At 58.6% G+C, this 57252-nt stretch carries 50 protein-coding genes, 1 pseudogene and 1 riboswitch (2 of these 52 running past the window's edge); of the genes and pseudogenes, 22 read left to right on the top strand and 29 right to left on the bottom strand.

Annotated features, from left to right (window positions below; all coding sequences use genetic code 11):
- From KGB21_RS05810 to KGB21_RS05800, 3 genes are all read left to right on the top strand, one after another.
- Positions 1 to 738 carry the end of a flavin monoamine oxidase family protein gene (locus tag KGB21_RS05810; protein ID WP_223504144.1) on the top strand. It extends 1026 nt beyond the left edge of the window, so only the last 738 of its 1764 coding nucleotides appear in the window; the start codon falls outside the window, past its left edge; the stop codon is at positions 736 to 738.
- Between the two features lie 371 nt (positions 739 to 1109).
- Entirely contained in the window at positions 1110 to 1661 is a 552-nt protein-coding gene (locus tag KGB21_RS05805) for a cytochrome b (protein ID WP_034147516.1), read from the top strand.
- 32 nt (positions 1662 to 1693) lie between these two features.
- Positions 1694 to 2281 carry a YceI family protein gene (locus KGB21_RS05800; protein ID WP_034147515.1) on the top strand — a complete coding sequence of 196 codons (588 nt, stop codon included), beginning with the start codon at positions 1694 to 1696 and terminating at the stop codon, positions 2279 to 2281.
- A gap of 223 nt (positions 2282 to 2504) precedes the next feature.
- Here the strand turns inward: KGB21_RS05800 and KGB21_RS05795 are convergent, their stop codons facing one another.
- From KGB21_RS05795 to ahcY, 4 genes are all read right to left on the bottom strand, one after another.
- Complete coding sequence (locus tag KGB21_RS05795) at positions 2505 to 4379, bottom strand: DEAD/DEAH box helicase (protein ID WP_223504142.1); 1875 nt, start codon at positions 4377 to 4379, stop codon at positions 2505 to 2507.
- A gap of 223 nt (positions 4380 to 4602) precedes the next feature.
- A complete protein-coding gene (locus KGB21_RS05790) occupies positions 4603 to 5418 on the bottom strand; it encodes a substrate-binding periplasmic protein (RefSeq protein ID WP_223504140.1) in 816 nt (271 codons plus the stop codon).
- 186 nt (positions 5419 to 5604) lie between these two features.
- Positions 5605 to 6450 (bottom strand): methylenetetrahydrofolate reductase [NAD(P)H], encoded by an 846-nt coding sequence (gene metF, locus KGB21_RS05785; protein ID WP_223504138.1) that lies wholly within the window; start codon positions 6448 to 6450, stop codon positions 5605 to 5607.
- A gap of 176 nt (positions 6451 to 6626) precedes the next feature.
- Positions 6627 to 8036, bottom strand: a complete 1410-nt coding sequence (gene ahcY / locus KGB21_RS05780; protein ID WP_223504137.1) for an adenosylhomocysteinase — start codon at positions 8034 to 8036, stop codon at positions 6627 to 6629.
- Positions 8037 to 8059: 23 nt separating this feature from the next.
- Positions 8060 to 8162: riboswitch (S-adenosyl-L-homocysteine riboswitch) on the bottom strand.
- 198 nt (positions 8163 to 8360) lie between these two features.
- Between ahcY and KGB21_RS05775 the strand changes: the two genes are divergently transcribed.
- The gene (locus KGB21_RS05775; protein ID WP_034147510.1) at positions 8361 to 8765 is read left to right on the top strand and encodes an acyl-CoA thioesterase; all 405 of its coding nucleotides are present in this window, start codon (positions 8361 to 8363) and stop codon (positions 8763 to 8765) included.
- A 173-nt stretch (positions 8766 to 8938) separates the two neighbouring features.
- Entirely contained in the window at positions 8939 to 9829 is an 891-nt protein-coding gene (locus KGB21_RS05770) for a formate/nitrite transporter family protein (RefSeq protein ID WP_223504135.1), read from the top strand.
- A gap of 46 nt (positions 9830 to 9875) precedes the next feature.
- On the opposite strand, the gene KGB21_RS05765 is transcribed toward KGB21_RS05770, so the two are convergent.
- Both KGB21_RS05765 and KGB21_RS05760 read right to left on the bottom strand, forming a co-directional pair.
- The gene (locus tag KGB21_RS05765; RefSeq protein WP_223504133.1) at positions 9876 to 11888 is read right to left on the bottom strand and encodes a patatin-like phospholipase family protein; all 2013 of its coding nucleotides are present in this window, start codon (positions 11886 to 11888) and stop codon (positions 9876 to 9878) included.
- A gap of 250 nt (positions 11889 to 12138) precedes the next feature.
- Entirely contained in the window at positions 12139 to 13308 is a 1170-nt protein-coding gene (locus KGB21_RS05760; RefSeq protein ID WP_223504132.1) for an MFS transporter, read from the bottom strand.
- A gap of 219 nt (positions 13309 to 13527) precedes the next feature.
- Here KGB21_RS05760 and KGB21_RS05755 point away from each other — a divergent pair, with 219 nt between their 5' ends.
- A complete protein-coding gene (locus KGB21_RS05755) occupies positions 13528 to 14361 on the top strand; it encodes an EamA family transporter (protein ID WP_034147507.1) in 834 nt (277 codons plus the stop codon).
- Positions 14362 to 14392: 31 nt separating this feature from the next.
- The gene (locus KGB21_RS05750; protein WP_223504130.1) at positions 14393 to 14776 is read left to right on the top strand and encodes an MAPEG family protein; all 384 of its coding nucleotides are present in this window, start codon (positions 14393 to 14395) and stop codon (positions 14774 to 14776) included.
- 91 nt (positions 14777 to 14867) lie between these two features.
- Here the strand turns inward: KGB21_RS05750 and KGB21_RS05745 are convergent, their stop codons facing one another.
- Positions 14868 to 16040 carry a murein transglycosylase A gene (locus KGB21_RS05745; protein WP_223504128.1) on the bottom strand — a complete coding sequence of 391 codons (1173 nt, stop codon included), beginning with the start codon at positions 16038 to 16040 and terminating at the stop codon, positions 14868 to 14870.
- 127 nt (positions 16041 to 16167) lie between these two features.
- Between KGB21_RS05745 and KGB21_RS05740 the strand changes: the two genes are divergently transcribed.
- Positions 16168 to 16617, top strand: coding sequence for a c-type cytochrome (locus KGB21_RS05740; RefSeq protein ID WP_223504126.1), 450 nt, complete (start codon positions 16168 to 16170; stop codon positions 16615 to 16617).
- Positions 16618 to 16785: 168 nt separating this feature from the next.
- Here KGB21_RS05740 and KGB21_RS05735 read toward each other — a convergent pair whose 3' ends face one another.
- From KGB21_RS05735 to KGB21_RS05720, 4 genes are all read right to left on the bottom strand, one after another.
- Entirely contained in the window at positions 16786 to 17181 is a 396-nt protein-coding gene (locus tag KGB21_RS05735; RefSeq protein ID WP_034147503.1) for a DUF1090 domain-containing protein, read from the bottom strand.
- 96 nt (positions 17182 to 17277) lie between these two features.
- Positions 17278 to 18948, bottom strand: coding sequence for an NAD-dependent DNA ligase LigB (gene ligB, locus KGB21_RS05730; protein ID WP_223504125.1), 1671 nt, complete (start codon positions 18946 to 18948; stop codon positions 17278 to 17280).
- 258 nt (positions 18949 to 19206) lie between these two features.
- The gene (gene metK, locus KGB21_RS05725; protein ID WP_008050251.1) at positions 19207 to 20397 is read right to left on the bottom strand and encodes a methionine adenosyltransferase; all 1191 of its coding nucleotides are present in this window, start codon (positions 20395 to 20397) and stop codon (positions 19207 to 19209) included.
- Positions 20398 to 20415: 18 nt separating this feature from the next.
- Positions 20416 to 21411, bottom strand: coding sequence for an ArsR/SmtB family transcription factor (locus KGB21_RS05720; protein WP_223504123.1), 996 nt, complete (start codon positions 21409 to 21411; stop codon positions 20416 to 20418).
- A gap of 261 nt (positions 21412 to 21672) precedes the next feature.
- On the opposite strand from KGB21_RS05720, the gene tkt reads away from it, so the two are divergent.
- The 6 genes from tkt to fba all read left to right on the top strand — a co-directional run bounded on the left by tkt (position 21673) and on the right by fba (position 27980).
- Positions 21673 to 23670 (top strand): transketolase, encoded by a 1998-nt coding sequence (gene tkt / locus KGB21_RS05715; protein WP_223504120.1) that lies wholly within the window; start codon positions 21673 to 21675, stop codon positions 23668 to 23670.
- Between the two features lie 106 nt (positions 23671 to 23776).
- On the top strand, positions 23777 to 24829 hold the full coding sequence (gene epd / locus KGB21_RS05710; protein ID WP_223504118.1) for an erythrose-4-phosphate dehydrogenase: 1053 nt from the start codon (positions 23777 to 23779) through the stop codon (positions 24827 to 24829).
- A gap of 12 nt (positions 24830 to 24841) precedes the next feature.
- Positions 24842 to 26005 carry a phosphoglycerate kinase gene (locus KGB21_RS05705; protein WP_223504116.1) on the top strand — a complete coding sequence of 388 codons (1164 nt, stop codon included), beginning with the start codon at positions 24842 to 24844 and terminating at the stop codon, positions 26003 to 26005.
- 35 nt (positions 26006 to 26040) lie between these two features.
- Positions 26041 to 26262, top strand: a complete 222-nt coding sequence (locus tag KGB21_RS05700) for a hypothetical protein (RefSeq protein WP_034147497.1) — start codon at positions 26041 to 26043, stop codon at positions 26260 to 26262.
- 56 nt (positions 26263 to 26318) lie between these two features.
- The gene (locus KGB21_RS05695) at positions 26319 to 26651 is read left to right on the top strand and encodes an MliC family protein (protein WP_034147496.1); all 333 of its coding nucleotides are present in this window, start codon (positions 26319 to 26321) and stop codon (positions 26649 to 26651) included.
- A gap of 264 nt (positions 26652 to 26915) precedes the next feature.
- Positions 26916 to 27980 carry a class II fructose-bisphosphate aldolase gene (fba, locus tag KGB21_RS05690; protein ID WP_007981624.1) on the top strand — a complete coding sequence of 355 codons (1065 nt, stop codon included), beginning with the start codon at positions 26916 to 26918 and terminating at the stop codon, positions 27978 to 27980.
- Positions 27981 to 28059: 79 nt separating this feature from the next.
- Here the strand turns inward: fba and KGB21_RS05685 are convergent, their stop codons facing one another.
- Entirely contained in the window at positions 28060 to 29259 is a 1200-nt protein-coding gene (locus KGB21_RS05685) for a type II toxin-antitoxin system HipA family toxin (RefSeq protein WP_223504114.1), read from the bottom strand.
- A complete protein-coding gene (locus tag KGB21_RS05680) occupies positions 29256 to 29507 on the bottom strand; it encodes a helix-turn-helix domain-containing protein (RefSeq protein ID WP_034147493.1) in 252 nt (83 codons plus the stop codon). The genes KGB21_RS05685 and KGB21_RS05680 overlap by 4 nt, the downstream gene beginning before the upstream one ends.
- A gap of 79 nt (positions 29508 to 29586) precedes the next feature.
- Between KGB21_RS05680 and KGB21_RS05675 the strand changes: the two are divergent.
- The 3 genes and pseudogenes from KGB21_RS05675 to KGB21_RS05665 all read left to right on the top strand — a co-directional run.
- Positions 29587 to 29815, top strand: a pseudogene (locus KGB21_RS05675) (fructose-1,6-bisphosphate aldolase); the annotation flags it as partial.
- Positions 29816 to 30027: 212 nt separating this feature from the next.
- Positions 30028 to 30213, top strand: coding sequence for a hypothetical protein (locus KGB21_RS05670; RefSeq protein WP_155292731.1), 186 nt, complete (start codon positions 30028 to 30030; stop codon positions 30211 to 30213).
- An 83-nt stretch (positions 30214 to 30296) separates the two neighbouring features.
- Positions 30297 to 30749 (top strand): ubiquitin-like protein, encoded by a 453-nt coding sequence (locus KGB21_RS05665; RefSeq protein WP_223504112.1) that lies wholly within the window; start codon positions 30297 to 30299, stop codon positions 30747 to 30749.
- Positions 30750 to 30919: 170 nt separating this feature from the next.
- Here KGB21_RS05665 and KGB21_RS05660 read toward each other — a convergent pair whose 3' ends face one another.
- The gene (locus KGB21_RS05660) at positions 30920 to 31588 is read right to left on the bottom strand and encodes a polysaccharide lyase family 7 protein (protein WP_034147491.1); all 669 of its coding nucleotides are present in this window, start codon (positions 31586 to 31588) and stop codon (positions 30920 to 30922) included.
- Positions 31589 to 31909: 321 nt separating this feature from the next.
- Here KGB21_RS05660 and KGB21_RS05655 point away from each other — a divergent pair, with 321 nt between their 5' ends.
- The 3 genes from KGB21_RS05655 (at position 31910) to KGB21_RS05645 (ending at position 34964) form a co-directional block, all read left to right on the top strand.
- Positions 31910 to 34033: a putative bifunctional diguanylate cyclase/phosphodiesterase gene (locus KGB21_RS05655; RefSeq protein WP_034147490.1), complete on the top strand. Its 2124-nt coding sequence runs from the start codon at positions 31910 to 31912 to the stop codon at positions 34031 to 34033.
- Positions 34034 to 34078: 45 nt separating this feature from the next.
- Complete coding sequence (locus tag KGB21_RS05650) at positions 34079 to 34570, top strand: M48 family metallopeptidase (RefSeq protein ID WP_223504110.1); 492 nt, start codon at positions 34079 to 34081, stop codon at positions 34568 to 34570.
- A 97-nt stretch (positions 34571 to 34667) separates the two neighbouring features.
- Positions 34668 to 34964 carry a helix-turn-helix domain-containing protein gene (locus KGB21_RS05645; RefSeq protein WP_007894945.1) on the top strand — a complete coding sequence of 99 codons (297 nt, stop codon included), beginning with the start codon at positions 34668 to 34670 and terminating at the stop codon, positions 34962 to 34964.
- 99 nt (positions 34965 to 35063) lie between these two features.
- Here KGB21_RS05645 and KGB21_RS05640 read toward each other — a convergent pair whose 3' ends face one another.
- A complete protein-coding gene (locus tag KGB21_RS05640; RefSeq protein ID WP_034147488.1) occupies positions 35064 to 35516 on the bottom strand; it encodes a GNAT family N-acetyltransferase in 453 nt (150 codons plus the stop codon).
- A 255-nt stretch (positions 35517 to 35771) separates the two neighbouring features.
- Between KGB21_RS05640 and KGB21_RS05635 the strand changes: the two genes are divergently transcribed.
- Positions 35772 to 36509: a substrate-binding periplasmic protein gene (locus KGB21_RS05635; protein ID WP_034147487.1), complete on the top strand. Its 738-nt coding sequence runs from the start codon at positions 35772 to 35774 to the stop codon at positions 36507 to 36509.
- 125 nt (positions 36510 to 36634) lie between these two features.
- Here the strand turns inward: KGB21_RS05635 and yccS are convergent, their stop codons facing one another.
- From yccS to betI, 12 genes are all read right to left on the bottom strand, one after another.
- Positions 36635 to 38818, bottom strand: coding sequence for a YccS family putative transporter (gene yccS, locus KGB21_RS05630; protein ID WP_034147486.1), 2184 nt, complete (start codon positions 38816 to 38818; stop codon positions 36635 to 36637).
- Between the two features lie 274 nt (positions 38819 to 39092).
- A complete protein-coding gene (locus tag KGB21_RS05625) occupies positions 39093 to 40271 on the bottom strand; it encodes an NAD(P)/FAD-dependent oxidoreductase (protein WP_223504108.1) in 1179 nt (392 codons plus the stop codon).
- Positions 40272 to 40402: 131 nt separating this feature from the next.
- Positions 40403 to 41740: an ATP-dependent RNA helicase DbpA gene (gene dbpA, locus KGB21_RS05620; protein ID WP_253277065.1), complete on the bottom strand. Its 1338-nt coding sequence runs from the start codon at positions 41738 to 41740 to the stop codon at positions 40403 to 40405.
- Positions 41741 to 41845: 105 nt separating this feature from the next.
- Positions 41846 to 43273, bottom strand: coding sequence for a multidrug transporter subunit MdtD (mdtD, locus tag KGB21_RS05615; protein WP_223504106.1), 1428 nt, complete (start codon positions 43271 to 43273; stop codon positions 41846 to 41848).
- A gap of 174 nt (positions 43274 to 43447) precedes the next feature.
- Positions 43448 to 44785, bottom strand: coding sequence for a TldD/PmbA family protein (locus tag KGB21_RS05610; RefSeq protein WP_034147483.1), 1338 nt, complete (start codon positions 44783 to 44785; stop codon positions 43448 to 43450).
- Positions 44785 to 46227, bottom strand: coding sequence for a TldD/PmbA family protein (locus KGB21_RS05605; protein ID WP_223504105.1), 1443 nt, complete (start codon positions 46225 to 46227; stop codon positions 44785 to 44787). The genes KGB21_RS05610 and KGB21_RS05605 overlap by 1 nt, the downstream gene beginning before the upstream one ends.
- A gap of 232 nt (positions 46228 to 46459) precedes the next feature.
- Entirely contained in the window at positions 46460 to 46804 is a 345-nt protein-coding gene (locus tag KGB21_RS05600; RefSeq protein WP_034147481.1) for an AzlD domain-containing protein, read from the bottom strand.
- A gap of 4 nt (positions 46805 to 46808) precedes the next feature.
- Complete coding sequence (locus KGB21_RS05595) at positions 46809 to 47525, bottom strand: AzlC family ABC transporter permease (RefSeq protein ID WP_034147480.1); 717 nt, start codon at positions 47523 to 47525, stop codon at positions 46809 to 46811.
- Positions 47525 to 48517 carry a hypothetical protein gene (locus KGB21_RS05590; RefSeq protein ID WP_223504104.1) on the bottom strand — a complete coding sequence of 331 codons (993 nt, stop codon included), beginning with the start codon at positions 48515 to 48517 and terminating at the stop codon, positions 47525 to 47527. Before KGB21_RS05590 ends, KGB21_RS05595 begins: the two co-directional genes overlap by 1 nt.
- 230 nt (positions 48518 to 48747) lie before the next feature.
- On the bottom strand, positions 48748 to 50451 hold the full coding sequence (gene betA / locus KGB21_RS05585) for a choline dehydrogenase (RefSeq protein ID WP_034147478.1): 1704 nt from the start codon (positions 50449 to 50451) through the stop codon (positions 48748 to 48750).
- Between the two features lie 218 nt (positions 50452 to 50669).
- Positions 50670 to 52142, bottom strand: coding sequence for a betaine-aldehyde dehydrogenase (betB, locus tag KGB21_RS05580; RefSeq protein WP_223504102.1), 1473 nt, complete (start codon positions 52140 to 52142; stop codon positions 50670 to 50672).
- A 108-nt stretch (positions 52143 to 52250) separates the two neighbouring features.
- On the bottom strand, positions 52251 to 52844 hold the full coding sequence (betI, locus tag KGB21_RS05575) for a transcriptional regulator BetI (protein WP_034147476.1): 594 nt from the start codon (positions 52842 to 52844) through the stop codon (positions 52251 to 52253).
- Positions 52845 to 53225: 381 nt separating this feature from the next.
- Here betI and KGB21_RS05570 point away from each other — a divergent pair, with 381 nt between their 5' ends.
- Complete coding sequence (locus KGB21_RS05570; RefSeq protein ID WP_223504175.1) at positions 53226 to 55166, top strand: BCCT family transporter; 1941 nt, start codon at positions 53226 to 53228, stop codon at positions 55164 to 55166.
- A 177-nt stretch (positions 55167 to 55343) separates the two neighbouring features.
- Here KGB21_RS05570 and choV read toward each other — a convergent pair whose 3' ends face one another.
- Positions 55344 to 56522, bottom strand: coding sequence for a choline ABC transporter ATP-binding protein (choV, locus tag KGB21_RS05565; protein WP_034147474.1), 1179 nt, complete (start codon positions 56520 to 56522; stop codon positions 55344 to 55346).
- On the bottom strand, positions 56519 to 57252 hold the 3' portion of the coding sequence (choW, locus tag KGB21_RS05560) for a choline ABC transporter permease subunit (protein ID WP_034147473.1). Its footprint extends 112 nt past the window's final position; the window shows 734 of its 846 coding nt (coding positions 113-846); its start codon lies off the right edge, out of view; it ends in the stop codon at positions 56519 to 56521. The genes choV and choW overlap by 4 nt, the downstream gene beginning before the upstream one ends.

The following is a 57252-nucleotide window of genomic DNA, read 5'->3' as shown; positions in this document are numbered from 1 at the left end:
GTGATCAACCTGTCCGGCGACAACGCACGGGTGATGCAGGCGTTCGGCGACAAGCAGATGGTCGATCAGGTACTGATTCGCCTGCACGCGTTCTATCCACAGGCGCGCGGCTCGTTTACCGGTTATGAAATCCGTCGTTACAGCACCGACCCTTCGATGGGCGGCGCCTACCTGGCGTTCGGTCCGGGTCAGATCAGCAAGTTCTGGCGCCTGTGGGAACGTCCGATTCAGCGTGTAGCCTTTGCGGGTGAGCACACCGATACCATGTACCCGGGCACTCTGGAAGGTGCACTGCGCACCGGTCAGCGCGCGGCCAGTCAGGTTGAAGACCTGGCGGCGGGCAAGTCGTTTGAACCGGCGAAGGTCGGTCCGGCAGCGACTGCGGCTGCAGCGGCAGGCGCTGGTGCGGTGGCGGCGAAGAAGGGCAATTTCTTCAGCAACCTGTTTGGCGGTTCGGATGACGCGAAGAAACCGGAGCCAGTGAAGGCGCCTGAACCTGCCCCGGCAGCTCCGGCCCCTGCACCCGCCCCGGCACCGACGCCAGCACCTGCTCCGGTCGAAGCGCCGAAGCCGGCGGCACCGGTGAAAGCCGAGCCAGCCAAAAAGGCACCGGCCAAAGCCCCGGCGAAAAAACCAGCGGCCAAGACTGAAGCGAAAAAGGCACCTGCCAAGGCACCAGCGAAAAAAGCTGAAGTGGCCAAGAAGCCTGCAACGACTACCGAAACCAAAGTGCAGTAAGGCTTTGGGTTAAACAGAAGCGCGGCTCAAGGGCCGCGCTTTTTTTTGCCTGCAACAATCCCCCGTGGCGAGGGAGCTTTCTCCCGCTGGGTTGCGAAGCGGCCCCTAACAATCGACAACCGCAGTTTTCAGCTGAAATTATCTACATGGTTTGCGACTGCTGCGCAGTCGAGCGGGAGCAAGCTACCTCGCCACATTGAGTTCTTGTGAATTTGGTTTCGCGTCCCGCCCAACTTTCGCCTTTAATCTTTCCTTAACTCACCGATTTCAAACTCTTGATCGTATTTCTCGATATTTCAAAGCAAAATTTTCCGCTTTAATTCGATAGATAACTCTTTAGTCTTGGTCGCAGTTCTCACAGGATTTGGGCAATGCAACTACGTAACTCAACTTCCCGCTATGGTTTGGTCAGCATCTTCATGCATTGGGGCGTGGCATTGGCCGTGTTCGGTTTGTTTGCCCTCGGGCTGTGGATGGTCGGTCTCGACTACTACAGCACCTGGCGTAAAGACGCGCCGGACCTGCACAAGAGCATTGGTCTGGTGTTGCTCGGCGTGATGCTGCTGCGAGTGTTGTGGCGTTTCATCAGCCCACCGCCGCCAACCCTGTCCAGCTATAGCCGCATGACGCGCCTGGGCGCCAAGTTCGGCCATGGCTTTCTGTATCTCAGTCTGTTCGCTGTGATGATTGCCGGTTACCTGATTTCCACCGCAGAAGGTGTCGGGATCCCGGTGTTTGGACTGTTTGAAGTACCTGCGCTGGTTTCCGGGCTACCGGACCAGGCAGATACCGCTGGCGTGATTCACCTCTACCTGGCGTGGGTGCTGGTAATTTTTTCCGGCCTCCATGCGTTGGCAGCATTGAAGCACCACTTTATCGACCGTGATGTGACCCTCAAGCGAATGCTGGGTCGCAAAGCCTGACGTTCAACCTCGACTCCAAAGGAAAACAAAGTATGTTGAAAAAGACTCTGGCCGCTCTGGCAATCGGCTCCGCCCTGTTGTCCGCCGGTAACGTAATGGCCGCTGACTACGTCGTCGACAAAGAAGGCCAGCACGCCTTCGTTGACTTCAAGATCAGCCACCTGGGCTACAGCTACATCACCGGTACCTTCAAGGACATCGACGGCAAGTTCAGCTTCGACGCCGCCAAGCCTGAAGACAGCAAGATCGAGTTCAATGTGAACACCGCCAGCGTTTTCACCAACAATGCTGAGCGTGACAAGCACATCTCCAGCAAAGACTTCCTGAACGGCAGCAAGGCCACCTTCGTTTCCACCAGCGTCAAGTCGACCGGTAAAAACGCCGCCGGCAAAGACACGGCCGATGTGGCTGGCGACCTGACGATCCTCGGTGTCACCAAGCCGATCGTGGTCAAGGCCACTTTCCTGGGTGAAGGCAAGGATCCATGGGGCGGCTACCGTGCAGGCTTCGAGGGTACCTTCAGCCTCAAGCGTTCCGATTTTGGCAAGCAGAAAGACCTGGGCCCATCGTCCGACGCAGTTGATCTGTACGTAACGTTTGAAGGTGTCAAAGCGAAATAACTTTCGCGCCTGACAAAAAAACGCCCGTTGCTCTCCAGAGCGCGGGCGTTTTTTATTGCCGTACACAAAACCCCTGTAGGAGCTGCCGAAGGCTGCGATCTTTTGATCTTGTATTTAAAAAAGCAAAATCAAAAGATCGCAGCCTTCGGCAGCTCCTACAAAAGCGGGTCAATAAAAATGCCCCGGACCTTTCGGTACGGGGCATTTTTATTGCAGCGATAACTCAGCGATTGCGGGTCAGCAATGCCGGTTTTTCACCGCGAGGACGGCTTGGCAGTTGATCGAGCTGCTCAGGTGTCGGGAAGCGATCCGCCTTCGACTCCTTGTGCATGATCTTCGGCGCCGGGCCACGCGGGTTCTGTACCGCTGGTTCCGAACGAGGCTGCTCGTCACGGGCCGGGCGGCGGTTGCGCGAATCTTCGCGACGGGCCTGGCCGTCACGTGGTGCGCCATTACGTGGGCCGCTGCGCTTGGCTGGCGGCGTGCCGGTGCTGGCGCCATCGCTGCTGCGCGGACCGCTCTGGCGACCCTGTGGCTTGCCGCCACGTGGTGCGCCCGAACCCGCTGCCGTGCCTTGTGCCGGAGCACCCGGACGACGACCACGGCCCTGGGCAGGTTTCTGCTGCGGAACGTAGTCGACGCGGTTACCGAAGTTATCGACATCGTCGTCCAGGAACTCGTCCGGGGCGCGATCAGCCGCGGCGCGTGGAGGCTGGCTTGGCTGGCGCTGTTCGCGGGCCGGGGTGCCTTCGCGGGGCTTTTGTTGACGGGCTGGACGCTCGCCACGTTCGCCCGACGCCGGTTTTTCCTTGCCCTTGTCCTTGCCCTTGTCTTTACGACCGCCACCCCCACCGCCGCCGTTCGGACCATCGCCGCGCGGGCCACGTGGATTGCGCGGGTTACGCACATCCGGACGCTCGCGGACTTCCGGTTTCTCGGCTTCCACGGCGCTCGAATCGAAGCCCATCAGGTCGCCGTCGGCGATTTTCTGCTTGGTCATGCGTTCGATGCTTTTCAGCAGCTTCTCTTCGTCCGGAGCGACCAGCGAAATCGCCTCGCCTGAACGACCGGCACGGCCGGTACGGCCGATACGGTGTACGTAGTCTTCATCGACGTTCGGCAGTTCGAAGTTGACCACGTGTGGCAACTGATCGATGTCCAGGCCGCGCGCGGCGATGTCGGTGGCCACCAGGATGCGCACGTCACCGGCCTTGAAGTCAGCCAGGGCTTTGGTGCGCGCGTTCTGGCTCTTGTTGCCGTGGATCGCGACGGCGCTCAGGCCGTGTTTGTCCAGGTACTCGGCCAGGCGGTTGGCGCCGTGCTTGGTGCGGGTGAAGACCAGAACCTGTTCCCAGGCGCCAGCGGTGATCAGGTGCGCCAGCAACGAACGTTTGTGGCTGGCCGGCAGGCGAAACACGCGCTGTTCGATGCGCTCGACCGTGGTGTTCGGCGGCGTGACTTCGATGCGTTCCGGGTTGTGCAGCAGTTTGCCGGCGAGGTCGGTGATGTCCTTGGAGAAGGTCGCCGAGAACAGCAGGTTCTGCCGTTTGGCCGGCAGACGCGCCAGGACCTTCTTCACGTCATGGACGAAGCCCATGTCGAGCATGCGGTCGGCTTCGTCCAGCACGAGGATTTCCACGTGGGACAAGTCGACGCTGCCTTGGCCGGCCAGATCGAGCAGGCGGCCAGGGCAGGCCACCAGCACGTCTACGCCACGGGACATGGCTTGAACCTGCGGGTTCATGCCGACGCCGCCGAAGATGCAGGCGCTGACGAACTTCAGGTCACGGGCATAAACCTTGAAGCTTTCGTGTACCTGGGCCGCGAGTTCGCGAGTAGGGGTCAGGACCAGTACGCGCGGTTGGCGCGGGCCGTGACGCTGGGATTTGTCCGGGTGACCGTTGGGGAACAACCGCTCCAGAATCGGAAGGGCGAAACCGCCGGTTTTACCAGTACCTGTCTGTGCCGCGACCATCAGGTCGCGACCTTGCAACACGGCGGGAATGGCCCGCTGTTGCACCGGAGTAGGCTCGGTATAGCCCGCTGCCTCGATGGCGCGGACTAAAGCCTCGGAGAGACCGAGGGAAGCAAAGGACATGAGTAATCCTGTTTTAGTTAGGGCTTGGCCCAATGGGAGTCTTGCCTGGCGCGAATGGCGTTTAAGAGGAACGCAATCCCGTCCGGTCCTGCTGGGCCTTGAAAGCTCGTCTGGAGTGCTCGCGCGGGCTGGAAAGCTGCGCCGTAGCGGGGTCGAGATGCCTTGAACAAGTCCGAGCGTCCGGGCGTGAGCCTGGCGGGAAGGCCGGAGTATAACAGAGCAATCACTGCGCGCCGCTTTCCTGCTGCTCAACGGTTTTCGCCGTCGTGGCGGTGGCGCGTGCCGGGTTCACGACAGAGGCCGGGTCGGCGCCATAACGGGCGCTTAGCTCTGCGTAGGCCGGTTCGCGTTTGAAGCGTTTGAGTTCGGCACCGAAGCGCTGTACCAGCAAATCCATGCCGGCATTGCGACGAACTGCCAGAAACTGGCTTTGTTGGCTGATGACGATCGGGTTCTCGGTGATCTTGTCGCGAATGTTCAGCTCGTCGAGCAAATGCTGGCCGACCCGGCGATCAGTGATCAGCAGGTCGATCCGCCCACGCACCAGTTTGCCGAAGTTGGCTTCATGACTGGGTGCTGATTCCCGGGTGAACAGCGTCGAGTCCCTGAAATTCTGGCTGTACAGGTAGCCCGGTGAGGTGCCGATGGTCAGCCCGCGCAGTTCGTCGAGCGTGCGGAACGGGTGCGGCCGTGCGTTGGCGTAGAACATCACGAATTGCACTTCCGAGAGCGGTTCGCTGGGGTAGAGCAGGGTCGCATCGCGCTCATCGCTGTGGAAAATGTCCAGGGCGCCATCGGCCTGGCCGGTTTCGAGCATCGACAGGCAACGTTTCCATGGCAGGAATTGCCACTCGACTTCGATCCCCAGGCGCTTGAAGACTATCGCGGTGGTTTCGTAGTCGAGCCCGAGGGATTTGCCGTTCTCCTCATACACGTAAGGAGCCCACGGTTCCGTGACAATGCGCAATTTCTCGCCCCGAGCGGCAAAGCTCAGGCAAGTGAAGACAAGCACGGCGATTAACTGCGTGATCAAAGGCATGGGCTTGAGATTACGACGAGAAACAGGAAAGAGCCAGAACCGGGAACCAGAAGCTCTATCTCCGAGTGTTGCGTCACAATAAATGCAAAAGATCGCAGCTTTCGGCAGCTCCTACATGGGGACGTGTAACCCCTGTAGGAGCTGCCGAAAGCTGCGATCTTTTGATCTTGCCTTTACCGCTTTTGCTTAACGCGGCAACTTCAGGTTGTTCCACACTGCCAGGCTGGCTTCGGCCTGATTCAGTGTGTAGAAGTGCAACCCTGGTGCTCCACCTTGCAGCAGTCTTTCGCACATCTCGGTGATGACTTGTTCACCAAAGCGTTGAATGCTCTGGGTGTCGTCGCCGTAGGCTTCCAGTTGCTTGCGGATCCAGCGCGGGATTTCCGCACCGCAAGCGTCAGAGAAGCGCGCGAGTTTGCTGTAGTTGGTGATCGGCATGATCCCCGGCACGATCGGGATGTTCACACCTGCAGCCCGTACCCGCTCGACGAAGTAGAAGTAACTGTCCGCGTTGAAGAAGTACTGGGTGATCGCACTGTCGGCGCCGGCGTTGGCCTTGCGCACGAAATTGGCGATATCGTCTTCGAAGTTGCGTGCTTGCGGATGCATTTCCGGGTAAGCAGCGACTTCGATGTGGAAATGATCGCCGGTCTCTTCACGAATGAATTCAACCAGGTCATTGGCGTGGCGCATTTCGCCGCTGGCCATGCCCATGCCGGAAGGCAGGTCACCGCGCAGGGCAACGATACGCTTGATGCCGGCGGCCTTGTATTGGCTCAGCAGGCCGCGCAAGTCGTCCTTGCTGTCGCCCACGCAAGACAGGTGCGGTGCGGCAGGAACTTTGACTTCGCTTTCGAGCTGCAACACGGTGTTGAGCGTGCGATCACGGGTCGAACCGCCAGCGCCGTAGGTGCAGGAAAAGAAATCGGGGTTGTACGAGGCCAACTGACGGGCAGTGGCAAGCAGCTTTTCATGCCCAGCGTCGGTCTTCGTAGGGAAGAACTCGAAGCTGTAGCGACGATCTTGGGACATGGTCATATCCTTGGAAACGCGTAAGCCTGTGGGGCCATTTTGTCCGCTTTCGCCAGCAAGCCGGCTCCTACAGGGTTTACGTCGTACACGATGTACGACCGCTCACTTGTAGGAGCCGGCTTGCTGGCGAAACAGGCAACACGGTGTATCAGAACACCGCGTTGCCAGTCAGCGAATCAGTAACGGTAAGCGTGCGGCTTGAACGGACCTTCGACAGTCACGCCGATGTAGTCGGCCTGGGTCTTGGTCAGTTGAGTCACGACGCCGCCGAAGCCACGGACCATTTCCAGGGCCACTTCTTCGTCGAGTTTCTTCGGCAGTACTTCAACGGTCAGGCGCTCGGCTTTCTGGGCTGGCGACAAGTCGGCGTACTTCTGGCCGAACAGGAAGATCTGCGCCAGAACCTGGTTGGCGAACGAACCGTCCATGATGCGGCTTGGGTGGCCAGTGGCGTTGCCCAGGTTAACCAGACGGCCTTCGGCCAGCAGGATCAGGTAGTCGTCGTTCTGGGCATCGAACGCGCCAGCGCCGGTGCGGTGGATCTTGTGAACCTGTGGCTTCACTTCTTCCCATGCCCAGTTCTTGCGCATGAAAGCGGTGTCGATTTCGTTGTCGAAGTGGCCGATGTTGCAGACAACAGCGCGCTTCTTCAGGGCTTTGAGCATGTTCGCGTCGCAAACATTGACGTTGCCGGTGGTGGTCACGATCAGGTCGATCTTGCCCAGCAGCGCTTTGTCGATGCTTTCTTCGGTGCCGGTGTTGATGCCGTCGATGAACGGCGAAACCAGTTCGAAACCGTCCATGCAGGCTTGCATGGCGCAGATCGGGTCGACTTCGGACACTTTGACGATCATGCCTTCCTGACGCAGGGACTGAGCGGAGCCCTTGCCCACGTCACCGTAACCGATGACCAGCGCTTGCTTGCCGGACAGCAGGTGGTCGGTGCCGCGCTTGATCGCGTCGTTCAGGCTGTGACGGCAGCCGTACTTGTTGTCGTTCTTGCTCTTGGTTACCGAGTCGTTGACGTTGATCGCAGGGATTTTCAGCTCGCCCTTGGCCAGCATGTCCAGCAGGCGGTGAACGCCAGTGGTGGTTTCTTCGGTCACGCCGTGGACGCGATCCAGAACCTGTGGGTACTTCTTGTGCAGCAGCTCGGTCAGGTCGCCGCCGTCGTCGAGGATCATGTTGGCATCCCAAGGCGCGCCATCCTTCAGGATGGTTTGCTCCAGGCACCACTCGTACTCTTGTTCGGTCTCACCTTTCCAGGCGAAAACCGGGATGCCGGCAGCGGCGATGGACGCAGCGGCCTGGTCTTGAGTCGAGAAAATGTTGCAGGACGACCAGCGAACTTCGGCACCCAGGGCAACCAGGGTTTCGATCAGCACGGCAGTCTGAATGGTCATGTGGATGCAGCCGAGGATCTTCGCGCCCTTGAGCGGTTGCTCTTCGGAGTACTTGCGGCGCAGACCCATCAGGGCCGGCATTTCGGATTCGGCGATGATGGTTTCGCGACGGCCCCAGGCAGCCAGGGACATGTCGGCAACTTTGTAATCGTTAAAATCTGCAGGCGTGATAACAGCGCTCATGAAGAGCCTCCATTCGTAATGTATGCGAATGGGCGCCGTTGTGCGTTTAGTGTCTGGCTGATGACAACCAAGCAACGCCCCATCCGAGCCTGACAGGTTGAACCTGCTGCAGCGCCCCTCGGACAGGTGGCGGGAAAACGGTAGCAAATGAAGATTACCGTTTTGAAACGGGGGCGATTATAGCGGGCTATGCTGATCTTCCAAAGCCTTTCTGCTGGTCAATGACCGAACGGTAATCGAGACCATAGTCGATGGTTAATAGAGCTCTGGACCGGGGTCTGCCAAGATACCGCCCATCATTCGGCAAGACGCTCAGGAGTGACCATGAATTTCCACACCCGCAAATGGGTTAAACCCGAAGACCTCAATCCCAACGGCACGCTGTTCGGCGGCAGCCTGCTGCGCTGGCTCGACGAAGAAGCGGCGATCTACGCTATCGTCCAACTGGGCAATCAGCGCGTGGTGACCAAGTACATTTCCGAAATCAACTTCGTCAGCGCCTCGCGCCAGGGCGACATCATCGAGCTGGGTATCACCGCCACCGAGTTCGGTCGCACCTCCATCACCCTCAAGTGCGAAGTGAGGAACAAGATCACCCGCAAAAGCATCCTGACCGTGGAGAAGATCGTGTTCGTCAACCTGGGTGAAGACGGACTCCCTGCGCCACACGGCCGGACCGAGATCAAGTACGTCAAAGACCAGTTCAAGGACGACGCCAGCGTCGAATAATGCGAGACCTGTAGGAGCTGCCGCAGGCTGTGAGATTTTTATCTTGATTCTGTCGTCGTTACTGACAGCTCAAAAACAAGATCAAAAGATCGCAGCCTTCGGCAGCTCCTACAGAACGGATGCCGGTCCGCAAATGTCGTACCTAAACGACACGCCAGCGGTTCAGGAATCCCATGGACACTAAAAAAGATGGCAAGACCCCCGACCTCTCGGCGAAAGAGCAGCACGAGGTCGAAAAAAACCAGCCGCCACGCGCGGCGGTTCTGCACGAAATTATCCGTACCCAGGGCGACCAGGAGCTGGAGCGCAGCGTGGCCGCGCTATGGTGGTCAGCGTTAGCCGCCGGACTGACCATGGGCCTGTCGTTGATGGGCATGGGCCTGCTCAATTCCCGTCTGCCGGACGGCGAAGGTTTCAAGGTGATCGCCAGTTTCGGCTATTGCGCCGGCTTTCTCGCGGTGATTCTTGCCCGTCAGCAACTCTTCACCGAAAACACTCTGACCGCCGTGCTGCCGATCATGAGCAAGCCTACGCTGGGCAATTTTGGCCGATTGCTGCGGCTGTGGGCAGTGGTGCTGATCGGCAACCTCTGCGGCACCTTGCTGGTGGCTTACGTCATGCTGGAGCTGCCGATTTTCGACAGCAAGACCGACGTAGCCTTCCTCGACATCGGTCGCAAGGTCATGGAAAACGACGTCAGTCAGATGTTCGCCAAGGGCATCATCTCTGGCTGGATGATCGCCACCATGGTCTGGATGATCCCGTCCATGGAGAGCGCCAAGATGTGGATTATCATCCTCATCACCTACCTCATGGCGCTGGGTGATTTCACGCACATCGTGGTCGGTTCGCTCGAGGTCGGTTATCTGGTGTTTGCCGGCGAACTCCCGTGGAAAGATTTCTGGCTGGTGTTCGCCGGGCCGACACTGGTGGGGAATATCGTGGGTGGCAGTTTTATCTTTGCGTTGATCAGCCATGCACAGATTCGCAGTGAAAGCGGGCCACCGAAAGACGATGGCAGCAAGGCTGGCCCGGACTTTCCCAAAGAAACCACTGAACAGTAATGTCGGGCGAGCAGGGTAGTGCTCGCCTGACGTCCGGCAACTGCGTTTATCGGGCAGGAATCAGCCATGCCCGTGCTTGAGTGATCGTGGTCGAATTGAATGGGCGCGACGAATTCAGGAGGCTGCGCGAGACATATTGATCAGCAATCCGACTGAGTGCCGCGTTGAAGTCCGTGGGGCTCGTTGACTCGCGCAATTCGAATACTGCCTTGTTAAGCAGCTTGACGTTCGAATCAGGCTGGCCGTGACGGTACAGGGAGGGAAAGATCACTTCACTGATGAAGTTTTCGGCTTTGGTTTTGATATCGCGCAGACCCATTTCCTCGATCGCCTTAGTCATCACCACGGATTTGGGTCCTACCAGCTGGGCATCCATGCGTTTAAAGGCTTGTAGCAGCTCCATGTAATCTGCAGCGTTTCCCTGGTTGAGTTTATTCGCCAGCCATTCGATTTTGTCCGACCTGTCGCCGAGGTGATCAAGACGGGTGATGGCATCTTTCAGTGGAGCACTAAGATCGAGCCTGTCGGAGCCGGAGGCTTTCGCCTCGATCAGGGCCTGGCTTAATTCGGCCAATGTCTGTTGAGCTTCCTGGCGGAACTGGATGACTTCTGAGCAACCCGTTTCGTACTGCAGTTCAGTCGCCGCCGCGTCGAACAATCGGTCATCGAGGGCGAGCAGGGCGCCGCCGATTGAATTGAACGTGAAGGTTTCGCTGCGTTCGTGGCGTCTCAGGTGATCACCCACCGCAACTTCGAGTTTTTGCTGCAAGTGGTTTTTGTGTTCCAGCGGCATGCTGAAGTTGACGGTCCCATTGAGCATCCCCGTAAAGTCGCCTTTTTCAGTTTTCAATGGAACGGTGATTGTCTGCTTTTCAAAGGCTTTGATGCCGCTCGCTTCTTGTGCATCGCGAGCCGCGTAGCTCACACCGACGAATTTATCGGCGATGTTCGAGCCCAACGTTCCACGATCTTTTTTTGTACCGTCATTGCCGCTCTCGAACTTGAGAATCAACTGATCGCGTTCGGGAATCGGGCTCATCGGGAATTGCGGTTCGTAAAGGTCCGCGACCGGGGTGTTGAGCATGATTCCGCCGTCCTGGAAGGCGGTCAGTTCTCCGTCAGTCTGGAACGGCAATCCCTGTTCCGAAGGCTTCTGGAAAACCACGGGCAGCGAGCCGGAAATATGGGCGGCGCGGGCCACGTCCATCTCCGGGGTCAGGCTTGCATTGAATACCACCATCTGCGGTCGATCGTCGAACATGGCTGTGCCGGTGATGTGCAGTTGCTTGATTTCAGGCATGTCCTTGCTCAGCTTCGCCAGATCACCGAATGTCACATAGCCTTTGTTTTTTATGTGATCTGCGCAGACCCGGGTTTCCTGCGAAAGCTGCCGCTGCGGGTCGCCAAGGGCCTGTTTGAAACGCGACTGAACCGACTCCACCATTTTCTCGTGAAGCAGTTCCTCCAGCGGCTCGGCTTTGGAATGAAGGCGAGGCATTAGATCGAAAAACAGTCGTCCAATGCTTCCAGGCTTTCCCGAGGCCTCCGCAATGACTTTGCCAATAGCGGAACAGGCTTGTTGTATCGGCCCCCGAATCTTGCTGTGACTGTCGAGCAGCGTAACGAGATTGGTTTCGTCCGACATTTTGTCGAAGTCTGCGTAAGACATTCCGCTGGCGATAAAAGCTGCGGAAATAGCGCCGGCCGATGAGCCGGAAATGCTTTGTATTTTGCCCAGCGCCCCTTCAACCTCCAATGCTTTGACCATCCCTGAAAACGCCACGCCCTTGGCGCCACCGCCACTGAGGACCAGATGTTCGATGTCGGGGAGATTCAGGTCCATTTCGACCACTGCATTTTCAAACCGACGGATTGTCAGTCCACGCTCAGTCAGGGATTGCACCAGGGTTTCAGCTCGGCCTTGGCCGATTCGCATTGCACCCCACTTGAAGTCACCCCAATCAATCTCGCTGGGTTCTGTCGGTGCGCTCTGGGAGGTATTTCCAGAAATCGGCAAGGAACTGGGCGGGCGTATTGGGAGGGCAGTGGTAATGGTCATGGGTGTCTCTTCCTTTGAGAACGGTTACGGAAGTCGCACTTTAGGAGACTCAAGGGGGCTTGAGTACGTGGTGCAATGAGTTGAGACACACGGCTGAAACGGCATTAAGAAGTGGCGGAGAAAGGCTGAAAAGGCTCTGGTGTGAGCCTTTCAGCTGGGCATCAAAAGCGCGGTGAAAGGGGCTTAGGAAACTTCATACGGCTTGCGTCCGAATTGTCCGAGCCTTCCATTCCGTTTTTCGCGTCGCTAATTAGCCGGCCATCTCTGGCGCAGTGGCACCGCGACGTTGCAGGTAGATAAAAAACAGGGCAGTCAGCACAGTCAGGCCGCTCACCATTGCGCCGGTCCAGGGCAGGTCAGCGAGGTCTGCGCCGCTGGCGACCACCAGGCCGCCGATCCAGGCACCGGCGGCGTTACCGAGATTGAACGCGCTCTGGTTCAGCGTCGATCCAAGGTTCGGCGCCTCATGGGCCTGATCGATGATCAGCAGTTGCAAGATCGGGCACAGGGCGAACGCAAAAATTCCCCACAGCACCAGCGTGATCGCTGCCGGGACAACCGAGTGGCTTGTTTGGGTGAAAGCGGCCAGTACCAGCACCACGGCGAACGCCATGCCGACCAGTGAAGGCAACAGGCGGCTGTCAGCCAGGCGCCCGCCAAGCATGCTGCCTGCCGTCAGACCCACGCCGAACAACAGCAGCATGACGGTTACGCCATGGGGGCTGACGCCGGTGATGTCCTGCAGGATCGGCGCGATGTAGGTGAACACGCTGAACAGACTGGTTGAGGCCAGCACGCTCATCCCCAGCGCCAACAGCACGTTGGCCTTGCCCAACACCTTGAACTCGCTGGCCAGGTTGGCTTTGTCCATCGCGATGTTTTTTGGCAGCCAGACCCATTGCGCGATGGCTGCGATCACACCAATCACCGACACGGCCCAAAAGGTCGAGCGCCAGCCGGCGTATTGGCCGAGCGCAGTGCCCAACGGCACGCCAAGGACGTTGGCCAAGGTCAGGCCGGTGAACATCATCGCAATCGCCTGGGCCCGCTTGTTGGGTGCCACCAGGCCGGCGGCTACGACCGAACCAATGCCGAAGAACGCGCCATGACACAGCGCCGTCACCACTCGTGCAGCCATCAGCGTGGCGTAATTCGGTGCCAGGGCGCAGAGCATGTTGCCGAGGATGAACATCAGGGTCATGCCCAGCAGCGTGGCTTTGCGCGGCATGTTGGCGGTGCCGACCGCGAGGATCGGCGCGCCGAACACCACGCCCAGGGCGTAGCCGGTGATCAGCAATCCGGCGTGCGGAATACTCACTGCAAGGTCGCGGGCAACATCGGGCAACAAGCCCATGATGACGAATTCGGTGGTGCCGATGCCGAACGCGGCAACAGCGAGGGCAAGCAAAGCGAGTGGCATGCGCAAGGTCTCTGTCGGTAGTCTTGACGCTGTGATCAGGCATACGCATGCCGATGACCGTTCTCGACGAGAGCGGGCAGGGCAGAATTTTTATTGGAATTAGTCGGTGTGCAACTGAGTGCGGCGTGGTCGCTTGCAGTATAAACAGCTGCTGACATATGGCGAATCAATTCTCTGACCAACCCTTGTAGGAGCCGTCAACAAATAAAGGAGTAGGCCGTGCTTGCGACGGCGTTGGTGTTGGTGGCTGCACTGTTGCATGCGACGTGGAATACCCTGATCAAATTCAGTGCCGAGCGTTTGCTGGTGGTGGCCTGCATGGACAGCGTGGCGATGTTGTTTGTCGCGCTGATGCTGCCGTTCGTGGAGCTGCCTGCGCTGGAAATCTGGCCGTGGATTCTCGCCTCGGCAGCGTTCGAATTGCTCTACCGCTATTTGCTGATCCAGGCCTATCGGGTTGGCGATCTGGGACTGGTCTATCCGCTGATGCGGGGTTTATCGCCGTTGGTGGTGTTGGCGCTGACGCTGATATTCGCCGGCGAAGTGCTGACCCATCAGCAGATCTTTGGAATTTTGTTGATCCCGCTCGGCATGCTTTGCCTGCTTTGGCAGGGTGGAGGCGGTGCGCGACTGCCGTGGTCGATGCTGCCGGTGGTGGCGCTGATCGGACTGTGCATCGGTTGCTACACCTTCATCGATGGCCAGGCGCTGCGGCGCTGGTCGCATCCACTGGATTACCTGGTCTGGGTGACGTTGATCAGTGCCTGGCCGTTTCCGCTGCTGGCCTGGGTGCGCAAGCGGCCAGCGTTCAAATTGTTTTGGAGAGAGCAATGGCGGTTGGGTTTGGCGGTCGGGTTCTGCGTGTTGTTCAGCTACGCTCTGGTGCTGTGGGCCATGCAGCTGGGCTCGATTGCCGAAGCGGCTGCCTTGCGCGAGATCAGCGTGATTCTGGTGGTGCTGTTTGGCATGCGTTACCTGAAAGAACCTTTCGGCGGGCCAAGGCTCTTAGCCTGTGGGCTGGTTTTGATCGGCATGTTGGTCATGAAATTTTGATTGCTCTGATACGTGAGAAAGGGACTGCTTTATGACTGTTGCTCTGTGGTGCATTTTGATTGCGATTTTCCTGCCCTATGTCTGCACGGGCATCGCCAAGGCCAGTGGTGGATTTCGTCTGAGTGACAACCATGACCCTCGGGACTTTCTCGAGTCGCTCAATGGGGTGGCCCGGCGCGCGCATGCGGCGCAACTGAACAGTTTTGAAGTGACCCCGGCGTTCGCCGCGGCAGTGATCGTGGCGCACCTGGTGGGCAATGCCGAGCTGGTGACGATCAATGTGTTGGCGGTGATGTTCATCACCAGTCGGCTGCTGTACATCATTTGCTATCTGGCGGACTGGGCGATTTTGCGGTCGTTGATGTGGTTCGTGGGGATGGGGTTGATTGCCGCGTTCTTTGTGGTATCGGTTTAAAGGCAAGATCAAAAGATCGCAGCCTGCGGCAGCTCCTACATGGGGTTTGTGTGAGCCCTGTAGGAGCTGCCGCAGGCTGCGATCTTTTGCTTTAAGGCTTGTCGGCGACCTGCGGCACTTGTGGCAACGCCGCGCCCTTGGGCCACAGCATCCAGATCTGCCCCTGCTGCTTCATGTCTCCCGCCAGTTGCCCGGCCGCTTCGCCGGTGCCCCAGAACAGATCCGCACGAACCTCGCCGGCAATCGCGCCGCCGGTGTCCTGAGCCGCCACCGGGCGGACCAGCGCAGTGCCGTCCGGTTTGGTGGTGGATAACCACAACAGGCTGCCCAGCGGGATTACCTTGCGATCCACCGCCGCGCTATAGCCGGCCGTCAACGGCACGTTCAGCGAACCGCGCGGGCCTTCGTTGCTATCGGGGTTCTGGGTGAAGAACACATAACTTGGGTTGCTGGCGAGCAGTTCCGGAATGCGCGAAGGATTGGCCTTGGCCCAACTGCTGATCGCACCCATGGTCACGTCTTCTTTCTTCAATTCACCTTGCTCAACCAGCCAGCGCCCGATCGGTCGATAAGGGTGGCCGTTCTGGTCGGCATAGGCGATTCGCAGCTGACGACCACTGTCGAGCTGGATACGGCCAGAGCCCTGGATTTGCAAGAACTGCAGGTTCATCGGGTCGGTCAACCAGGCCACGACCGGAGCCTTGACGCCTTTTGCTCCGATGGTTGCGGCATCGTCGTAAGGCTTGAGTACGCGGCCTTCAAGTCGACCGCGCAGGCGTTTGCCTTTAAGTTCCGGGTAGAGGCTATCCAGCGAGACGATGATCATGTCTTCGGGCACGCCATATACCGGGACGTTCGCCGTTGCGGTCTGGGTCAGGCTGCCGGGGTACACAGGTTCGTAATAGCCAGTGATCAAGCCGTTGGGATTGTCGTTGGCTGCACGCAGCCCGTAGACATCAAGGTTCTGCTTGAGGAAACCGCGAATCTCGCTGGCGGTTTGCGGCACGTTGGCAGCCGCCGCGCAAGTTCCGCCCCAGACCGGGTCGGCCTTGAGTCGGGTGCAGGCGCTGCGCCACGAACCGAAACCGGCAACGAGGTCGTTGTCGGATACTGCCGGCAGAGCTTCCCAAGTAGCGCTGGAGTAGGTGGCCAGGGCGTGGGTTTTCGGCTTGTTGTTGTCGCCACCGGTGCAGCCTGCGAGCAGGGCCACCATCGGCAGGGTCCAGGTCAGGCTGTGACGCCATGCCTTGAAACGGCTGTTCATGGAGTAATTCCTTTGCCGGTTGCCCGAGTGCTCCATGCGCTCAGGCAACCCGTATTGATAATAGGGCTATTGGTCTTTGCCGATGACGCGAGGATACTGGCCGCCGTTCCCGTGACCTGAAGCCACCATGACTCTTAAAAGACTTTCTGTTGTATTGCTGGCCTGCCTGACGATGTCCGCTTGCGGTGGCGTCGACCCCAATTCGCCGCTCGGTCAGCGCAAGGCTATTTTCAAGCAGATGCTCAAGACCGGTGAAGACCTGGGTGGCATGTTGCGTGGCCGTATTCCGTTCGATGGACCCAAATTCGCGGATGGCGCGGTGAAGCTCGATGCGTTGTCCCATGAACCGTGGAAACATTTCCCGCAAGTGCGTGAGGAAGACCACACCAGCGCCAAAAACGATGTCTGGGAGCAGCAAGCGCGCTTTCAGACAATGGCCCGCGACCTTGAAGCCGCCACTGGTGAATTGGTGATTGCCAGCCAGGTACAACCTTACAAGGCCAGCAATCTGGGGCCGGCGGTGCAGAAGGTTGAAGATGCCTGTAGTGCTTGTCATAAGGCGTTTCGGGATCATTGATTTGCGCATTTGTGGCGAGGGAGCTTGCTCCCGCTCGGCGGCGAAGCCGTCGTAAATCCGGCTGACCGAATACAGCTCACTAAACGCTATTGAATGGTTATAGGGCTGCTTCGCAACCCAGCGGGAGCAAGCTCCCTCGCCACAAAAGCTTACTTGTTTAGCCGGGTTTTACTTATCCAGTTCATCCACCGCTTCCTGCAATTCCTTGCGGGACTCGGCGAGTTTGTCTTTGCGTTTGTTGATCTTCTCCGGGTCGCCTTTTTTCATGGCCTTGTCGAGGTCGGCCTGACGCTGGCTGACTTCGTGTTTGGCGTCGAGCACCTTGTTTTCCCGTTCCTTTTTCAACGAGGCGTCAGTGCAGTTGGCAGTGACTTCGCTCAGGGCTGTTTCCAGTCCCGCCTGCTGGTCGGCATTGCCGCGGGACTTGGCCAATTCGATCTGATTGATGATGCCTTGCTTTTTGGCGGCGCAGCCGGTCAGCTCCGGTGCATCTTCGGCCGCCATCAGCGGGGCGGCCATCACGCTGCAAAGGGTCAACAGGGCGAGCGGTGAAAGAAATTTCATAAAAGCTCCATGTGGAAAGGCAATCGGGTCAGCGCGGCGATGGCTTGTTTGAGCTCATCGGTGCTATGGGGTTCCCCGGTGGCCAGGCCTCGCCGGCTATTGAAAACCGTCAATCCCTGCCCCGCGTAATGTCTCACTCAAGGCCAGGACCTGCGGGTCGCGGAAAAATGCGCTCAATTGCGCCGCGCGTCCCGGGCCTATGCCGTCTTCGGCCTGCCATTGTTCGGTCTCTCGTTGTGCCAATGTCTGCCACGAATCGGCGAGACGTGCCTGACCGGTCGGTGGCAAGCCCAAGGCTTTCAGCCAGCGCAAAAAAGGGCGCTGGCGGGCGCTGTTGAAACTGGCCTCAAGGCGGGCAGCACTTCGCTCGCCGAAACCGTCAATGGTAGCAAGCTCTTGAGCGTCGAGGGTCAACCAATCCAGAAGGCTGTTCAGACGACCTGTTTCAAGAAGTTTTTCCCAAGTGCCAGGGCCGACGTGGGGCAGCGCCAGACCGTGCTTGCCACTGAGCCAAGCGAGGCGCGCGAGAAACTGGCTTTCGCATCCCGGCGTCGGCTGCCAGCAACTCATTGGATGAAAGTCCGCTGCCAGCGGCACTTTCAGTTCGGCGCGCTCGGTGCTGCGCAACACAACGCCATCCAGCCTTGGAATGGTCAGGCCGGCCAGGCTGATGGCGACCCGGTCACCCGGTCGAATGTCCAGCGCTTGCCAGCGTTGTAGTGAGCTCACGCTGACGCGTTTGATTTGCCGGTCGTCAAGCATCACCGGCGTCAGTTCCAGCAGTGGGGTAATCCGTCCGGTGCGGCCAATCTTGAAGTGAACCTTGCGCACTTCGGCCAATGCCTGAGCGAAGGGATACTTCCACGCGACACTCCAATACGGCGGTTTGGCTTGCCAGCGTTCGGCAGGTGGACGTTGCTCCTGGCGCAGGACAATCCCGTCGCTGGCAAAGGGCAGGGGCGTGCGATACCAGTGATCACGCCAGCGCTCGGCGTCGGCCAATGCGCTGATCGGCTGGCTAAAGGGCGCGGTGCTGGCAAAGCCCAGCTCGTCCAGCATCGCGATTCGGGCCGGCAAACTGGCCGGGCCTTGGGGCCAGTCCCAGACAAACAGGCCGATGCCGCCAGCCTGCTCTGTGCTCAATGTTTTGCGCGCCATCAAGCCTGCCACTGTGCTTCGGGCGTTGCGGCTGCCGGCCTGTGCTTGCACGTGGTCGGTGAGGCGCCAATAGAGTTCACCTTGCACCAGCAGGTCCCGAGGCTGTGAAAGTTGTTGGGGAATGGCAGCGATCTGGCGCGCCGAAGTCGTCCAGTCCTGACCCTGTGCACCGTCGCCACGACTGATCGCCTGAGTCAGCAGGCCTTGCCGATAAATCAGGGTGACTGCCACGCCATCGACCTTGGGTTGGACCCAAACGTCTTTACGATCGCGCAGCCAGTGTTCGACGGCCCGGACATCGCGCAGTTTTTCCTGGCCGGTGTGGGCGACGGGGTGTGGGACCGTTCCGCCCGCGGAGTGCAACGGGTCTTTGGCCGGGCCCGGATTGAAACATCGGCGCCATTCGGTGAGTTGTGCGCGGGATTGGTCGTAGAGTTCGTCGGCAATCAATGAACGGCCTGCGCGATGGTATTGGTCGTCCCAGGTGTCGATTTGTTTTTGCAGTGCGGTGATTTCGGCCAAGGCGCGCGCGGGCGGCCAGTCGGGGCATGTGGCGGCGTTGGTTGCATGACAGAGGAATGTCAGAAGGAAAGCGATGAACACGCGCATTGTGAGCTTCCTTGCTCATTATGGATGCTCGAAGGTTAGTCAGGATTGTGCGGCCGGAATGACGGGTGTTTTGCTTGGTGTTTCTAAGGTGATTGGGCTGGCCCCATCGCGAGCAGGCTCGCTCCCACAGGGGATCTGCGTCGTGCACAGGTGTGGGTGCGAGCCTGCTCGCGAAAGCGGCAACACGGTCTTAGGCGCAGACAATAAAAAGCCCCGCACGGCGAACCGTGCGAGGCTTTTGGTACCGCCAGGGAAGTCTTACAGGCCGGCAGCGGAACGCAAGGCGTCGGCGCGGTCGGTTTTTTCCCATGTGAACGTGGTGAAGGTGTCGTCACCCACAGTCTTGGTAGCCGGGGTGCGACCGAAGTGGCCGTACGCAGCGGTTTCCTGATACATCGGGTGCAGCAGGTCGAGCATGGTGGTGATTGCGTATGGACGCAGGTCGAACACTTCACGGACCAGTTTGACGATCTTGTCGTCGCTGATCTTGCCGGTGCCGAAGGTGTTCAACGAGATCGAAGTCGGTTGAGCAACACCGATCGCGTAGGAAACCTGAATCTCGCAGCGCTCGGCCAGGCCGGCAGCGACGATGTTCTTGGCCACGTAACGACCGGCGTAGGCAGCCGAACGGTCAACCTTCGATGGATCTTTACCGGAGAACGCGCCGCCGCCGTGACGGGCCATGCCGCCGTAGCTGTCAACGATGATCTTGCGACCGGTCAGGCCGCAGTCACCCACCGGGCCGCCGATGATGAACTGGCCGGTCGGGTTGATGTGGAACTGGGTATCTTTGGACAGCAGTTCGGCAGGCAGCACGTGCTTGACGATCAGCTCCATCACGCCTTCGCGCAGGTCGTTGTACGACACTTCAGGGTTGTGCTGAGTCGACAGAACAACCGCGTCGATACCGACAACCTTGCCGTTTTCGTAGCGGCAGGTCACTTGCGACTTGGCGTCCGGGCGCAGCCAAGGCAGCAGGCCGGATTTACGGGCTTCGGCCTGGCGCTGAACCAGTTGGTGCGAAAAGGTGATCGGTGCAGGCATCAGCACGTCGGTTTCGTTGCTGGCGTAGCCGAACATCAGGCCCTGGTCGCCGGCGCCCTGATCTTCAGGCTTGGCACGGTCGACACCCTGGTTGATGTCAGGGGACTGCTTGCCGATGATGTTCATCACGCCGCAGGTCGCGCCGTCGAAGCCGACGTCGGAGCTGGTGTAGCCGATGTTGGTGATCACGTCACGAACGATCTGCTCCAGGTCAACCCAGGCCGAAGTGGTGACTTCGCCGGCGATGATCGCCACGCCCGTTTTCACCAGAGTCTCGCACGCCACACGGGCGAACTTGTCTTCAGCAATGATGGCGTCCAGCACCGCATCAGAAATCTGGTCGGCGATTTTGTCCGGATGCCCTTCAGACACGGACTCGGAGGTGAAAAGGGAGTATTCGCTCATCTCGATTTTTTCCTGAATTTACCGATGGTGAGTGTCGCCAGCCGGTCGCTGAAAATGGCGGACCTGGATCTGGAAACCATTACGTAAGCCTACATAGAGGCTTTCCCCGGGAACGAGTCCCGCAGCGGTGGCCCAACGGGCCAGATCGTCCTGTTCAAACCCCAACCAGAGATCACCGCAGGCCTCCTTGGCCCAACTCTGGTTGTGGCTACATAACTCTGTCACTAACAGGCTACCGCCTGGTTGCAGCAAATCGGCCATGTGCTTGAGCGCTTCGGCTGGCGCGGCGAAATGGTGCAGCACCATGTTCAGTACCACGCAATCTGCCGTCAGGCTGACGCCGTTCAGTGCATCGGCCAATTGCAGGTTAACGTTAGCCAACGCTTCACGCTCGCAGACGTGGCGTGCCAGTTCGAGCATCGCCGGGCTGTTGTCCAGCGCGGTGACCTGTGAGAAGCGGCGCGCCAGCTCCGGCAAAAATGCACCATCGCCAGGGCCGACTTCGATGGCGGTGGCGCCGTCGCCGAAACTCAACTTGTCGAGCAATGCCACGACGCTTTCGCGGTATTGCGGCAGGCCGGCGATCAAGTCTTGCTGGGCGCGAAACTTCTCCGCAACCCGTGAGAAAAAGTCCTGACTGGCCGCCGCTCGTTGCCCGTGAACCTGAGTGATCCGCGATTGCACATCGGCAGGCAGGGTCAACTCATCCACTTCTTCGAGCAAGGCTGCGTGCAGCTTGCCGCCGAGCAGCTCGGTGTGGGGCAGGGCACGACGGTAGAAAATCGCATTGCCTTCACGACGAGTCGCCACCAGGTCGGCCTGGGCCAGCACCTTGAGGTGATGACTCATGCCCGACTGGCCGATGCCGAAGATCTGCGCCAGTTCCAGCACGCCGAACGAATCGTTGGCCAAGGCGCGCAATACATTCAATCGCAGAGGATCGCCGCCGGCCTTGCACAGGGCCGCCAGCTCGTCGCAATCGTCATGTTGAATGGAAGGCACGCGTAAATTCATAAGGCCGGCAGTCTAGTCATGGGTCGAAAGCATCGCAAGGGCAATATCAAAAAGTTTTGATATTGGACGATAGATGGCACTTCTCACGAGGTGGTTAACTCTACAAACGAACAGCGGAAAGGTTTCACCAGCCGAATACGCCGTAATCCATTGGAAAAACGCCTTCAGATGACTATCTGTGATTGCCCCGAGGCGGCCCGGTGAGGGAAAATGCTCGCCTTTTTTCCGTTTCGTTTTATTCAAGCCCCCAGGAGAACAGCGATGCCTAGCCGTCGTGAGCGTGCCAACGCCATTCGTGCCCTCAGCATGGATGCCGTGCAAAAAGCCAACAGCGGCCATCCCGGTGCCCCTATGGGTATGGCAGATATCGCCGAAGTGCTTTGGCGCGACTACCTCAAGCACAACCCGAGCAATCCATCGTTCGCCGACCGTGACCGCTTCGTGCTGTCCAACGGTCACGGCTCGATGTTGATCTATTCGCTGCTGCACCTGACCGGCTATGACCTGTCGATCGAAGACCTGAAACAATTCCGCCAGTTGCACAGCCGCACTCCGGGTCACCCGGAACTTGGCTACACCCCGGGCGTAGAAACCACCACCGGTCCACTGGGCCAGGGTCTGGCCAATGCCGTGGGTTTTGCCCTGGCTGAAAAGGTCCTGGCGGCGCAGTTCAACCGTCCTGGCCACAACATCGTCGACCACCACACCTATGTGTTCCTGGGTGATGGCTGCATGATGGAAGGCATTTCCCACGAAGTCGGCTCCCTGGCCGGCACCTTGGGCCTGGGCAAACTGATCGCCTTCTACGATGACAACGGCATCTCCATCGATGGCGAAGTCGAAGGCTGGTTCACCGACGACACGCCGAAGCGTTTCGAAGCCTACAACTGGCAAGTGATCCGCAACGTCGACGGTCACGACCCGGAAGAGATCAAGACCGCGATCGAGACGGCGCGCAAAAGCGAGCAACCAACCCTGATCTGCTGCAAGACCACCATCGGCTTCGGTTCGCCGAACAAGCAAGGCAAGGAAGACTGCCACGGCGCCCCACTGGGTGACGCGGAAATCGCCCTGACCCGCGCTGCGCTGAAGTGGAACCACGGCCCGTTCGAAATCCCGGCCGATATCTACGCCGAGTGGGACGCCAAGGAAGCCGGCCGCGCAGTCGAAGCCGAGTGGGACCAGCGTTTCGCTGCCTATTCCGCCGCATTCCCGACCGAAGCCAACGAACTGATCCGTCGTCTGAGCGGCGAACTGCCGGCTGACTTCTCCGAGAAGGCCGATGCCTATATCGCTGAAGTGGCCGCCAAAGGCGAAACCATCGCCAGCCGTAAAGCCAGCCAGAACGCCCTGAACGCATTCGGTCCGCTGCTGCCTGAGTTCCTCGGCGGTTCGGCTGACCTCGCCGGTTCCAACCTGACCCTGTGGAAAGGTTGCAAAGGCGTCACCGCCGAAGATGCCAGCGGCAACTACATGTACTACGGCGTGCGCGAGTTCGGCATGACCGCGATCATGAACGGCGTTGCCCTGCACGGCGGCCTGGTGCCTTACGGCGCAACCTTCCTGATGTTCATGGAATACGCCCGCAACGCGGTACGCATGTCGGCCCTGATGAAGCAGCGTGTGATCCACGTCTACACCCACGACTCCATCGGTCTGGGCGAAGACGGCCCGACTCACCAGCCAATCGAGCAACTGGCCAGCCTGCGCTGCACGCCGAACCTCGATACCTGGCGTCCAGCCGATGCCGTTGAATCGGCTGTGGCCTGGAAAAACGCTCTGGAGCGCAAGGACGGTCCTTCGGCCCTGATCTTCTCGCGTCAGAACCTGCAGCACCAAACCCGTGATGCCGGTCAGATCGCCGACATCAGCCGTGGTGGTTATGTGTTGAAGGACTGTGCAGGCGAGCCTGAGCTGATCCTGATCGCCACCGGTTCGGAAGTGGGTCTGGCCGTTCAGGCTTTCGACAAGCTGACCGAGCAGGGCCGTAACGTGCGTGTGGTTTCCATGCCGTGCACCAGCGTGTTTGATGCCCAGGACGCCGGCTACAAGCAATCGGTTCTGCCGTTGCAGGTCAGCGCCCGTATCGCCATCGAAGCCGCTCACGCGGACTACTGGTACAAGTACGTGGGCCTGGAAGGTCGCGTGATTGGCATGACCACCTACGGCGAGTCGGCGCCTGCGCCTGCCTTGTTCGAAGAGTTCGGCTTCACCCTGGAAAACATCCTGGGTCAGGCTGAAGAGTTGCTGGAAGACTGATCCAGAAAAGGTGTTGCCTGAGCCGACGCCATCGCGGGCTTGCCCGCGATAGCGGTCGATCAGGCGACGCTGCAATAACGGATTCACCACGGTAATCGAGAACCCCATGCCTCAACCGCGTCCCTACAAAGTTGCACTCAACGGCTACGGCCGGATTGGTCGTTGCGTCTTGCGTGCGTTGTTCGAGCGAGGCGAGAGGGCCGGGTTTGAAATTGTCGCGATCAACGATCTGGCCGACATGGCCAGCATCGAATACCTGACACGCTTCGACTCCACTCACGGGCGTTTTCCCGGTGAAGTGAAGGTCGACGGCGATTGTCTGCATATTAATGGCGACTGCGTGAAGGTCCTGCGCAGTGCCACCCCCGAAGGCATCGATTGGGCGTCCCTGGGCGTCGATCTGGTGCTGGAGTGCTCCGGCGCTTACCACACTCGCGACGACGGCCAGCGTTTCCTCGACGCCGGCGCACCTCGGGTGCTTTTTTCCCAGCCGATGGCCAGCGAGGCGGATGTCGACGCCACCATCGTCTATGGTGTGAACCAGGATTGCCTGACCGGCGACGAGTTGCTGGTTTCCAACGCGTCCTGCACCACCAACTGCGGCGTGCCGCTGTTGCGTCTGCTGGATCAGGCCATTGGTCTTGAGTACGTGTCGATTACTACCATCCACTCGGCGATGAATGATCAGCCGGTGATCGATGCCTATCACCACGAAGACCTGCGCCGAACCCGTTCAGCGTTCCAGTCGGTGATTCCGGTATCCACTGGTCTGGCACGCGGCATCGAACGCTTGCTGCCGGAACTTGCCGGGCGAATTCAGGCCAAAGCCGTACGCGTGCCGACGGTGAACGTGTCTTGCCTCGACATCACGATGCAGACCGTCAGCGATACCGACGCTGCCGAGGTCAACCGGATCCTGCGCAAGGCTGCCACCAGCGGCCCGCTCAAAGGCCTGCTGGCCTACACCGAGTTACCTCACGCCAGTTGCGATTTTAACCATGACCCACATTCGGCGATTGTCGATGCCAGTCAGACCCGCGTTTCCGGCCCACGGCTGGTGAACATCCTGGCCTGGTTCGACAACGAATGGGGTTTTGCCAACCGAATGCTGGATGTTGCAGAACACTATCTGCACACAGCAACTTCAAAAAAACCGTAGGAAGTGCGACCCATGACCGTGTTGAAGATGTCCGACCTCGATCTGCAAGGTAAGCGCGTATTGATCCGCGAAGACCTCAACGTCCCAGTCAAGGACGGTGTTGTCACCAGCGATGCGCGAATCCTGGCTTCGCTGCCGACCATCAAGCTGGCCCTGGAAAAAGGCGCGGCCGTGATGGTTTGCTCGCACCTTGGCCGTCCGACCGAAGGCGAGTTCTCGGCTGAGAACAGTCTCAAGCCAGTCGCCGCCTACCTGAGCAAGGCGCTGGGTCGCGAAGTGCCTCTGGTGGCTGATTACCTGGGCGGCGTTGACGTGAAAGCGGGCGACATCGTGCTGTTCGAGAACGTGCGCTTCAACAAAGGCGAGAAAAAGAACGCCGACGACCTGGCCAAGCAATACGCCGCCCTGTGCGACGTATTCGTGATGGACGCGTTCGGCACCGCTCACCGCGCCGAAGGCTCGACCCACGGCGTGGCCAAGTTCGCCAAGGTTGCAGCGGCAGGTCCGTTGCTGGCTGCCGAGCTGGACGCATTGGGCAAGGCCCTCGGCGCCCCGGCCCAGCCTATGGCGGCCATCGTTGCCGGTTCCAAGGTCTCGACCAAACTCGACGTGCTGAACAGCCTGAGCCAGATCTGCAACCAGCTGATCGTCGGCGGCGGTATTGCCAACACCTTCCTGGCTGCAGCCGGTCATCCGGTCGGCAAATCCCTGTACGAGCCGGACCTGCTCGACACTGCCCGCGCCATCGCCGCCAAAGTCAGCGTGCCATTGCCGGTGGACGTTGTAGTTGCCAAGGAATTCGCCGAAAGCGCAGCAGCGACCGTGAAATTGATCGCTGACGTTGCTGCCGACGACATGATCCTCGACATAGGCCCGCAAACTGCTGCCAACTTCGCCGAGCTGCTGAAATCGTCGAAAACCATTCTGTGGAACGGCCCGGTCGGCGTGTTCGAATTCGACCAGTTCGGTAACGGCACCAAAGTGCTGGCCCAGGCCATCGCAGAAAGCTCGGCGTTCTCCATCGCTGGCGGCGGCGACACTCTGGCAGCCATCGACAAATATGGCGTTGCCGAGCAAATCTCCTACATTTCTACCGGTGGCGGCGCGTTCCTCGAATTCGTCGAAGGCAAGGTGTTGCCAGCCGTTGAAGTGCTGGAAAGCCGGGCCAAGGCCTGAGGGTCGCCCGTTTGACCAGGCAAGGGAGTGTTCAGATGGTCAAGTCGTTCGCGCTGTTGATCGTCGCGGGTTTGCTGGCGGCTTGCGGGAGCAACCCGAAAGCCACGCCGGAGCCTGCACCGGCTGCGCCGCAGCATGGCTGCTATCAGGCCGACTGGCAGGCGGAAACCAATCCGGTGCTCAACAAGCGTTCCGGGCCTGATGGCTTGGACAAATACGAGACCCAGGCCCCTGCCAAGGAACATGGTTGCCCTTGACGGGTCTGACTCTTTACTCAAGGCCGGCGGCGTATGTTGCCGGTCGAGGAACACGGATGAAAGGTTTTATCGCCATTACGGCGCTGGTGTTGTTGGCCGGTTGTTCTCAGTTGAACCTGTTCCAGTCGTCCGCCCCTGTGGATAACTGGACCACCTGGACCTGCGATAGCCAGGCCAAAGTGGTTTGGCGCTATACCGACGACAGCCGCAAGGAAGTCGACGTGCGTCTGGGCGGGGCCGATCAGGTCTACCGCTTGAAGCAGGAGCCGGGTGCGTCGGGTTCGCTGTACAGCAACGACATGCTGGCGTTTCACATAAAAGGCGAGGAAGGCCTGGTTTACTGGGTCGCCACCAATGATTTGATTGGCCGTGGCTGTAAAGCGCAATAAAAATGCCGCCCGCTGGGCTTTTGTGGCGAGGGAGCTTGCTCCCGCTGGAGCGCGAAGCGTTCCCGATCAGATAGCCGGGTTACGACTGCTTCGCAGCCGAGCGCGAGCAAGCTCGCTCGCCACAGGGTTCTTTGTAGTTTTTGAGATTTTGGTAACACCGAATTCGCAGCCCGGGCCAACCCCCGATCTGCAATAACTTGAATAGCCGCCGCCGCTACGGCAGGCTGGCACGATTAACGACCCAAACCGGGAGAGACACACACAATGGCACTTATCAGCATGCGCCAGATGTTGGACCACGCAGCCGAGTTCGGCTACGGCGTTCCAGCCTTCAACGTCAACAACCTTGAGCAGATGCGCGCCATCATGGAAGCCGCTGACAAGACTGACTCCCCGGTGATCGTCCAGGCTTCGGCCGGTGCTCGCAAATACGCCGGCGCACCGTTCCTGCGTCACCTGATCCTGGCAGCCATCGAAGAATTCCCGCACATCCCGGTGTGCATGCACCAGGACCACGGCACCAGCCCTGACGTCTGCCAGCGTTCCATTCAACTGGGCTTCAGCTCGGTGATGATGGACGGTTCCCTGGGCGAAGACGGCAAGACCCCGACCGACTACGACTACAACGTCCGCGTTACCCAACAAACCGTCGCCATGGCTCACGCCTGCGGCGTTTCGGTAGAAGGCGAGCTGGGTTGCCTGGGTTCGCTGGAAACCGGCATGGCCGGTGAAGAAGACGGCATCGGCGCCGAAGGCGTTCTGGATCACAGCCAGATGCTGACCGACCCGGAAGAAGCCGCTGACTTCGTCAAGCGCACTCAGGTCGACGCCCTGGCCATCGCCATCGGCACCAGCCACGGCGCGTACAAGTTCACCAAGCCGCCTACCGGCGACGTACTGGCGATCGACCGCATCAAGGAAATCCACAAGCGCATTCCGAACACTCACCTGGTGATGCACGGTTCGTCTTCGGTTCCGCAAGAGTGGCTGGCGATCATCAACCAGTACGGCGGCGACATCAAAGAAACCTACGGCGTACCGGTTGAAGAAATCGTCGAAGGCATCAAGCACGGCGTGCGCAAGGTCAACATCGACACCGACCTGCGCCTGGCGTCCACCGGTGCCATGCGTCGCCTGATGGCCACCAACCCGAGCGAGTTCGACCCACGTAAATTCTTCGGCGCCACCGTCACCGCCATGCGCGACGTGTGCATCGCTCGCTACGAAGCCTTCGGCACTGCCGGTAATGCTTCGAAGATCAAGGCGATCTCGCTGGAAGGCATGTATCAGCGTTATCTGAAAGGCGAGTTGAACGCTAAGGTCAACTAAGACGCTCAGTGTTTGAGTTGCATGAAAAACCCGCCGAGAGGCGGGTTTTTTGTGCGCAGCGATATTTTGCGTAATCAATCTATCCAAAGGTCAGGGAGAACGGTGCTGCCGAATGCTCAATGGCAGTGACAACATGAGGTGCCTGTTCTCGATACTGGGGATAACGGTTGAGGACTGCTTCAACCGCAGCGAGCACTGTCTGAACGCGTTCCCTTGGGTGCTCGATATCACAAGTGTGCGCGAACTCCAGGAGTCCTTGGCGTGAGGCAAACATTGACTTGTTACCGGCCAGATCCAGCGCCAAAACGTCTTCCGGGATATAGGCAGTAGTGTTGACGATGTCGTAAGCCGGAGAGAGACGCGCATCACGCTGTGTGGGATCGGAATAGAGCAAACCGAAGTTTTTCAAATGAGCGTCGCCATTCCCGACAATGCAACTCAGGGCTACGCTGTCGAAAAGTTGCTCAAGAGAGTGGCGCAAATGTCTGGCTGGGCAAAACAAGCGAATAGCCTTGGCGATGGCTGCATAACTCTTGCTGTACTTTTGGCTGGCCGATAACCCCATCAACACCGCCATATCTTCAAACCCTATCGGGTTGAGCTGATCGTCGCGGTCAAAACGACGCATGACAAACAGCTTGGCATTATCGGAAAGGTAAAACGGTGGAACGGGAATTCCCGCCTCCTTGGCAATGGACATGCAAAGGAACTCGTTGATCGCCAGGCCGGGAAATTCGTCGCGGCCGCTTTTGATAATCAGATCCGAGGTCTTCGATGTCACTCGTGGCTGAGCTGTTTCTTGTCGTTCCGGCACTAACACCTTGGGTTGAACACCAGAAATGCCTGCTCGCAGGATGTAGCGATCAAGCATGTCAGCGAAGATATCTTCCGTCCCATTCCAGGTCAGAATTTCTTCGAGCTTTTCTCCCGGAAATTGTTGCTCCTCCAGCAGTGCGTCCACCGCTTCAGATCGCACCTGAACCCTACCGATGGGTGAAGTGCTGCCGGTCAGTGCCAGCAACAACATCGGATCGACATTCGCAGTCTTGGCCAAGCGATTGCGAAGTTGCTCCAGCACATAACCTTCTGGCAGGTTCATCTGAAAAACAGGATGAAGCTCGCGCCGCCGAAACTCGTCATGCCGTACTGGCATGGACAAGCTGATTGCCATCTCGGGCAATGCATCTCCGTGATAACGGAACGTGAAATCCTCTGTAACGCTGAAAAGCCTGCCACTAGCTCCCTCAGGCGTGCTCACTTTGAGAGAGGTCATTTTCATTCGAACAGGTCCCCAAGCTCTTCAAGGGTGGGCATGGCGGCGGGGACGACAGCGAGTTCACAATCAAGAGCACCGAGAATGCGCGCGTAGGCGATCATGCCGACAGAAAGGTTGCCCTTTTCGACCGCAATAACCTTGTAACGCGTCAGCCCCGCGAGCTCGGCAAGCTGCGCTTGCGTCAAACCACGTCTTATCCGTTGGGTTCGTAACTGGGTGCCTAGTCGGCTGATTATAAGATCGTGATCCATGTTCTATTACCGCAACATTTGATTTTAAATGTATCGTATACGCAACATTTTATCTAGGAAGTTTTTGTTTGAAAGCAACCTGCACTTGGCGTCCGCTGGGCGCCATGCGTCGCCTGATGGCCACCAACCCGAGCGAATTCGACCCACGTAAATTCTTCGGCGCCACCGTCACCGCCATGCGCGACGTGTGCATCGCTCGCTACGAAGCTTTCGGCACTGCCGGTAATGCTTCGAAGATCAGGGCGATCTCGTTGGAAGGGATGTATCAGCGTTATCTGAAAGGAGAGTTGAACGCTAAGGTCAACTAAGGTGCTTCAGCGTTTGAGTTGTATGAGAAACCCGCCGAGAAGCGGTTTTTTTTTGTGAGCGATGCTTTTGATATTTCGATTCTCTATATCGGTCGCGATAATTTTTCAGAATGAATATTGAATACTGTCAACATTGACAGTTGTACAGTACGTCGCCGGGAAGGATGATTCACTCTCAAGTCAGGTGTCCCCCTTGCTTAGGAGTTTTCTCAATGAAAGTATCAAAATGGTTTGCATGTACTGCCCTAATGTTTTTAGCAGTCAATGGGGTTGGTTTTGCTTCTCAGGATTTTACTAATGCGGAGGTTGAAAGAGTATTGTCGGTTCAACAAAAAATTATATTCGCTAATGACTGCGCGGACGAAGATAAGATAAATGGGCAGTGTCCGACGAAATAGGGGGCGCAATGAGCTACCGTGAAGTGATCTCGTGATGAGTATGAGTTCGCTCCTCAAAATTGAATATTATCGCTGGAGGTTCCATGGATACTGCTACTCAAGCTATCCTGGATGCGGCAAAAGTAGGTGATAGGGTTTTCGTGGAATTTGTATTTAATGATGCGACCACCTCTTTAGCAGAGAGTCGTACGCTTTCAGGAAAGCTGGATTCTAAAGAAACCTCAATGATTACCGTTGTAGATGAGGACAGTTACAACGTTGCAAGAGTTATCTCCATCCGAAATATTACCGGTTTCAAGATTGAAAAAGTTTCGCAGATATTCGTTACACCTCCCAGTGGTAGTGGGAAAACTATAAGTATAGAAGTTTCTTCCTTGGATTCAGTTGAACGTTTGAAAGCACAGATTCAAGTTAAAGAGGGGGTCCCTCCAGACAAACAGCGCTTGATCTTTGCAGGAAAGCAGATGGAGGATGGGCGGACCTTGGCTAGCTACAATGTCGTAGGAGATTCGATTATTCATTTGGTACTACGTTAGTGATACGAGTTTTCATCTCTTTGATTGTGCGTTCAGTGACACATTCCTGTTCAATCGTGAGCGGTTTCTACGTAACGTTGTAATCTTTCATTTCAGGTCGGGATACCTGGAATCCCGCCGCGAGGCGGGTTTCCCAAGTGATGTTTTGACCACTGATAACGATGGTGAAATTATTTATCGTGATCAATATCCAGCTTGCTAAACGTCACTTTCCCGCCTTCACTGGTGTACCCGGTATTGTCCTGCACATACACCCCGGCCTTGAAGTACAGCGGTTTGTCGCGCCAGGTTGCGCTGATATCCGTGTCCCACTGATAGCCCGCTGCGCTGATGCCCAAGGCGCCGCCGGGGCTGAGGTGGATGAGGTAGGAGAATTCCTGGTCGAGTTTTACCCCGGTGGCGACGGTGATGACCCGGCCTTCATCGTCATCGGGATGCATGCGCACTTTGGCGACGATGTTACCGGTGGAGGTTTTGGTCTTGTACTGGTACTCGACCTTCACCATGGGCTTCTGGCTGTTGTAGGCATGGATCTGACCAATGACGATTTTGCCCGAGCTTGGCACCTGATTCACCGCCAGGGTTGCCCTCAGGGTATTGTCGGCGTCCGGGTAGTACCAGTTTTTCAGAGTGCCGTTGCTGTAGGTTTCGCGTAATTCAGTGCGTGGATAGATGGCATTTTCAGTGCGCGAGCCGGTTACCGGGGACCAGAAGAACAAAACGCCGGTGTCGGAATGGAAGTATTGATCCTTGAAGCCATTCACCAGTTTCGATGTTTCAACGGTGTACGGCGGGCTGCCGACAGGAACACTGAGGTTCCAGGATGCGAGGTCAATCATAATCAAAGCTTCCACGAATTTTCGTTGCACGCCCGTGCCAGATGCTCTGGCACGTGCCTTGGAGGGCGGTCTTTATAATCGTAGAATGCTTTTTTGTTAACGTCCGCCTGGCAGTTAGTTGGCGTCAACATCCTGTCGAAATGCCATCTCTGCCGGTTTCAGCGGGCTGTAGCTCCGACCGTTAGTCGGCAAATGGACGCTTCGGTTAAATGATGGCGCACTGACAGCTTCTGCTTTTACGGAACCCGGTCTAGAGTAAGCCTCAGTATTTGTCCGGTTTTCACAAGAAACCGGCCTGACGTCTTGAACAAGAGAAGCAGCATGGAATGCGCGCACCCCCCGCCAATTGAAGGCAGCTCAACGTTACTAATCGTCGACGATTACCCTGAAAACCTGATCAGTATGCGGGCACTATTACAGCGCCAGGACTGGCAGGTCATCACCGCTGCCTCGGGTTTCGAGGCCCTCGGCGTGTTGCTTGAACACGATGTCGACCTGGTGCTGCTGGATGTTCAGATGCCGGGCATGGACGGCTTCGAAGTGGCGCGCCTGATGCGTGGCAGCCAGCGAACCCGCCTGACGCCGATTATTTTTCTCACCGCCAACGAACAGTCCCAGGATGCCGTGATCAAGGGCTATGCCAGTGGTGCGGTGGATTACCTGTTCAAACCGTTCGATCCGCAAATTCTCAAGCCCAAGGTCCAGGCGTTGCTGGAGCACCAGCGCAACCGACGGGCGTTGCAGCGCCTGAGCCACGATCTGGAGGTCGCTCGCGCCTTCAATGCCTCGGTGTTGGAGAACGCCGCCGAAGGCATTCTGGTGGTCGGAGAGGACGGTCTGATCCGCTTTGCCAATCCGGCGATTTCGCGGTTGCTCAACGCCACGGTGCAAGAGCTGCAAGGCAGAGAGCTATTGGGCTATCTGCAAAAACCGCACTTCCCGCGCTGGGCTGACTCGGATTTGTTGTCCGGCTACAAACGCGGCGAGACGTTACGCCTGCACGATGCGCTGCTGCGCACTGCGCCCGGCCAGCAAGTGCCGGTTGCGTTGTCTTGCGCACCGTTGCCCGCCGAACAACGTGCCATGGTGGTCACCGTGCAGGACATGTCGGTGGTGCGTCACCTGCACCAACAACTCGAAGTCCAGGCCGTCACCGACCCGCTGACTGGATTGCTCAACCGTCGTGGCTTTTATCAAACCGTGGAAAATCTGCTGCTGCGCAGCGATCGCACCGAGCGTTCCTGGGTCTTGTTGTACCTGGATCTCGACGGTTTCAAGCGGGTTAACGATTCCCTTGGTCACGATGCTGGCGATCGCGTGCTGCGTTGGGTGTCCGAGCAATTGAAGGCCTGCCTGCGGCCCTTCGACATTCTGGCGCGCATTGGTGGCGACGAGTTCACTGCATTGCTGGACCTCGACGTTCCCGATCAAGCGGCGCGGATTGCCGAAAAACTCATTGAGCGGGTGTCGGTTTGTCAGCAAATCGATGGATTGGACATTACCTTGGGCGCCAGCATCGGCATTGCCACGTTCCCGGATTGCGGTCCCAATCTTGACGGTTTGTTGCGGGCGTCCGATATCGCGATGTACGAGGCCAAACGCGCCGGTCGTCAGCAATATCGTTTTTACGATCACGAAATGAACGGCCGGGCTCGTTCGCGGCTGATGCTCGAAGAAAGTGTGCGTACGGCCATCGAGAACCGAGATTTCAACCTGGTGTATCAACCGCAGGTGGCCATTGGTGACGGGAAGATTCGCGGGTTCGAGGCTTTGCTGCGCTGGCAGCATCCGAGCGTCGGTGACGTGCCGCCGGGGCTGTTTTTGCCGCTGCTGGAAGAAGCACGGCTGATCAGTCGTCTCGGCAGCTGGATTTACCAGCGTAGCGCCGGGCAGCGCAAGGCTTGGGAAACCCTGTTCGCTGAGGACCTGGTGCTGAGCGTCAGTCTGAGCCGCACCCAGTTCTCCATGCCGCATCTGGTGACCGAATTGCGTCACGTGCTTGAACGCCACGGCTTGCTGGCGCGTCATCTGGAAGTCGAGGTCACGGAGGAGGCCTTGATGCACGACGCCGAAGAAACCCGCAAACAGCTACGGTTGCTGCGCAACCTGGGGGTCAGGGTGGCGCTGGATGATTTTGGTTCCGGGCCGTGCTCGCTGTCGCACCTGCGTGATCTGGAGCTGGACACGGTCAAGCTCGACCGGCATTTGATCGCGCGGCTGCCCGACTCTGCGCGGGACGCGGCGTTGGCACGCAATGTCATCGACCTGTGCAAACAGTACGGGATACTGGTGATTGCCGAAGGCGTGGAAACCATCGCGCAGTACGATTGGCTGCAAGCCAATGGCTGCGAATATGTGCAAGGATTTTTGGTGGCGCGGCCAATGATGGCTGAAGACATCGGCGACTTCGTACAGCCCTTCGACTGGAGCGCGCTGCCCCGTTGAATTCGCTACACTGGCGACCTTTTCGTGACTTGTGTTGCCGCTGCGATGACCGTGTTGAAATATCTCCAGGCCTATCCCGCTTCATTGCAGGACCAGGTGCGCCAGCTGATCGCCGAAGGTCGGCTGGGCGATTACTTGAGTCAGCGTTACCCGGAAAAACACGGGGTGCAGAGTGACAAGGCGTTGTACACCTATGCGCTGGATCTCAAGCAGGAATACCTGCGCAACGCCGCGGCCATCGACAAAGTGTTGTTCGATAACCGTCTGGACCTGACCCACCGGGCTCTCGGCCTGCACACCACGATCTCGCGTGTGCAGGGCGGCAAGCTCAAGGCGAAGAAGGAGATTCGAATCGCTTCGCTGTTCAAGGAAGCGCCCGCGGACTTTCTGAAAATGATCGTGGTGCACGAGTTGGCGCATTTCAAAGAGTCGGATCACAACAAGGCCTTCTACAAGCTGTGCGATCACATGTTGCCGGGGTATCACCAAGTGGAGTTCGATGTGCGGGTGTATCTGACTTGGCGGGATATGCAATAAAGATCAAAAGATCGCAGCCTGCGGCAGCTCCTACATTGGAACGCGAACCCTGTAGGAGCTGCCGCAGGCTGCGATCTTTTAAACCGGGAGTTTGTGGATGGACGTAAGCAAGACCAAGAGCAGCTTCTACCGCCGCTTGTACGTGGCGTACCTGATCGACAGTGGTCTGGCCAGCAGCGTTCCGGCCTTGACCGAGGTCACCGGCATGCCCCGGCGTACAGCCCAGGACACCATCGCTGCGTTGGCGGATCTGGATATCGTTTGCGAGTTCGAGCAGGAAGAAGGCGCGCGCAACCATGCCGGGCGCTATCGGATTCGCGAGTGGGGGGCGATTGATCGGGGGTGGATCGAGCGCAATTTGCGGCAGATTAAAGCGGTGTTGGAGTATCCCTGAGATTTGCGCTGATGCCGTCGCCAGCAAGCCGGCTCCTACAGGTTCCGATGCGATACACCCGCAATCATTGTAGGAGCTGGCTTGCCAGCGATACGTCCCTCAGGAACGACGCATCCCAATGTGTGGAATGCCATCCTCGATATATTCCTCACCCGCCACCACAAACCCGTACCGCCCGTAATACCCCTGCAAATGCGCCTGTGCCGAAAGATAGATCGGCATGTCTGGCCAGCGCTTCTCAGTCTGCTTCAGCGCTTGGTCCATTAACGCATGGCCAAGCCCTGTACGCCGGGCCTGAGGCGCAATGATCACCCGGCCGATCACCACGTCACCGCCCTGTAACTCCGGGTCGAGCAGGCGCAGGTACGCCACCAGACGATCCCCGTCCCACGCCATCAGATGGCAGGTGTCACCTTCCAGATCCTGGCCATCAATGTCCTGATAGATGCATTTTTGCTCGACGACGAACACCTCGGCCCGCAGTTGCAGAATGGCGTACAGCTGTTCTTTGCCCAGGTCACTATGGTGTTTGCAGACCCAATCGATTGTCATGTTCTGATTCCCTGAAAACGTCCCTCGATACTAAGCGCCTAGGCGTTAGATGTCTTTATGGCGAAGGAATCTGTGACAAAGACCAAAATGCCATCATTCATTTCGCGCGGCGCTGTCTTCTTTGTGTAATCTGGGATCGAGCGATGTGCAGTGGCTTCAATGAACTAATGTTTAGTGCCTTGTTGTGCCGGTACGGGGTCTTGGAGTTTTGGCTGAAAACACGTCGGGCAGCCCGCCCGCTAAGGATTTTCTAGCATGCCGCGATTGCATCGAGCCTTTGCTTTGATTGGATTGCTGTTGCTGATTCAAAACGCGGCGGCAGAAAAACTGCGACTGGTGGCGGATGCCTGGCCGCCATTTACCGACGCCACGCTGCTCAACGGTGGATTGGCCACCGATATTGTCAGCACCGCACTGGCGCGAGCCGGCTATGCCAGTGATTTCGAACAGGTGCCCTGGGCGCGGGCGTTGCTGGGAGTAGGCGAGGGCCGTTATGACGTGCTGGTCAATGCCTGGTACAACGACGAGCGCACAAAACTCGGCCAGTTTTCCGGCGAGTACCTGCTCAATCGCGTGCGCTTTCTCAAGCGCAAAGACGCACCGATCGAATTCAACAATCTGCAACAACTGCACACCTATCCGATTGCTGTGGTGCGCGGGTATGCCTATTCGGCTGCGTTCGATGAAGATGAATCCTTGCAGAAAATCCCGGTGCACAGTTTTGCCATGGCCGTGCGCATGGTCGCTGCCGATCGGGTCAAGCTGACGCTGGAAGATGAGTACGTTGCTCGCTATTACCTGGCCCGTGAATCATCCAAGGTGCGCAATGCCGTGGAATTTTTGCCCAAGCCGTTGAGCGAAAACAGCCTGCACATTCTGGTCAGCCTGAAGAACCCGAAGCATGAGCAGATCGTCGCCGGGTTCGACCGGGAAATTGCCAGGATGAAGGCGGATGGGAGTTATGCGCGGTTGATGAAGCAGCATGGGATGTAGGTGTTGTGGTGGGGCTAATGGCCTCATCGCTAGCAAGCCAGCTCCTACAGGTGATCCGTGCTGCACGCAAATTAACTGTAGGAGCTGGCTTGCCAGCGATGAGGCCAGTGCAATCACTGAAAATCTCAATCCTCACTCGTATCCTTGATCAAATGCGCCGCCAACGTGCGCAGCGGCCCAAGTTGCCGGCAGATCAACGCCAATTGCGTCTGCACCAGTCGCTGACCCTCATCGATTTCATCCGGCATTTGCTCCAGCTCGTTGGCCAGCGCTTCTTCCTCATCGCTTTGGATCGCAACCGGGGTTTTACTCGCCAGGCCTTGGGCGATTTCGTCGATGCTGCTGGCCAGCTTCACGCCGGCGCCTTCGATCAAATGCTCGCGCACATCCGCCGGTAGCAGGGTTTCCCGGTGAGCGCCGAGGCCCGATAAATAACTGAGCAACGTGTGCGACAGCACCAGGAAACGGAACCCGACGTCCGCTTCCTTACGGAAATGCCCCGGCTCCATCAGCATGTTGGCCAGGGTGGTCGACAGCGCCGCATCGGCGTTGTGCGCGTTGCGCCGGGCCAGGCGATAGGCCAGGTCGTCGCTTTTACCGGCCGCGTATTGCTGCATGATCTGGCGTAGATAGATGCTGTTGCAGCTCAAGGTGTTGGCCAGCACTTTGTTCAGGCGCCGACCCTGCCAGTCGGGCAGGAACAGGAATACCGCGAGGCCGGCGATCAGGCTGCCGAGCAGGGTATCGAACAGCCGTGGCAAAAACAGTCCGTAACCGTCGCCGACCTGATTGAAGCAGAACAGCACCATCAGGGTGATTGCCGCTGTCGCCAGGGTGTAGCGGGTGGTGCGGTTGGTAAAGAACACCACCCCGGCAGCGATGGCGAAGCACGACTGGATCAGCGGGTTCGGGAACAGGTCGAACAGCGCCCAGGCCAGGGTCAGGCCGATGGCGGTGCCGATGATCCGCTGGCCGAGTTTGCGTCGGGTAGCGCCGTAGTTCGGTTGGCAGACAAACAGCGTCGTGAGGATGATCCAGTAACCCTGGGACGGGTGAATCAAATGCACCATCGCGTAGCCGATGCTCAAGGCCAGGGGCAAACGCAGGGCGTGGCGGAACAGCAGCGAAGTCGGAGTCAGCTGCGTGCGCAGACGTATCCAGACGTCCTTGAGACTGCGCGGCGAGCGATCGAGCAGGCTGCTGTCGGTGGCATCGGCCAGGGCGTCAGGGTTGCTGGCATCGCTGAGCAAGCGGTCGAGGGTGCCGAGGTTGGCCGCCAGTGCGCGCAGCGAGCGCAACAAGCCGCGCCAGGCCGGGTTGCTCTGGATGCGCAGGTGTTCGAGTGACGCGTGCAGGTCGCTCAAGGCTTCGGCGAAACTGGCGTCATAGATGAACGGCTGGCGCATCTGGATCGACTCGGCCAGCGCCCGGCAGGCTTTGCCTTGTTGGCGCAGCAGGCGTTGGCAGCGGAACAGCACGTCGCTGTGGAAAAATGCTTCAGCCAGAGCGTTGTACGGATAGTGCGAGGAACTGGCGCGTTCGTGGATGTCCTGCGCGAGAAAGTACAGTTTCAGATAGCGACTGACCTTCGAGCCGGGCCGACCGTTGCCGACCCGGTGCAGAATGATTTCCTTGGCCGCGTTGAGGGCTGCGACCACGCGACCGTTCTGTTGTGCCAGTTCCAGTCGCCGCGCCTCCACATCCATCTGCCGGATCGGCTCGAACAGCGACGATTTCAGCTTCAGGTAAAAACCCAGTTCGCGGAACAACCGCGCCAGGCTCTGCTGTACGGGCTGGTTGGAAAACAGCGCCTGCCACAACACCGACAGCACGCCGTACCAGGCCGCACCGGCCACCAGCAGCAGCGGCTCGTGCCAGAAATCCGTGACTGCGCCGCCGCGCTGGTCCACGCCGATCATGGTGTAGACCGACAGAATCAGCGTCGCCGAAGCAATTGCACCATAGCGTTCGCCCAGTGCACCGAGCATGGTCAGGCAGAACGCGGCGAGGGCAAAGGCGATAATGAAGAGGTAGGGGTAGGGAAAGAGCAGTTCGACCGACAGCGCGGCGACTGCGAAACACACCAGTGTCACCGCCAGCGCGTTGAGGCGGCCTTGCCAACTGTCGTCGGTCTCGGCCAGGGCGCTTGCAATGATCCCCAGGAATAACGGGATCAGCAGTCCCATTTCATCCTGATACCAACACAACGCCATGGTGCCGGTCAGGGCGATGAACACCCGCACGCTGTAGCTGAATTTATCCAGCGCCCAAAGGCGACGCAAAGACTGACGAAACGAGGTCGATGACATGAAGTGCGAGGGCCTTCCGAGGCGATGACGCTAAATTGAGCCAGTAATGACGCCGACGCAATGGCGGCGATCACATCTGACAGCAAAATCTGTTCCTTCCTGATGGAGATGTCGCATTTGAAATGAACCCTGTGGCGAGGGAGCTTGCTCCCGCTCGGCGGCGTAGCCGTCGTAAATCCTGTGCACTGGGTGTGTCAGGTAAACCGGGAGACAGGTTTTGGGCCTGCTCCGCAGCCCAGCGGGAGCAAGCTCCCTCGCCACCAAAGCTCGTTTATCAAGCGTACTGCGCGGCGGCGTAGCCCGAGGCCCAGGCCCACTGGAAATTAAAGCCGCCCAGATGCCCGGTCACGTCCAAAACTTCACCAATGAAATACAACCCAGGGCTTTTCAGCGATTCCATGGTCTTGGACGACACTTCGTTGGTATCCACGCCACCCAAAGTCACTTCGGCGGTGCGATAGCCTTCGGTGCCGGCCGGTACGACTTTCCAGCTCGCCAGTTTCTCGGCGATGGCGGCGATTTCCGCGTGGGTGTACTGCTTCATCGGTTTGGAGACGAACCAGTTGTCTGCCAGCAAATTGGCCATCTTCTTGGTGAAGATTTCACCGAGCAGGGTTTTCAGTTCGCTGTTGGGGCGTTCGGCTTGTTGCTGTTGCAGCCAATCTGACGCGTCATGGTCCGGCATCAGGTTGATTTCCACCGTGTCGCCGGATTCCCAAAACGAAGAAATCTGCAAAATCGCCGGGCCACTCAGGCCGCGGTGGGTGAACAGGATGTTCTCGCGGAAGCTCTGGTCATTGCAGCTGACCAGGCAATCCACCGACGTCCCCGACAACTCGGTACACAATTCCTTGAGCTGATCGGTGATGGTGAACGGCACCAGTCCGGCGCGGGTGGGCAACAGGTCGTGGCCGAATTGCTTGGCCACTTGATAGCCGAAGCCGGTCGCGCCCAGAGTCGGAATCGACAGGCCACCCGTGGCGATCACCAGGGATTCGCAAGTGATCTGCCCCAGCGTGGTGTCCAGCAAATAGCCTTTTTCGAGCTTCTCGATGGTCTGGATCGAGGTGTCCAGGTGCAGGCTGACGCCGACCTGATCGCACTCGTTCAGCAGCATTTCCAGAATGTCGCTGGACTTGTTATCGCAAAACAACTGGCCGAGTTTTTTCTCGTGATACGGCACGCCGTGTTTGGCGACCATGCCGATGAAATCCCATTGGGTGTAGCGGGCCAGGGCCGATTTGCAGAAATGCGCGTTCTGCGAAAGGAAATTGCTCGGTTCGGTGTACATGTTGGTGAAATTGCAGCGGCCGCCGCCCGACATCAGGATTTTCTTGCCGGCCTTATTCGCGTGGTCGAGCAACAATACTTTGCGCCCGCGCCCAGCGGCGGTCAGCGCACACATCAACCCAGCGGCGCCAGCGCCAATGATCACGACTTCGGTAGAGCGCAAAACGGTGTCCTCAAAAATTTTAAAACCAACGCAAAACCTGTAGGAGCCGGCTTGCTGGCGATGCAGACGCTGCGGTCCATCTGGTCGACCGCGTCATCGTTCATCACCAGCAAGCCGGCTCCTACAGTCGATCAGAGGATCCGCACGCGCAGCGAACGGCCTTTGATCTTGCCGTCGTTCAGGCGCTGCAAGGCCTGTTTGGCGATCCCGCGTTCCACGGCTACGAAGGCCTGGAAGTCGAAAATCGCGATCTTGCCGACCTGAGCACCAGGAATACCCGCGTCGCCAGTCAGTGCGCCAAGGATGTCACCCGGACGAACCTTGTCTTTACGGCCAGCACCGATGCACAGGGTGCTCATCTGCGGCAGCAGCGGGCCACCGCCCTGGTTGGTCAGGTTGTCGACCTGATCCCAGGTCAGCGGCGATTTCTGCAACTGTTCGATGGCCTGTGCACGCTGGGCTTCGGGCGGTGCGACCAGGCTGATCGCGATGCCTTTTTCACCGGCACGACCGGTACGGCCCACGCGGTGGATGTGGATTTCCGAATCACGGGCCAGTTCGACGTTGATCACCATGTCCAGGGAATCGATGTCGAGGCCGCGTGCGGCGACGTCGGTGGCAACCAGGACCGAAGTACTGCGGTTGGCGAACATCGCCAGCACCTGATCGCGATCTCGCTGTTCCAGATCGCCATGCAGGCCGACGGCGGAGATGCCCTTGGCAGTCAGGTGATCGACGGTTTCCTGGACCTGCTGCTTGGTGTAGCAGAAGGCCACGCAGGATGCCGGGCGGAAGTGGCCGAGGACCTTGGTCACGGCGCTCATGCGCTCTTCCGGGGAGATCTCGTAGAAGCGCTGCTCGATCTGCGTGTCGTCGTGGAACGCTTCGGCTTTCACTTGCTGCGGGTTGCGCATGAATTTCGAGGCCAGTTGCTTGATGCCCACCGGGTAGGTAGCGGAGAACAGCAGGGTCTGGCGACGTTCTGGCGACTGCATGATGATTTCTTCGATGGAATCGTAGAAACCCATGTCGAGCATGCGGTCGGCTTCGTCGAGGATCAGGGTGTTGAGGCCGTGAAGCACCAGCGAGCCCTTGCGCAGGTGCTGCTGGATGCGCCCCGGGGTGCCGACGATGATGTGCGCGCCGTGCTCCAGCGAGGCGATCTGCGGACCGAGGGACACGCCGCCGCAAAGGGTCAGGACCTTGATGTTGTCTTCGGCACGGGCCAGGCGACGGATTTCCTTGGCAACCTGGTCAGCCAGCTCGCGGGTCGGGCACAGGATCAGTGCCTGGCAGCCGAAGTAACGCGGATTGATCGGGTTCAGCAGGCCGATACCGAACGCAGCAGTCTTGCCGCTGCCGGTCTTGGCCTGGGCGATCAGGTCCATCCCCTTGAGGATCACCGGCAAGCTTTGCGCCTGGATCGGCGTCATCTGGGCATAACCGAGGGAGTCGAGGTTAGCCAGCATGGCGGCGGACAGCGGCAAAGTATTAAAAGCGGTGGCGATGGTGGTCACGGGACTGGCCTGCAAAACAAAATGTCGCGCAGTGTACCAGTCCGATGGCCATTCGCCCTAAGGCTCTATGTGCTCTTCCGGACGTTTAACACGCCGTCCGTCATTCTTTGAGAGCTGCGAGAAGATCGTTGCAGCCAGCATCGCCATGATTCCCACGGTCACAAATGTCAGCTGGAAGGCGCCCAAAACCGTGTCCACGCCATCATTGCCGATCTCTGCGGTAAACCCGCCGAGCAACGCACCGGCGCAGGCCACCCCCAGACTCAAAGACAATTGCGCTACCACCGACAGCAAACTGTTGCCGCTGCTGGCGCTGGCGTCGTCGAGGTCGATCAGGGTCACGGTGTTCATCGCGGTGAACTGCAAGGAGTTGATCGCGCCAAGAATCGCCAGCAGGCACAGCAGCAGCCAATACGGCGTCTGCTCGCTGACCAGGCCCATGCTCGCCAGCATGATCCCCAGCGCCAGGGTGTTGCCTGTCAGCACGATGCGGTAGCCCAGGCGCTCGATCAGCGGCCGCGCCACCCACTTGGCGATCATCGCCGCAGCGGCCAGCGGCAGCATGCTCATCCCGGCCTGGGACGGCGAATAACCCAGCGCCACTTGCAGCAGCAACGGCACGAGGAACGGCAGGGCGCCGCTGCCCAAGCGGGCGAACAGGTTGCCGAGGATGCCGACGGCAAAAGTCCTCGTCTTGAACAGCGACGGCGCGAACAGTGGATTTTCGATATGCCCGGCGCGCAACCAATAGGCCGCCAGACACGCCATGCCGCCGAACAGCAACAACATCACCCGCAGGTGCGGCAGGTGCAATTCGCCGAGGCCCTCCATGGCGACGGTAATCAGGATCATCGCCGCGCCGAACAGCACGAAACCCAGGCTATCGAATCGGGTGCGCTCGGTGCCGCGCAGATCGGGGATGAATTTCCACACGGCGTAGCAGCCGATCGCACCGACCGGCAAGTTGATCAGGAAGATCCAGTGCCAGGTCAGATACTCGACCATCCAGCCGCCCATGGTCGGGCCGATCAACGGGCCGAGGAGGCCGGGAATGGTGATGAAGCCCATGATTCGCACCAGTTCCGAGCGCGGGTAGGCGCGCAGCACTACGAGTCGCCCGACTGGCAGCATCAGAGCGCCGCCCAAGCCCTGGATCACCCGGGCGCCGATCAGCATGCTCAAGCTTTCCGAGAGCGCACAGAGCAATGAGCCGAGGCTGAACAGCAGGATCGCGCCGAAGAAGATTTTCTTGGTGCCGAAACGGTCAGCGATCCAGCCTGAAGCCGGGATCAACAAGGCGACCGTGAGCATGTAGGCGATGATCACGCCCTGCATGCGCAATGGGTCTTCCGCCAGGTCGCGGGCCATGGCCGGCAGGGCGGTGTTGAGGATGGTCCCGTCGAGGGACTGCATGAAGAAGGCAATGGCGACGACCCACGGCACCCAGCGGGCGGTGACAGGATCGAGAGACGGGCGGTTGGGCATGGGACCTCTGAGTCATAAATTGCTCGGTCCCTGTGGCGAGGGGGCTTGCTCCCCCTCGGCTGCGCAGCAGTCGTGAATCCAGCGAATGCGGTCTGTCTGATATTCCGCTGTTGCCGGTTTTGGGCTACTTCGCAGCCCAGCGGGAGCAAGCTCCCTCGCCACAGGGTCTTGTGTTTACAGGGTCAAGGTTAGTTTGCTGACCAGCGCCCCCGGCAACAAAGCAGAAGCCGTCGCCCGTTGGCTATAGGTGCTCGCCGACAACAGCATCTCGCGCTCCTGGGTCAACGCTTCCAGTTGCGAACCCAGCAAGCTGAACGCGCTGTCATCGAAACGCATGGTGCTGACCGGCGCCTGAATCTCGCCGTTCTCGACCCAGAACGTCGCAAACCGCGTCATGCCGGTCAAACGTGCTGCCGGTTGATCCGAGAAGTTCAGGTACCACAGGTTGCTGATGTACAAACCGCTGCCGAGCTGTTTGAGAATGTCTGCCTCTGGCAAATCCCCGGCCCGCATGTTCAATGCTGTTGGCGACTCACCGCCGCTGGCACCGTTGGCGGTCAAACCGTATTCGGCGGCGCTGCGTGAGCCGACCAGTTGCGCGCCGGCCTTGCCCTCGACAATCAGCCCAAGATCACTGCGCGGATAGCCTTCGTCGGAAAACGCCGGGCTCAGCGAGCCACTGACTTTTTCATCCAGCGAAACCAGCGGGCTGAATGCCTGATCGCCACCGTAGAGCTTCTGCAACGGACTGCTTTTGCTGGCAATCGACTGCGCGGAAAAACCGCCCCAGCACAGCATGCCCATGATTTCTTCCATCGCCGCCGGAGCGAGGTAGGCGCGGTACTGACCCGGCGCCAAAGTGCGCAGCGGTCGACCCAGAAACTCAAGTTGCTCGCGGGCCTGCTGGAAGCGTTTGGCAAAGCCTTCGCTGCTCCAGTCGTGCCCGGCGTAACTGGCTTTCACTGCCTGGCCGTTTTCATGGAACAGGCTGAAATCGAAGTTGAAGCTGTTGGCCTGATGCCAGCCGAATGCACCGGAAGAACTGGCGAAACCACGGCTGATAGGACCGGCGGCATAGAACCCGACCAGATCGAGACCTTCAGCAGCCCTGGTGATTTCGCCGACCACTTGTTCAGTGTCCGGCAGCGGATGCTCCTGCACGTTCTGGTTTTTCCAGCCGTTGTAGTTGAGCAGCAGGTACGGGTCTTGCGGCAGCAGCGGCAAGGTTTCGCGCAGCTGTTGCAGGCCTTCGGCCAGGCGCTGAAGGTCAACTAGCGGGTCGCCTGCGAGGGTGATGTCGAGGTCGGCGTGGCGACCCGCATTGATCAGTTTCAAACCGATGCTCGCCTGCTGCACTTGCCCGGCCTGACGCACCTTGGCATGGTTGAAACGCACGAAGGCCGACGACTCGGCGGCGTAGCTTAGGGTGAATTGTTCCGGCTCGCGCAGGGCTTCGCGCAACCCGTCGACCAACGCCTTAAATGACTCGGCCTGAGTTTTTGCTGTACTCATCAGGCGTCTCCTCCAAATACATCCACGTTGCTGAACACGCAGGCCGGCGAAGCATGGCCGACGCGGATCACCTGATTCGGTTCACCCTTGCCACAGTTCGGTGTGCCGAGGACCTTGAAGGTACTGGCATCGCCGACGGCGCTGAGGTTCTTCCAGAACTGCGCGGAAATCGCCCGGTAATTCGGATTCTTCACCACGCCTTTGAGTTCGCCGTTCTCGATCAACTGGCCCCATTCGCAGCCGAACTGGAACTTGTTGCGCGCATCGTCGATGGACCATGAGCGGTTGGTGCTCATCAAGATGCCGTGCTCGATGTTGCCGATCAATTGCTCCAGCGATTGGTCGCCGGGCTCGATATTCAGGTTGGCCATGCGGTCGATGGGCGGGCGGTTCCAGCTGCAGGCGCGGCTGTTGGCGACGCCATCGAGCCCTGCGCGAAATTGCGACAGCGCACCGCCCAATGGGCGCAGCAACAGGCCTTCGCGGATCAGGAATTGTTTGCTGGCGGCCGTGCCGTCGTCGTCATGGCCGTAGCTGGCGAGCTGCTCGGGGATGTCCGGGTCGAAGGTCACGTTGAGCAGTTTCGAGCCGTATTGCAGGTGACCGAAGTCTTCGGCTTTGACGAAACTGGTGCCGGCGTAATTGCGCTCGTCGCCGAGGATGCGGTCCAGCTCCAGCGGATGGCCGATGGATTCGTGGATCTGCAAGATCATCTGGTCAGGCGTCAGAAGCAGGTCGCGAGGACCTTGCGGAGTGTTCGGCGCCAGCAGCAATTGCAGCGCCTGATCGGCGATTTTTACCCCTGCGCCAATCAGCCCGCAGCGGCTGATGACATCAAAGCTACCCTGTTGGCCGAAGTTTTCCCGGCCGAACGTTCGGGTCTGGCTGTCGTTGCCGTCGTAGGCGGTAACCTCCAGTCCGGGGAAGACGAAGCGCTGGGCCTGACGCAGTTCGGCGCCGGCACTGTTGAGGTAGATCTGCTCGACATGAGTGATACCGATGCTCACCTGCCAGTTCACCAGTCGCTCGTCCTTGGGCACGGCGGCGGATTCGGTGCTGAGCAACTGGTAGCAATCGCTCAAGGACGGGAAGGGCTGGTCGAGGTTCGGCGAGAAATAGTCGGCGCGATCACTCGACACGGCCTGCTCGCGCAGGTCGAGCAAGGCGTGGGGCTTGAGCTTGCGTGCTTGCTGTTCGGCCCGTTCGAGCGCGGCCTGCAGGCCTTGTTGCGACAGGTCGTTGGTCGCGGCATAGGCTTCGACGCCGTTGACGCGCGCGGTCAGCATCGCGCCTTCGTCACGGCTCAGGCTTGGCGGTTCGGCGACGTTCTTGCGCACCGACAGGTACTGCCCGGACTCGCGCACATAACGCAGGGAAAAGAATTCAGCGCCCGTGCGCAAGGCAGCAAAACGCTGCTTGAGCTGGGGGTGGAAATCGAACATTCGGGAACCTCCTTGGTATGGAGTGACGGCGAAGCGGTGTTGCGAGGGGAGGGGTGAAACGATTGCGTGGCGCTAGATTAGGCCTGTGCGGGGGGAGGATCAAGGGTGGAGCAATGGAGGAAAAGATTCCGAAATAGAGAGCGCGCATGACGAGTTGGCTGATGATTGAGTTCGCGAGCAGCCATTGCAGCTTGCTCGCGAACAATCCCGCCGTCAGTACAGGGAGCCACGTTCAGCCGTTCAGATAAAAGAAAGCAGCAACATAAATGATTAGGCTGGCGAAAAAAGAAGGCAGGATTTTTCTTGTTTTGGCGACCGCGATGAAGGTTCCGACGAGCAAGAATAGTTTCAGGGCATCCAGCGTATCAAATTGCTGCATCAGGGTCAGAGCATCCCTTTTGTTGAACGCTGTGTCATAAATGATGACTCCCAACATTGCTTGTGCGCTGTAGCTGATAAACCGATAAAAAGAACCTTGGGTTTGCGTGAGTGCGGTGCTGTTCTTGAAGGCGAAGGGAAGGGCGCGAAAGGCGAAGGCGGTTGCGGCGGAGAATGCAATAAGGAGCCAAATTGTCATGAAGCTACGCCGCCTCTTTTTTGTAAGTGTTTTCAATCAGGACGATCAGTCCGCCGATGATAAAAGGCGTGCAGAGCATGCTGTAGTCCTTGAACAGATAAACCAGTAGTGGCGCACCGATGAAGCCAAGCCAGTAACTCGATACTTCCGGGTAATGAGGCCAGTGCTTGCCCGCCAAAGCGGTAAACTGCAGCGGCAATAGAAGAGTCATCGCCGCATAGATGACGGGTGAGGTGAGTTTGGCACCGGTGATAAAGCCGATGTAGGTGCAGATGATTGAGACACCGAAAATGGGAAGGCCAAGGCCGATCATGTAGGCGAAGGCGTGATCGGATTTTTGCTTGAATCGAGTAACACACCCTGTGAATATCGAAGGCGTGATCAGAATCAAGGCGGCCATGGTTTTTGTGGTGGAAGTGCTTCTTATATAGGGGGCAAGGGTCGCGGAAAGTAATACAAAGCGAGCATTGAGTGCCATGATGACAGGAAGCAATATCCATCCATCGTTATAGCTTTGAATTAGTAAAAACTGCAGGGGGGTGGAGAATATTAAAAGTGTCGTTGCAAGTGTCTGGCTGAGTGTTAGTGATTGCGTTGCACTTAAAATACCTATCGATAGGTACAAAAAAATAAACGCGACACCAAAGGTGATTGCATCCCGTGCACCTTCAATAAAGACGTCAACGGCCACGGGACGAGTGGATGTATCTGTAGCCGTCATCAATGGGCCTCTCGGGTTGAGAATGTTTCATCCAGCGGGAAATATTGCTTTCTAGGGCCCTTGCTTCGAAACAACAATCGAGGCGTTGTATTGAATGTCGAGTGTTGCGCTTGTTCCCGAGCTTCGTTGGTATCGATATTCAGCATCGGGCGTGCATGCAGTATCTTGTGGTTGGCTACGATAAGGAACGTGCCGGTTTCAGCTGTCGAAACGTTGTGTTTGGCGTTTGGCAGGCCAGCGCGGATTTTGTCCAGGACGTGCTGGCCACCATTTTCAGCGCGCATCCGCTCACCGTTCTCTGCATCAATTCGGAAATCCAGCGAAAAAAGAAAACCGTAGATTTCGGAATATTCAACTACGCGACGGACTCGTTTTTTTAAGCCGCTGACGTTTTTACCGGAAATGAACGTTGCCTGCATCGTCAATAACTCGCGTATATCGTCGTCGTTTAAATCACGCAATAGATCAGCTGGGAAATAATAGGCGGTGGGAGTTTTCGTGACGTCCCTGCAAACAGTCAGGGCCAGAAAATCAACATTCAGCTCTTCATATAAGTCATCAGAATGCGGTGTGATATCGCCATGACCATTGCCCCACTCCCGATGTATTTCCGCGGAGGGTTTGAGATACAGTGCTTTGTGTTCTTCGTATTCGTATTTGATGTCAGTGAGGTAAAACAGGTCAGACAGAGCCTCGTGCACGGTTAAAGCAAGTTTTGGCGAGTCCAGGTTGAATACATTTTTAATACGGACGGCCGCGCATCCGTTAGCCAACCCCACTTTGTCGAAGTAGACGGTATCTTCCGTGCGCAGATAAGTTAGAAAAAGGTTAACTAGCTGTGTTTTTAAGATGTGCGTGTCGTATTGGTTGTTTTTTTCCCACCAGGACTCAACAACGCCCACCATATAGCTGAAGTCCAAGGTGATCGCTTGTTCTTCGGATATTTTGTCTCTGAAGTAACTTGGTTTTTTTGCAAACTCCGTGTTGAGCATATTTTTTTCTCCATTTAAGTTGCTCGAGTCCTGTTTGAACTGGACGCGAATATTAATGGAGGTTTCTAAGTTAGTGTGAGTGTATGTGTAACGAATTTTGTTTCGAGTAATAGATGTTTTTAGTTGCTTGGTGCGAGTGTTGTTGTTTGTTGTAAGCAGCTTGAATTAGCCAAAAAAAACCGTCAACCCGGAAAGGTTGGCGGTTTTTTTTGAATCAATTGCGAGAGCCGTTACGGAGCGATCTGGCTCACTTCCCGCATTGGCTTGCCCTTAACCGGCGCTTCACCCGCCACATAGTACGTAGCAGTGCTGCGCGGCAACGGCTGGCGGCCACGGATCTTGTCGGCGATTTTCTCGGCGATCATGATCGTTGGTGCATTCAGGTTGCCGGTGGTGATGATCGGCATGATCGAGGCGTCGACCACGCGCAGGCCTTGCATGCCATGCACGCGACCTTCGCCATCGACCACGGCCATCTCGTCGGTGCCCATCTTGCACGAGCAGGACGGGTGGAACGCGGTTTCGGCGTGTTCGCGGATGAACTTGTCCAGCTGCTCATCGGTTTGCACGTCGATGCCCGGGCTGATTTCGCGACCACGGAAAGCGTCCAGTGCCGGCTGCTGCATGATTTCACGGGTCAGGCGGATGCCGTCGCGGAATTCCTGCCAGTCCTGCTCGGTGGCCATGTAGTTGAACAGGATGCTCGGGTGCTGGCGCGGGTCTTTCGACTTGGCCTGGATGCGCCCGCGGCTTGGCGAGCGCATGGAGCCCATGTGCGCCTGGAAACCGTGCTCTTTCACACCGTTGCTGCCGTTGTAGTTAATCGCCACCGGCAGGAAGTGGTACTGGATGTTCGGCCATTCGAACTCTTCGCGAGTACGGATGAAACCGCCGGCCTCGAACTGGTTGCTGGCGCCGATGCCGGTGCCGTTGAACAGCCACTCGGCACCGATGGCCGGCTGGTTGTACCAGAGCAGCGACGGGTACAGGGAAACCGGTTGGGTGCAAGCGTATTGCAGGTACAGCTCAAGGTGGTCCTGCAGGTTTTCACCGACGCCCGGCAGGTCGTGGACCACTGGAATATCGAGCTTGTTCAGCAGTTCGGCGGGGCCGACGCCGGAGCGTTGCAGGATCTGCGGCGACGCGATGGCGCCGGAGCACAGCAGCACTTCCTTGCGCGCTTTGGCTTCAACGCGCTCTTCAGCGTCGCCGACCAGGTAACGCACGCCGACCGCACGCTTGCCGTCGAACAGGATCTTGTCGGTCAGGGCGTGGGTGACGATGGTCAGGGTCGAACGCTTTTTGGCCACGTCGAGGTAACCGCGAGCCGTGGAAGCACGACGGCCGTTCGGCGTCACGGTGCGGTCCATCGGACCGAAGCCTTCTTGCTGGTAACCGTTCAAGTCTTCGGTGCGCGGATAACCCGCCTGCACGCCCGCTTCAACCATGGCGTGGAACAGTGGGTTGTTACCGGCTTTTGGCGTGGTCACGCTGACCGGGCCGTCGCCACCGTGGTAGTCGTTCGGACCGATGTCGCGGGTTTCCGCTTTGCGGAAATACGGCAAGCAGTCCAGGTAGGACCAGTCTTCCAGGCCTGGCAGTTTCGCCCAACCGTCGTAGTCCATGGCGTTACCACGGATGTAGCACATACCGTTAATCAGCGAAGAACCGCCGAGGCCCTTGCCGCGACCGCATTCCATCCGGCGACCGTCCATGTGCGGCTCGGCGTCGGTTTCGTAGGCCCAGTTGTAGCGACGACCTTGCAGTGGGAACGCCAGCGCCGCCGGCATTTGTGTGCGGAAGTCGAAACGGTAGTCAGGGCCACCGGCTTCGAGCAGCAGGACAGTGACGCCGGCGTCTTCAGTCAGACGGGTCGCCAGGGTGTTACCGGCAGAGCCGGCACCGATGATGATGTAATCGAATTCTTGGGACATTGAATGCACCCTCTTTGAAGTTGGTTCAGGTCGCGGTCGCCGATGCACCATCCATTTGTGGCGAGGGAGCTTGCTCCCGCTCGGCTGCGTAGCAGTCGCAGATTCAGCGACCGTGTTCGGTCTGAATAAAAACGGTGTCTGGAGTTGGGGCCGCTTCGCAGCCCAGCGGGAGCAAGCTCCCTCGCCACAAAGGGCCGCAACTCCAGAACCCCGTTAGATCAGAACACCGAGGCGTAATCGCCCAGCTCGACCTGTACCGATTTGATGCGGGTGAAGTTGTTCAGCGAGCTGATGCCGTTCTCACGGCCGACACCCGACTGCTTGTAGCCGCCGACCGGCATTTTCGCGTCGGATTCGCCCCAGGCGTTGATCCAGCAGATACCGGCTTCCAGCTGATGAATCACGCGGTGGGCGCGGTTCAGGTCCTTGGTGACGATACCGGCGGCCAGGCCGAAGTCGGTGTCGTTGGCGCGGCGGATCACTTCTTCTTCGGTTTCGTACGACAGGATCGCCATCACCGGGCCAAAGATTTCTTCACGGACGATGGTCATGTCGTCGGTGCAGTCGGTGAACACGGTCGGCGCGACAAACGCGCCCTTGGCGAATTCGCCGTCAGTCAGGCGCTGGCCGCCGCACAGCAGGCGGGCGCCTTCTTCCTTGCCCTTGGCGATGTAGCCCAGCACGCTTTCCATGTGGGCGAAGCTCACCAGCGGACCGAAGTTGGTGTTTTCGTCTTCCGGGTTGCCGATGCGGATGCGTGCGACGCGCTCGGCAATCTTCGCTTCGAAAGCGGCTTTCAAGTGCGCCGGTACGAACACACGAGTGCCGTTGGTGCAGACCTGGCCGGAGCTGTAGAAGTTGGCCATCATCGCGGTGTCGGCGGCGCGATCGAGGTCGGCGTCGTCGCAGATGATCAGCGGCGACTTGCCGCCCAGTTCCATGGTCACGTCCTTGAGCGAAGAGCTCGAAGCGCTGGCCATGACTTTCTTGCCGGTGTCGGTGCCGCCGGTGAACGAGATTTTCTCGATGCGCGGGTGCTCGGTCAGCCAGGTGCCGACTTCACGGCCGCTGCCCGTCAGGACGTTGAACACGCCCGCTGGCAGGCCGGCTTCGGTGTAGATCTCGGCCAGTTTCAGAGTGGTCAGCGAGGTGACTTCGCTTGGCTTGAAGATCATCGCGTTACCGGCCGCCAGGGCCGGAGCGGATTTCCACAGGGCGATCTGGATCGGGTAGTTCCACGCGCCGATACCCGCGACGACGCCCAGTGGCTCGCGACGGGTGTAGACGAACGACGTGGTACGCAGCGGAATCTGCTCGCCTTCGATGGCTGGCACCAGGCCTGCGTAGTATTCCAGCACGTCAGCGCCGGTAACGATGTCGACGTAACGGGTTTCGGAGTACGACTTGCCGGTGTCCAGGGTTTCCAGGGCGGCCAGTTCATCGTTGCGCTCGCGCAGGATGTCCACGGCACGACGCAGGATGCGCGAACGCTCCATGGCAGTCATCGCGGCCCAGATTTTCTGGCCCTTTTCGGCGCTGACCACAGCGCGCTCGACGTCTTCCTTGGTCGCACGTTGTACTTTTGCGAGGACTTCACCGTTAGCCGGGTTGATGGCTTCGAAGGTGGCGTCGCTGCTGGCGTCGCTGTACGCGCCGTCGATGTAGAGTTTTTGCAGTTCGAAACGGGCCATAAAGTCCTCGCAAGTGCATAAGTGGTTGGCGTTGACCACTGGGGCGTGCCGTAAAGCGTTGGCGGCGCTGGTCAGTGGCGGTTCGGGGGTTGAGCGTTTATGTGTGCTCTAACTCACCCGCTTGGCCAGTTGGAAATCCATGTATTCGTAAGCGATCTGGTGCGCCTGCTCGGTGTCGAAAGCGTCTCCCGACAGCGCACCGCGCAACCACAAACCGTCAATGAGGGCTGCCAGGCCGCGGGCTGCACTGCGCGCATCATCGAGCGGCAATACGCGGCGGAACTGGCAGCACAGGTTGGAATACAGACGGTGATCGTTGATCCGCTGCAACCTGTGCAAAGACGGGTGGTGCATGCTGGTGGCCCAGAAGGCCAGCCAGGTTTTCATTGCCGGGCCATTGACCTGGCTGGCGTCGAAGTTGCCTTCGATGATCACCTGAAGGTGAGCCCGCGGGCTGTCGTCCTTCAGCGCCTGACGGCGCGCGGTGACGTTCTCGCTGAGGACACTCATCAGGTACTGCGCCGTGGCAGCGATCAGGCCGTTCTTGTCCTGAAAGTAATGACTGATGATGCCATTCGAGACACCGGCCAAACGGGCGATCAGCGCAATGCTGGCGTCCCCCATTCCGACCTGATCAACCGCCAGCAATGTGGCTTCGATCAATTGCTGGCGACGGATGGGTTGCATACCGACCTTGGGCATCTTGCACATCTCCTTAGGCCTTCCGGCAGACGTAAAACGGCTACCGGCTTGAGGGCCAGTCTATTTTGTTTTGATTGAACGTTCAATCAACAAAGAATAAGATCTGCGACAAATCGTCGCTGCTTACAGATTTTTCCTACATGTAAATGGCGACAAACCGACATCCGAAACGGCTCGAAACCTGTACGCCACGGCGCTCCCAGGGCTTCGGGCTTTTTTCGGGGTGTCTTTATATCACCCACTGGTCGGCTGCCCACTAACCGATTAGTCGGGTAACCCGTTTGTCTTGCGTTCTTCTCTCGCACTGCCCGGAGCATCTGTGCCATGAGTTCTGCCTCGCTAATAAAGACCCCACCCGAGAAGGTGACGGTCAACGGTTGGGTGTTCTACACCTCTACCGCGTTGATTCTGTTGTTGACCGCCATTCTGATCATCGCCCCGCAAGAGGCCGGCAGACTGCTCGGTACGGCGCAAGCCTGGCTGTCCCGCAGCTTCGGCTGGTACTACATGGTGGTGATTGCCGCCTATCTGATCTTTGTGGTCGGCCTGGCATTTTCGTCCTACGGCAAACTGAAACTGGGCAGCAAGGACGACACCCCGGACTTCAGCTACGGCGCCTGGGCGGGGATGCTGTTCTCGTCGGGTATCGGCATTTCGCTGCTGTACTTTGGTGCTTCCGAGCCGCTGGACCATTACTTCAACCCGCCGGAAGGCGTTGCCGCCAGCAACCTCGCGGCGCGTCAGGCGGTTCAGCTGACGTTCCTGCACTGGGGCCTGCATGGCTGGGCGATCTACGCGCTGGTCGGTCTGGCCGTTGCCTATTTTGCTTACCGTCATAACCAGCCGCTGGCGTTGCGTTCGGCGTTGTATCCGCTGGTGGGCGAGCGTTGGGTCAAGGGCGCGGCCGGACATGCGGTGGACGGCTTTGGCATGTTCGTGACCCTGCTGGGCCTGGTGACCAACCTGGGGATTGGTTCGCTGCAAGTGTCGTCGGGGCTGGAAAACCTGTTCGGCATGGAACACAGCAACACCAACCTGCTGATTGTGATCATCGTGATGAGCACCGTGGCGACCATCGCTGCCGTGTCGGGTGTGGAAAACGGCATTCGTCGTCTGTCCAACCTCAACATCGTGCTGTTCAGTGGACTGCTGATTTTCGTGCTGTTGTTCGGCCCGACCCTGCACCTGCTCAACGGCTTTGTGCAAAACGTCGGTGATTACCTGAACGGCGTGGTGCTGAAGACTTTCGACCTTTATGTGTACGAAGGCGACAGTGAGAAGTCTGACCGCTGGTTGGGCCTGTGGACCCTGTTCTACTGGGCCTGGTGGATTTCCTGGGCGCCATTCGTAGGCATGTTCATCGCGCGTATTTCCCGTGGCCGTACGGTGCGTGAACTGGTGGCTGGCGTGCTGCTGATTCCGCTGGGTTTCACTTTGGCGTGGCTGTCGATCTTCGGTAACTCGGCCCTGGACCTGGTGATGAACCATGGTGCGGTGGAGCTTGGGAAAACGGCGCTGGAACAGCCGTCCATGGCGATCTACCAATTGCTGGAACATTACCCGGCGTCGAAGGTGGTGATCGGTGTATCGATCTTCGTAGGTTTCGTGTTGTTCCTGACCCCGGCGGATTCCGGCGCGGTGATGATGGCCAACCTTTCCTGCAAGGGCGGCAATGTCGATGAAGATGCGCCGCACTGGCTGCGGATTTTCTGGTCGGTGGTGATCACCCTGGTGACCATCGGTCTGTTGTTCGCCGGTAACTTCGAAGCCATGCAAACCATGGTGGTGCTGGCCGGCCTGCCGTTCTCGGTGGTGCTGGTGTACTTCATGTTTGGCTTGCACAAGGCCATGCGCCAGGACGTGCAGATCGAACAGGAACAAGCCGAGCTGGCGGCGCGCGGACGTCGTGGTTTCAGCGAGCGTTTGACCCAACTGGACCTGCAACCGAGCCAATCGGTGGTGCAGCGTTTCATGGACAAGCACGTGAGCCCGGCCTTGCAGGATGCGACCACGCAAATGCGTGCGCAGGGCCTGGAAGTGCAGACGTTGCTGGGCAAGTCCAAGCGTTGCATGGGCGTGCGGGTCGAGATGGAGGAGGGCAACCCGTTTGTCTACGAAGTCAGCCTGGACGGTTATCTGGCGACGCCGACCGAATCGGCTCAATCCGATGAGGCGCGTCAGCGTTACTACCGCGCCGAGGTGTACCTGCACAACGGCAGCCAGGACTACGACTTGATGGGTTTCACCCAGGATCAGATCACCCGTGACGTGCTCGATCAGTTTGAAAGCCATCGGCAGCTCCTTGGCCGGGTGTATAGCTAAGTTGTGAGTGGCGCGGTGTTTCAGTGGCATCGCGTCAGCTTTAAAAGATCGCAGCCTTCGGCAGCTCCTACATTTGATCGCGGTCCCCTGTAGGAGCTGCCGAAGGCTGCGATCTTTTGATCTTTGCTCTAAACAAAAACGCCGCGATCCTCTCGCGGCGTTTTTGTGTCTGTTGCCTTAGCCCAGGTTCTTGCCGAGCAACGCGTGGTACAGCTCGCTGTCGCCAAGAATCCCGACCACATGGTTGTTGTCGTGCAGCACCAGTTTGTTGCCGGTCTGATAGCGAATCTGCAACGCATCGCGCATGCCGATGTTCGAATCGACCAACGTTGGCCGACGGCCCAGACCTTCAACTGCCTGGCCCGGTACCCAGTTTTGCAGGTCCAGCGCAGAACCGTTCTGGCGTGCCCCCTTGATGGTGTTGCCTTCCGCCAGGTCCAGCCACGAATCGCCGCCCGGATCCAGGCACACCGAGCCGTTGATGCGTTTGCAGTTGTCCAGGGTGCGCATCAGGCTGCGACCGCACAATACGTTCAGCGGGTTGGTGTGGGCGACGAAGGTCCGCACGTAGTCGTCCGCCGGGTTGAGGACGATTTCTTCAGGCTTGCTGTACTGGATGATCCGGCCGTCTTTCATGATCGCGATACGGCTGCCGAGCTTCAGCGCTTCATCGAGGTCGTGACTCACGAAGACGATGGTTTTGCTCAGCTTGCGTTGCAGTTCCAGCAGTTCGTCCTGCAGGCCCTGACGGATCAGCGGGTCGAGTGCCGAGAACGGTTCGTCCATCAGCAGAATGTCGGCGTCCATCGCCAGCGCACGGGCCAGGCCCACACGTTGCTGCATACCACCGGAGAGTTCATCGGGTTTCTTGTTGCGCCATTGGGTCAGGCCCACCAGTTCGAGTTTTTCATCGACCAGTTTCTTGCGTTCCTTCTCCGGACGGCCCTGCATTTCCAGGCCGAAACTGATGTTCTCGCGCACCGTCAGCCAAGGCATCAGGGCGAACTTCTGGAACACCATGGCGATGCGCTTGGTGCGCATCATTTTCAGTTCCGCCGGGGTACAGGAAGCAATGTTGATCTGCTTGCCTTCGTGCTCGACGTACAGCTTGCCGCGGCTAACAGTGTTGAGGCCGTTGATGCAACGCAGCAGGCTGGATTTGCCGGAGCCGGACAGGCCCATCAGCACGCAGATTTCACCTTTTTCGACATCAAGGCTGGCCTTTTCGACGCCAACGATCTGCCCGGTTTTTTTCAGGATCTCGCTGCGAGTCAAACCTTGATCGAGAAGCTTCAGGGCTTCGCGCGGATCCTTGGTGAAAATTACGTCGACGTCTTCGAAGCGAATTATGCTCATGCGTCACCCCCTACTTTGGCGTCGGGTTGTTTGCAGATACGGTCGAGCATGATCGCCAGCAGTACGATCGCCAGGCCTGCTTCGAAGCCCAGGGCGATATCAGCGGTATTCAGTGCGTTGACCACGGGTTTGCCCAGGCCGTCGGCGCCCACCAGTGCCGCGATCACCACCATCGACAACGACAGCATGATGCACTGGGTGATGCCGGCCGCGATGCTTGGCATGGCGTGGGGCAGTTCGATTCGCGAAAGCAGCTGGCGTCGCGAGCAGCCAAAGGCCTTGCCGGCGTCCATCAGTTCTTGCGGGACATCACGGATGCCCAGGTAGGTCAGGCGGATGGGCGCGGCAATCGCGAACACCACCGTCGAGATCAGACCGGGGACCACACCCAGACCGAAGAGGGTCAGGGTAGGAATGAGGTAGACGAAGGTCGGCACGGTCTGCATCAGATCGAGCACCGGACGCATCATGGTGTAGAACATCGGTTTGTGCGCGGCGACGATACCCAGCGGTACGCCGATGACCACGCAGACCAGGGTGGCGAACAACACCTGGGCGAGGGTTTCCATGGTTTCCTGCCAGTACCCCAGATTGAGGATCAGCAGGAATGAGGCAACGACGAAGGCGGTCAGCCCCCATTTGCGCTGGATGAAGTGGGCAAGTATTGCGATTAGGCCGATCAAGACCAGCGGGTTGAACCAGGTCAGCGCAAACGTCACGCCGTGGATCA

Origin of the sequence: Pseudomonas sp. GL-RE-29, from assembly GCF_019947275.1 — a bacterium.
Lineage (GTDB): Bacteria > Pseudomonadota > Gammaproteobacteria > Pseudomonadales > Pseudomonadaceae > Aquipseudomonas > Aquipseudomonas fluorescens_A.
This window is presented reverse-complemented; position numbering and strand designations above follow the sequence as displayed.

Excerpts from the sequence above, each read along its gene's own strand:
- KGB21_RS05805 (WP_034147516.1), top strand. The coding sequence starts at position 1,110 with ATGCAACTACGTAACTCAACTTCCCGCTATGGTTTGGTCAGCATCTTC.
- KGB21_RS05800 (WP_034147515.1), top strand. The coding sequence starts at position 1,694 with ATGTTGAAAAAGACTCTGGCCGCTCTGGCAATCGGCTCCGCCCTGTTG.
- KGB21_RS05795 (WP_223504142.1), bottom strand. The coding sequence starts at position 4,379 with ATGTCCTTTGCTTCCCTCGGTCTCTCCGAGGCTTTAGTCCGCGCCATC.
- KGB21_RS05790 (WP_223504140.1), bottom strand. The coding sequence starts at position 5,418 with ATGCCTTTGATCACGCAGTTAATCGCCGTGCTTGTCTTCACTTGCCTG.
- metF (WP_223504138.1), bottom strand. The coding sequence starts at position 6,450 with ATGTCCCAAGATCGTCGCTACAGCTTCGAGTTCTTCCCTACGAAGACC.
- ahcY (WP_223504137.1), bottom strand. The coding sequence starts at position 8,036 with ATGAGCGCTGTTATCACGCCTGCAGATTTTAACGATTACAAAGTTGCC.
- KGB21_RS05775 (WP_034147510.1), top strand. The coding sequence starts at position 8,361 with ATGAATTTCCACACCCGCAAATGGGTTAAACCCGAAGACCTCAATCCC.
- KGB21_RS05770 (WP_223504135.1), top strand. The coding sequence starts at position 8,939 with ATGGACACTAAAAAAGATGGCAAGACCCCCGACCTCTCGGCGAAAGAG.
- KGB21_RS05765 (WP_223504133.1), bottom strand. The coding sequence starts at position 11,888 with ATGACCATTACCACTGCCCTCCCAATACGCCCGCCCAGTTCCTTGCCG.
- KGB21_RS05760 (WP_223504132.1), bottom strand. The coding sequence starts at position 13,308 with ATGCCACTCGCTTTGCTTGCCCTCGCTGTTGCCGCGTTCGGCATCGGC.
- KGB21_RS05750 (WP_223504130.1), top strand. The coding sequence starts at position 14,393 with ATGACTGTTGCTCTGTGGTGCATTTTGATTGCGATTTTCCTGCCCTAT.
- KGB21_RS05745 (WP_223504128.1), bottom strand. The coding sequence starts at position 16,040 with ATGAACAGCCGTTTCAAGGCATGGCGTCACAGCCTGACCTGGACCCTG.
- KGB21_RS05740 (WP_223504126.1), top strand. The coding sequence starts at position 16,168 with ATGACTCTTAAAAGACTTTCTGTTGTATTGCTGGCCTGCCTGACGATG.
- KGB21_RS05735 (WP_034147503.1), bottom strand. The coding sequence starts at position 17,181 with ATGAAATTTCTTTCACCGCTCGCCCTGTTGACCCTTTGCAGCGTGATG.
- ligB (WP_223504125.1), bottom strand. The coding sequence starts at position 18,948 with ATGCGCGTGTTCATCGCTTTCCTTCTGACATTCCTCTGTCATGCAACC.
- metK (WP_008050251.1), bottom strand. The coding sequence starts at position 20,397 with ATGAGCGAATACTCCCTTTTCACCTCCGAGTCCGTGTCTGAAGGGCAT.
- KGB21_RS05720 (WP_223504123.1), bottom strand. The coding sequence starts at position 21,411 with ATGAATTTACGCGTGCCTTCCATTCAACATGACGATTGCGACGAGCTG.
- tkt (WP_223504120.1), top strand. The coding sequence starts at position 21,673 with ATGCCTAGCCGTCGTGAGCGTGCCAACGCCATTCGTGCCCTCAGCATG.
- epd (WP_223504118.1), top strand. The coding sequence starts at position 23,777 with ATGCCTCAACCGCGTCCCTACAAAGTTGCACTCAACGGCTACGGCCGG.
- KGB21_RS05705 (WP_223504116.1), top strand. The coding sequence starts at position 24,842 with ATGACCGTGTTGAAGATGTCCGACCTCGATCTGCAAGGTAAGCGCGTA.
- KGB21_RS05700 (WP_034147497.1), top strand. The coding sequence starts at position 26,041 with ATGGTCAAGTCGTTCGCGCTGTTGATCGTCGCGGGTTTGCTGGCGGCT.
- KGB21_RS05695 (WP_034147496.1), top strand. The coding sequence starts at position 26,319 with ATGAAAGGTTTTATCGCCATTACGGCGCTGGTGTTGTTGGCCGGTTGT.
- fba (WP_007981624.1), top strand. The coding sequence starts at position 26,916 with ATGGCACTTATCAGCATGCGCCAGATGTTGGACCACGCAGCCGAGTTC.
- KGB21_RS05685 (WP_223504114.1), bottom strand. The coding sequence starts at position 29,259 with ATGAAAATGACCTCTCTCAAAGTGAGCACGCCTGAGGGAGCTAGTGGC.
- KGB21_RS05680 (WP_034147493.1), bottom strand. The coding sequence starts at position 29,507 with ATGGATCACGATCTTATAATCAGCCGACTAGGCACCCAGTTACGAACC.
- KGB21_RS05670 (WP_155292731.1), top strand. The coding sequence starts at position 30,028 with ATGAAAGTATCAAAATGGTTTGCATGTACTGCCCTAATGTTTTTAGCA.
- KGB21_RS05665 (WP_223504112.1), top strand. The coding sequence starts at position 30,297 with ATGGATACTGCTACTCAAGCTATCCTGGATGCGGCAAAAGTAGGTGAT.
- KGB21_RS05660 (WP_034147491.1), bottom strand. The coding sequence starts at position 31,588 with ATGATTGACCTCGCATCCTGGAACCTCAGTGTTCCTGTCGGCAGCCCG.
- KGB21_RS05655 (WP_034147490.1), top strand. The coding sequence starts at position 31,910 with ATGGAATGCGCGCACCCCCCGCCAATTGAAGGCAGCTCAACGTTACTA.
- KGB21_RS05650 (WP_223504110.1), top strand. The coding sequence starts at position 34,079 with ATGACCGTGTTGAAATATCTCCAGGCCTATCCCGCTTCATTGCAGGAC.
- KGB21_RS05645 (WP_007894945.1), top strand. The coding sequence starts at position 34,668 with ATGGACGTAAGCAAGACCAAGAGCAGCTTCTACCGCCGCTTGTACGTG.
- KGB21_RS05640 (WP_034147488.1), bottom strand. The coding sequence starts at position 35,516 with ATGACAATCGATTGGGTCTGCAAACACCATAGTGACCTGGGCAAAGAA.
- KGB21_RS05635 (WP_034147487.1), top strand. The coding sequence starts at position 35,772 with ATGCCGCGATTGCATCGAGCCTTTGCTTTGATTGGATTGCTGTTGCTG.
- yccS (WP_034147486.1), bottom strand. The coding sequence starts at position 38,818 with ATGTCATCGACCTCGTTTCGTCAGTCTTTGCGTCGCCTTTGGGCGCTG.
- dbpA (WP_253277065.1), bottom strand. The coding sequence starts at position 41,740 with ATGCTGGCTAACCTCGACTCCCTCGGTTATGCCCAGATGACGCCGATC.
- mdtD (WP_223504106.1), bottom strand. The coding sequence starts at position 43,273 with ATGCCCAACCGCCCGTCTCTCGATCCTGTCACCGCCCGCTGGGTGCCG.
- KGB21_RS05610 (WP_034147483.1), bottom strand. The coding sequence starts at position 44,785 with ATGAGTACAGCAAAAACTCAGGCCGAGTCATTTAAGGCGTTGGTCGAC.
- KGB21_RS05605 (WP_223504105.1), bottom strand. The coding sequence starts at position 46,227 with ATGTTCGATTTCCACCCCCAGCTCAAGCAGCGTTTTGCTGCCTTGCGC.
- KGB21_RS05600 (WP_034147481.1), bottom strand. The coding sequence starts at position 46,804 with ATGACAATTTGGCTCCTTATTGCATTCTCCGCCGCAACCGCCTTCGCC.
- KGB21_RS05595 (WP_034147480.1), bottom strand. The coding sequence starts at position 47,525 with ATGACGGCTACAGATACATCCACTCGTCCCGTGGCCGTTGACGTCTTT.
- KGB21_RS05590 (WP_223504104.1), bottom strand. The coding sequence starts at position 48,517 with ATGCTCAACACGGAGTTTGCAAAAAAACCAAGTTACTTCAGAGACAAA.
- betA (WP_034147478.1), bottom strand. The coding sequence starts at position 50,451 with ATGTCCCAAGAATTCGATTACATCATCATCGGTGCCGGCTCTGCCGGT.
- betB (WP_223504102.1), bottom strand. The coding sequence starts at position 52,142 with ATGGCCCGTTTCGAACTGCAAAAACTCTACATCGACGGCGCGTACAGC.
- betI (WP_034147476.1), bottom strand. The coding sequence starts at position 52,844 with ATGCCCAAGGTCGGTATGCAACCCATCCGTCGCCAGCAATTGATCGAA.
- choV (WP_034147474.1), bottom strand. The coding sequence starts at position 56,522 with ATGAGCATAATTCGCTTCGAAGACGTCGACGTAATTTTCACCAAGGAT.